The sequence below is a fragment of the Curtobacterium sp. 9128 genome (assembly GCF_007673775.1).
Classification (GTDB): Bacteria; Actinomycetota; Actinomycetes; order Actinomycetales; family Microbacteriaceae; genus Curtobacterium.
Genome location: NZ_VEAF01000005.1, coordinates 115,344 through 173,014, shown reverse-complemented (window position 1 = coordinate 173,014; position 57,671 = coordinate 115,344). Strand labels below are relative to the sequence as shown.

Annotated in this window: 52 protein-coding genes and 1 tRNA gene (1 of these 53 only partly in view); 32 read left to right on the top strand and 21 right to left on the bottom strand. The window is 72.3% G+C overall.

Translation table 11 applies throughout. The features are described 5' to 3' along the window. The 13 genes from obgE to FS641_RS12190 form a co-directional block, all read left to right on the top strand. Positions 1-491, top strand: partial view of a GTPase ObgE gene (gene obgE, locus FS641_RS12255; RefSeq protein WP_144764183.1) — the end only. The gene continues 1,048 nt to the left of window position 1, outside the view; 491 of the gene's 1,539 nt are visible here — the last part of the coding sequence; its start codon lies beyond the left edge, outside the window; the stop codon is at positions 489-491. A gap of 7 nt (positions 492-498) precedes the next feature. After that, positions 499-1,317 (top strand): glutamate 5-kinase, encoded by an 819-nt coding sequence (gene proB / locus FS641_RS12250; RefSeq protein WP_144764181.1) that lies wholly within the window; start codon positions 499-501, stop codon positions 1,315-1,317. A gap of 166 nt (positions 1,318-1,483) precedes the next feature. Further along, the gene (locus FS641_RS12245; protein WP_144764179.1) at positions 1,484-2,749 is read left to right on the top strand and encodes a glutamate-5-semialdehyde dehydrogenase; all 1,266 of its coding nucleotides are present in this window, start codon (positions 1,484-1,486) and stop codon (positions 2,747-2,749) included. A 41-nt stretch (positions 2,750-2,790) separates the two neighbouring features. Beyond that, positions 2,791-2,991, top strand: a complete 201-nt coding sequence (locus tag FS641_RS12240) for a hypothetical protein (protein WP_144764177.1) — start codon at positions 2,791-2,793, stop codon at positions 2,989-2,991. Positions 2,992-3,002: 11 nt separating this feature from the next. Beyond that, the gene (nadD, locus tag FS641_RS12235) at positions 3,003-3,602 is read left to right on the top strand and encodes a nicotinate-nucleotide adenylyltransferase (RefSeq protein ID WP_144764175.1); all 600 of its coding nucleotides are present in this window, start codon (positions 3,003-3,005) and stop codon (positions 3,600-3,602) included. Positions 3,603-3,967: 365 nt separating this feature from the next. Further along, positions 3,968-4,981, top strand: a complete 1,014-nt coding sequence (locus FS641_RS12225) for a hypothetical protein (RefSeq protein WP_186317736.1) — start codon at positions 3,968-3,970, stop codon at positions 4,979-4,981. Positions 4,982-5,078: 97 nt separating this feature from the next. Next, the gene (gene rsfS, locus FS641_RS12220) at positions 5,079-5,465 is read left to right on the top strand and encodes a ribosome silencing factor (RefSeq protein WP_144764171.1); all 387 of its coding nucleotides are present in this window, start codon (positions 5,079-5,081) and stop codon (positions 5,463-5,465) included. 97 nt (positions 5,466-5,562) lie between these two features. Beyond that, positions 5,563-5,635, top strand: a tRNA-Ala gene (locus FS641_RS12215). A gap of 72 nt (positions 5,636-5,707) precedes the next feature. After that, positions 5,708-6,631 (top strand): aldose 1-epimerase family protein, encoded by a 924-nt coding sequence (locus FS641_RS12210; protein WP_144764169.1) that lies wholly within the window; start codon positions 5,708-5,710, stop codon positions 6,629-6,631. Beyond that, complete coding sequence (locus FS641_RS12205; protein WP_186317735.1) at positions 6,610-8,133, top strand: anthranilate synthase component I family protein; 1,524 nt, start codon at positions 6,610-6,612, stop codon at positions 8,131-8,133. The genes FS641_RS12210 and FS641_RS12205 overlap by 22 nt, the downstream gene beginning before the upstream one ends. A 69-nt stretch (positions 8,134-8,202) precedes the next feature. Further along, a complete protein-coding gene (locus tag FS641_RS12200; protein WP_260855804.1) occupies positions 8,203-9,018 on the top strand; it encodes a hypothetical protein in 816 nt (271 codons plus the stop codon). A gap of 67 nt (positions 9,019-9,085) precedes the next feature. Continuing rightward, positions 9,086-10,705, top strand: coding sequence for a DNA polymerase Y family protein (locus tag FS641_RS12195; protein ID WP_144764165.1), 1,620 nt, complete (start codon positions 9,086-9,088; stop codon positions 10,703-10,705). 13 nt (positions 10,706-10,718) lie between these two features. After that, positions 10,719-14,141: an error-prone DNA polymerase gene (locus tag FS641_RS12190; RefSeq protein ID WP_144764163.1), complete on the top strand. Its 3,423-nt coding sequence runs from the start codon at positions 10,719-10,721 to the stop codon at positions 14,139-14,141. 156 nt (positions 14,142-14,297) lie between these two features. Here FS641_RS12190 and FS641_RS12185 read toward each other — a convergent pair whose 3' ends face one another. Both FS641_RS12185 and FS641_RS12180 read right to left on the bottom strand, forming a co-directional pair. Continuing rightward, on the bottom strand, positions 14,298-15,827 hold the full coding sequence (locus FS641_RS12185) for a cell wall metabolism sensor histidine kinase WalK (RefSeq protein ID WP_144764161.1): 1,530 nt from the start codon (positions 15,825-15,827) through the stop codon (positions 14,298-14,300). A 20-nt stretch (positions 15,828-15,847) separates the two neighbouring features. Continuing rightward, on the bottom strand, positions 15,848-16,525 hold the full coding sequence (locus tag FS641_RS12180; protein ID WP_144764159.1) for a response regulator transcription factor: 678 nt from the start codon (positions 16,523-16,525) through the stop codon (positions 15,848-15,850). 192 nt (positions 16,526-16,717) lie between these two features. Between FS641_RS12180 and FS641_RS12175 the strand changes: the two genes are divergently transcribed. Next, a complete protein-coding gene (locus FS641_RS12175; protein ID WP_144764157.1) occupies positions 16,718-17,029 on the top strand; it encodes a hypothetical protein in 312 nt (103 codons plus the stop codon). Between the two features lie 94 nt (positions 17,030-17,123). Here the strand turns inward: FS641_RS12175 and FS641_RS12170 are convergent, their stop codons facing one another. Beyond that, entirely contained in the window at positions 17,124-18,218 is a 1,095-nt protein-coding gene (locus tag FS641_RS12170; protein ID WP_144764155.1) for an aromatic acid exporter family protein, read from the bottom strand. 80 nt (positions 18,219-18,298) lie between these two features. On the opposite strand from FS641_RS12170, the gene FS641_RS12165 reads away from it, so the two are divergent. Both FS641_RS12165 and FS641_RS12160 read left to right on the top strand, forming a co-directional pair. Continuing rightward, positions 18,299-19,543, top strand: coding sequence for an aminoglycoside phosphotransferase family protein (locus FS641_RS12165; RefSeq protein ID WP_144764152.1), 1,245 nt, complete (start codon positions 18,299-18,301; stop codon positions 19,541-19,543). A gap of 407 nt (positions 19,544-19,950) precedes the next feature. Further along, complete coding sequence (locus tag FS641_RS12160) at positions 19,951-22,077, top strand: DEAD/DEAH box helicase (RefSeq protein ID WP_186317733.1); 2,127 nt, start codon at positions 19,951-19,953, stop codon at positions 22,075-22,077. A 107-nt stretch (positions 22,078-22,184) separates the two neighbouring features. Here the strand turns inward: FS641_RS12160 and FS641_RS12155 are convergent, their stop codons facing one another. Continuing rightward, on the bottom strand, positions 22,185-22,457 hold the full coding sequence (locus FS641_RS12155; RefSeq protein ID WP_144764150.1) for a mycoredoxin: 273 nt from the start codon (positions 22,455-22,457) through the stop codon (positions 22,185-22,187). Positions 22,458-22,514: 57 nt separating this feature from the next. On the opposite strand from FS641_RS12155, the gene FS641_RS12150 reads away from it, so the two are divergent. Further along, on the top strand, positions 22,515-24,044 hold the full coding sequence (locus FS641_RS12150; RefSeq protein ID WP_144764147.1) for a CYTH domain-containing protein: 1,530 nt from the start codon (positions 22,515-22,517) through the stop codon (positions 24,042-24,044). 142 nt (positions 24,045-24,186) lie between these two features. Here FS641_RS12150 and FS641_RS12145 read toward each other — a convergent pair whose 3' ends face one another. Both FS641_RS12145 and FS641_RS18595 read right to left on the bottom strand, forming a co-directional pair. Continuing rightward, positions 24,187-26,331 (bottom strand): S9 family peptidase, encoded by a 2,145-nt coding sequence (locus FS641_RS12145; RefSeq protein ID WP_144764145.1) that lies wholly within the window; start codon positions 26,329-26,331, stop codon positions 24,187-24,189. Next, positions 26,328-27,170, bottom strand: a complete 843-nt coding sequence (locus tag FS641_RS18595; protein WP_186317732.1) for a Fic family protein — start codon at positions 27,168-27,170, stop codon at positions 26,328-26,330. Before FS641_RS18595 ends, FS641_RS12145 begins: the two co-directional genes overlap by 4 nt. 608 nt (positions 27,171-27,778) lie before the next feature. Here FS641_RS18595 and FS641_RS12135 point away from each other — a divergent pair. Next, positions 27,779-28,978 (top strand): amidohydrolase, encoded by a 1,200-nt coding sequence (locus tag FS641_RS12135; RefSeq protein WP_144764141.1) that lies wholly within the window; start codon positions 27,779-27,781, stop codon positions 28,976-28,978. Positions 28,979-29,085: 107 nt separating this feature from the next. Here the strand turns inward: FS641_RS12135 and FS641_RS12130 are convergent, their stop codons facing one another. Next, the gene (locus tag FS641_RS12130; protein ID WP_144764139.1) at positions 29,086-29,976 is read right to left on the bottom strand and encodes an aminodeoxychorismate lyase; all 891 of its coding nucleotides are present in this window, start codon (positions 29,974-29,976) and stop codon (positions 29,086-29,088) included. Positions 29,977-29,995: 19 nt separating this feature from the next. Next, the gene (locus FS641_RS12125) at positions 29,996-30,346 is read right to left on the bottom strand and encodes a tryptophan synthase subunit alpha (RefSeq protein ID WP_395879486.1); all 351 of its coding nucleotides are present in this window, start codon (positions 30,344-30,346) and stop codon (positions 29,996-29,998) included. Between the two features lie 64 nt (positions 30,347-30,410). Between FS641_RS12125 and FS641_RS12120 the strand changes: the two genes are divergently transcribed. Then, positions 30,411-30,932, top strand: coding sequence for an 8-oxo-dGTP diphosphatase (locus FS641_RS12120; RefSeq protein WP_186317731.1), 522 nt, complete (start codon positions 30,411-30,413; stop codon positions 30,930-30,932). A gap of 19 nt (positions 30,933-30,951) precedes the next feature. Here FS641_RS12120 and FS641_RS12115 read toward each other — a convergent pair whose 3' ends face one another. The 3 genes from FS641_RS12115 to FS641_RS12105 all read right to left on the bottom strand — a co-directional run bounded on the left by FS641_RS12115 (position 30,952) and on the right by FS641_RS12105 (position 34,537). After that, positions 30,952-31,233 (bottom strand): hypothetical protein, encoded by a 282-nt coding sequence (locus FS641_RS12115; RefSeq protein ID WP_144764133.1) that lies wholly within the window; start codon positions 31,231-31,233, stop codon positions 30,952-30,954. A gap of 19 nt (positions 31,234-31,252) precedes the next feature. Beyond that, positions 31,253-32,743: an ABC transporter permease gene (locus FS641_RS12110; protein WP_144764131.1), complete on the bottom strand. Its 1,491-nt coding sequence runs from the start codon at positions 32,741-32,743 to the stop codon at positions 31,253-31,255. A gap of 105 nt (positions 32,744-32,848) precedes the next feature. After that, positions 32,849-34,537 (bottom strand): sodium:proton antiporter, encoded by a 1,689-nt coding sequence (locus tag FS641_RS12105; RefSeq protein WP_144764128.1) that lies wholly within the window; start codon positions 34,535-34,537, stop codon positions 32,849-32,851. 115 nt (positions 34,538-34,652) lie between these two features. Between FS641_RS12105 and FS641_RS12100 the strand changes: the two genes are divergently transcribed. The 3 genes from FS641_RS12100 to FS641_RS12090 are packed head-to-tail and all read left to right on the top strand — an operon-like array spanning position 34,653 to position 37,765. Continuing rightward, entirely contained in the window at positions 34,653-35,909 is a 1,257-nt protein-coding gene (locus FS641_RS12100) for an inorganic phosphate transporter (protein ID WP_260855802.1), read from the top strand. Next, a complete protein-coding gene (locus FS641_RS12095) occupies positions 35,909-36,205 on the top strand; it encodes a hypothetical protein (protein WP_144764126.1) in 297 nt (98 codons plus the stop codon). The genes FS641_RS12100 and FS641_RS12095 overlap by 1 nt, the downstream gene beginning before the upstream one ends. Before the next feature lie 60 nt (positions 36,206-36,265). Beyond that, complete coding sequence (locus FS641_RS12090) at positions 36,266-37,765, top strand: aspartate ammonia-lyase (protein WP_144764124.1); 1,500 nt, start codon at positions 36,266-36,268, stop codon at positions 37,763-37,765. Here the strand turns inward: FS641_RS12090 and FS641_RS12085 are convergent. Next, complete coding sequence (locus FS641_RS12085; protein WP_144764122.1) at positions 37,762-38,847, bottom strand: YihY/virulence factor BrkB family protein; 1,086 nt, start codon at positions 38,845-38,847, stop codon at positions 37,762-37,764. The genes FS641_RS12090 and FS641_RS12085 overlap by 4 nt on opposite strands. Before the next feature lie 43 nt (positions 38,848-38,890). Then, entirely contained in the window at positions 38,891-40,210 is a 1,320-nt protein-coding gene (locus FS641_RS12080) for an MFS transporter (protein ID WP_144764120.1), read from the bottom strand. A 68-nt stretch (positions 40,211-40,278) separates the two neighbouring features. On the opposite strand from FS641_RS12080, the gene FS641_RS12075 reads away from it, so the two are divergent. The 3 genes from FS641_RS12075 to FS641_RS12065 all read left to right on the top strand — a co-directional run bounded on the left by FS641_RS12075 (position 40,279) and on the right by FS641_RS12065 (position 43,805). After that, the gene (locus FS641_RS12075; RefSeq protein WP_144764118.1) at positions 40,279-40,650 is read left to right on the top strand and encodes an FKBP-type peptidyl-prolyl cis-trans isomerase; all 372 of its coding nucleotides are present in this window, start codon (positions 40,279-40,281) and stop codon (positions 40,648-40,650) included. Then, positions 40,650-41,486 carry an aldo/keto reductase gene (locus tag FS641_RS12070; RefSeq protein WP_144764116.1) on the top strand — a complete coding sequence of 279 codons (837 nt, stop codon included), beginning with the start codon at positions 40,650-40,652 and terminating at the stop codon, positions 41,484-41,486. Before FS641_RS12075 ends, FS641_RS12070 begins: the two co-directional genes overlap by 1 nt. 75 nt (positions 41,487-41,561) lie before the next feature. Then, positions 41,562-43,805, top strand: a complete 2,244-nt coding sequence (locus FS641_RS12065; RefSeq protein ID WP_144764114.1) for an ATP-binding domain-containing protein — start codon at positions 41,562-41,564, stop codon at positions 43,803-43,805. Positions 43,806-43,950: 145 nt separating this feature from the next. Here the strand turns inward: FS641_RS12065 and FS641_RS12060 are convergent, their stop codons facing one another. From FS641_RS12060 to FS641_RS12050, 3 genes are read right to left on the bottom strand one after another with little or no spacing between them, the layout of a single operon-like run. Beyond that, positions 43,951-44,223, bottom strand: coding sequence for a protealysin inhibitor emfourin (locus tag FS641_RS12060; RefSeq protein WP_144764112.1), 273 nt, complete (start codon positions 44,221-44,223; stop codon positions 43,951-43,953). Positions 44,224-44,255: 32 nt separating this feature from the next. After that, entirely contained in the window at positions 44,256-45,308 is a 1,053-nt protein-coding gene (locus FS641_RS12055; RefSeq protein WP_144764110.1) for a M4 family metallopeptidase, read from the bottom strand. 53 nt (positions 45,309-45,361) lie between these two features. Further along, positions 45,362-46,438, bottom strand: a complete 1,077-nt coding sequence (locus FS641_RS12050) for a glycoside hydrolase family 6 protein (protein ID WP_186317730.1) — start codon at positions 46,436-46,438, stop codon at positions 45,362-45,364. 210 nt (positions 46,439-46,648) lie between these two features. Between FS641_RS12050 and FS641_RS12045 the strand changes: the two genes are divergently transcribed. From FS641_RS12045 to FS641_RS12035, 3 genes are all read left to right on the top strand, one after another. Continuing rightward, positions 46,649-47,095: a VanZ family protein gene (locus FS641_RS12045; protein WP_186317729.1), complete on the top strand. Its 447-nt coding sequence runs from the start codon at positions 46,649-46,651 to the stop codon at positions 47,093-47,095. Between the two features lie 120 nt (positions 47,096-47,215). After that, complete coding sequence (gene rpsO, locus FS641_RS12040; protein WP_058742593.1) at positions 47,216-47,485, top strand: 30S ribosomal protein S15; 270 nt, start codon at positions 47,216-47,218, stop codon at positions 47,483-47,485. Between the two features lie 156 nt (positions 47,486-47,641). Beyond that, positions 47,642-48,265, top strand: coding sequence for a CE1759 family FMN reductase (locus tag FS641_RS12035; RefSeq protein ID WP_144764104.1), 624 nt, complete (start codon positions 47,642-47,644; stop codon positions 48,263-48,265). Here FS641_RS12035 and FS641_RS12030 read toward each other — a convergent pair. Together FS641_RS12030 and FS641_RS18130 are read right to left on the bottom strand one after the other, a co-directional pair. Then, complete coding sequence (locus FS641_RS12030; protein WP_186317728.1) at positions 48,262-48,771, bottom strand: GNAT family N-acetyltransferase; 510 nt, start codon at positions 48,769-48,771, stop codon at positions 48,262-48,264. The genes FS641_RS12035 and FS641_RS12030 overlap by 4 nt on opposite strands. Before the next feature lie 20 nt (positions 48,772-48,791). Beyond that, the gene (locus FS641_RS18130; protein ID WP_186317727.1) at positions 48,792-49,964 is read right to left on the bottom strand and encodes a hypothetical protein; all 1,173 of its coding nucleotides are present in this window, start codon (positions 49,962-49,964) and stop codon (positions 48,792-48,794) included. A gap of 279 nt (positions 49,965-50,243) precedes the next feature. Between FS641_RS18130 and FS641_RS12025 the strand changes: the two genes are divergently transcribed. Beyond that, positions 50,244-52,517 carry a polyribonucleotide nucleotidyltransferase gene (locus FS641_RS12025; protein WP_144764100.1) on the top strand — a complete coding sequence of 758 codons (2,274 nt, stop codon included), beginning with the start codon at positions 50,244-50,246 and terminating at the stop codon, positions 52,515-52,517. A 300-nt stretch (positions 52,518-52,817) separates the two neighbouring features. On the opposite strand, the gene FS641_RS12020 is transcribed toward FS641_RS12025, so the two are convergent. Next, positions 52,818-53,345, bottom strand: a complete 528-nt coding sequence (locus tag FS641_RS12020; RefSeq protein WP_144764098.1) for a YbhB/YbcL family Raf kinase inhibitor-like protein — start codon at positions 53,343-53,345, stop codon at positions 52,818-52,820. Positions 53,346-53,441: 96 nt separating this feature from the next. Then, entirely contained in the window at positions 53,442-54,092 is a 651-nt protein-coding gene (locus FS641_RS12015; protein WP_144764096.1) for a TetR/AcrR family transcriptional regulator, read from the bottom strand. A gap of 238 nt (positions 54,093-54,330) precedes the next feature. Here FS641_RS12015 and FS641_RS12010 point away from each other — a divergent pair, with 238 nt between their 5' ends. Together FS641_RS12010 and FS641_RS12005 are read left to right on the top strand one after the other, a co-directional pair. After that, positions 54,331-55,668: a pitrilysin family protein gene (locus FS641_RS12010; protein ID WP_144764094.1), complete on the top strand. Its 1,338-nt coding sequence runs from the start codon at positions 54,331-54,333 to the stop codon at positions 55,666-55,668. Positions 55,669-55,673: 5 nt separating this feature from the next. Continuing rightward, complete coding sequence (locus FS641_RS12005; protein ID WP_144764594.1) at positions 55,674-56,276, top strand: histidine phosphatase family protein; 603 nt, start codon at positions 55,674-55,676, stop codon at positions 56,274-56,276. 75 nt (positions 56,277-56,351) lie between these two features. On the opposite strand, the gene FS641_RS12000 is transcribed toward FS641_RS12005, so the two are convergent. Further along, positions 56,352-56,870, bottom strand: a complete 519-nt coding sequence (locus tag FS641_RS12000; protein WP_144764092.1) for a GNAT family N-acetyltransferase — start codon at positions 56,868-56,870, stop codon at positions 56,352-56,354. Positions 56,871-56,893: 23 nt separating this feature from the next. On the opposite strand from FS641_RS12000, the gene dapB reads away from it, so the two are divergent. Next, positions 56,894-57,640, top strand: a complete 747-nt coding sequence (gene dapB / locus FS641_RS11995; protein WP_144764090.1) for a 4-hydroxy-tetrahydrodipicolinate reductase — start codon at positions 56,894-56,896, stop codon at positions 57,638-57,640. Positions 57,641-57,671: the final 31 nt, after the last annotated feature.

Below are 57,671 nucleotides of genomic sequence, written 5' to 3'. Positions count from 1 at the left end.
GCATCGTCATCCGCCCGAAGGCCGTCGACGCCAAGGGCGGGTTCACCGTGCGGGCCGAGGGCGGCGAGGAGCACCGCTTCTACCGCGTCCGCGGGTCGAAGCCCGAGCGCTGGGTCCAGCAGACCGACTTCGAGAACGAGGAGGCGATCGGCTACCTGGCCGACCGGCTCGCCAAGCTCGGGGTCGAGGACGGCTTGTTCAAGGCCGGCGCCGTCGCCGGGTCCACCGTCGTCATCGGTGGCGAGGGCGGCATGGTCTTCGACTGGGAGCCGACGCTCACCTCGACCGCGGAGCTCATCACGAGTGCCCGCGGCACGGACGCCCGCGTCGACATGAACATGCGCCCGACCCGCAACCAGCGCCGCGAGGAGTACTTCGAGCGCATGGACGCCAAGGCCGCCGCGCGCGCCGAACTCGAAGCCGAGCGCCGGTCCGGGCTGTGGGCCGACGAGGACGGCGACGGCGGCACCACCGACGACAGCAGGGACTGAGCAGCAGATGACCGACACGACCGACCGCCCCGACCTCGGACCCGTCGCTTCGCGCGCGGACATCCCGCGGGCCAGGCGGCTCGTCGTGAAGGTCGGGTCCTCGTCGGTCAGCGGCCCGAACACCGGGCAGATCGGGTCCCTGGTCGACGCCCTCGTCGGCGCGCACGCGCGGGGCACCGAGGTGGTGCTGGTGTCGTCGGGGGCCATCGCGACGGGCTTCCCGTTCCTCGGCATCGAGGGGCGTCCGGACGACCTCGCCACCCAGCAGGCGGCCGCCGCCACCGGGCAGAACGTCCTCATGTTCCGGTACCAGCAGCAGCTCGACCGGCACGGCGTCGTCGCCGCACAGATCCTCCTCACCGCGGGCGACCTGCAGAACCCGACGCACCGGGTCAACGCGCAGCGGGCGATCGACCGGCTGCTGGCCCTCCGCGTGCTGCCGATCGTCAACGAGAACGACACCGTCGCCACCCACGAGATCCGGTTCGGTGACAACGACCGGCTCGCCGCACTCGTCGCGCGACTCCTCGGCGCGGACGCACTCGTGCTGCTCTCCGACATCGAGGCGCTCTACACCCGGCCGCCGGAACAACCCGGTGCGGAACGGATCGACGAGGTCGCCTTCGGGGACGAGCTCGCCGGAGTGACCTTCGGTTCGGTCGGCGCGGCCGGGGTCGGCACCGGGGGAGCCGGCACGAAGGTCGCCGCGGCCCGGCTCGCCGCCGAGGCCGGGACGAGCGTGCTGGTCACCGACACCGCGCTGGTCGCGCAGGCGCTGGCCGGCGAGCACGTCGGCACCTGGTTCCACGCCGCGCCGCGGTCCTGAGACGGCTGCGTCCGACGGCCTGGAGGCTCGGCTCGCCCTGGTCCGTCGGCTCGCCCCCGTCACATCCCGGGCCGGCCAGGTCCGTGCCCGTCACCGCCCGGGCCGGCCGTGTCCGGTCGGTCGTGGTCAGCCGTCACCAGGGAGGGCGCGCACCTACAATCGATCCATGTCGCTGACCGCACCCGCACCGACCCTCACGGACACGCTCGAGGCATCCCGCGCCGCTGCAGCATCCCTGGCGACCGCGACGACCGCGGTCAAGGACGCGGCGCTCCTGGCGATCGCCGCGGGCGTCCGTGCCGCGAGTGACGAGATCGTCGCGGCGAACCACGGTGACCTCGTCGCCGGCGAGGAGTCGGGTCTGTCCGGCGGGCTGCTCGACCGCCTCCGGCTCGACCCGGTCCGCATCGAGTCCCTCGCGTCCGCGGTGGAGCACGTCGTGGGGCTCACGGACCCCGTCGGGCAGTCCGTGCGGGGGTCGGTGCTGCCGAACGGCCTCCAGCTCTCCCAGGTCCGCGTGCCGTTCGGTGTCGTCGGCGCGATCTACGAGGCACGGCCGAACGTCACCGTCGACATCGCGAGCCTCGCGCTCAAGAGCGGCAACGCCGTCGTGCTCCGCGGTGGGTCGGCAGCCCAGCGGACCAACGCCGTGCTCGTCGCCCGCATCCAGGACGCGGTGGCGTCGGTCGGGCTGCCGCGTGCGCTCGTGCAGACCATCGACGAGTTCGGCCGCCAGGGCGCAACCGAGCTGATGCGTGCCCGCGGCCTGGTCGACGTCCTCATCCCGCGGGGGAGCGCGTCGCTCATCCAGACCGTCGTCACGGAGTCCCAGGTGCCGGTCATCGAGACGGGTGCCGGCGTCGTGCACGTGTTCCTCGACGAGTCCGCCCCGCTCGACCGCGCCGTCGACATCGTCCTCAACAGCAAGGTGCAGCGGCCGAGCGTGTGCAACGCCCTCGAGACGCTCCTCGTGCACGGAGCCGCGGCCGAACGCCTGCTGCCGACCCTCGCCGACCGCCTCCGGGCCGCCGGCGTGACGCTCCGCGGCGACGACGAGACCCGGCGGATCGTGCCGGGCGTGCTCCGGGCGACCGAGGCGGACTGGGCGACCGAGTCGATGGACCTCGACCTGTCCATCCGCGTCGTGCCCGACGTCGACGCCGCGATGGCGCACATCGCGCGGTGGTCGACGCACCACACCGAGTCCATCGTGACGAACGACGTCGACACCGCCGAGCGGTTCCTCGCCGCGGTCGACTCCGCCGTGGTCATGGTGAACGCCTCGACGCGTTTCACCGACGGCGGCGAGTTCGGCTTCGGGGCCGAGGTCGGCATCTCCACGCAGAAGCTGCACGCGCGGGGTCCGATGGGCCTGCCGGAACTCACCAGCACGAAGTGGGTCGTGCGCGGACAGGGACAGATCCGCGGCTAGACTGGTCCGCAGTCTTCCCCGACCGATCGGAGCCACGAACCATGACCCTCATCGCAGAAGCCGCCGAGCACGCCTCGTCGGTCCCCGCGTTCATCTTCCCGGTCGTGGCCGCCGCGTTCTTCATCTTCCTCGGGTTCGTCACCTGGTCGTTCCGCGACGTCGCCTACCGTCACTCGAACAAGTTCGAAGCCACCCGCACGCACGAGACCGGTGTGGACGAGTTCGGCCACACCAAGATCTGACGCGCCGCTCGATGCTCGAGAGCTCGGGGCGGCCCCGTATCGGCGTGATGGGTGGCACGTTCGACCCCATCCACCACGGCCACCTCGTCGCCGCGTCCGAGGTCGCGAAGTCGTTCGACCTCGACGAGGTCGTCTTCGTGCCGACCGGGCAGCCCTACATGAAGTCGGGCGTCACGGACGCCGAGCACCGCTACCTGATGACGGTCATCGCGACCGCGTCGAACCCGATGTTCACCGTCAGCCGCGTGGACATCGACCGTCCGGGCCCGACGTACACGGTCGACACGCTCCGCGACCTGCACGACCAGCGCCCCGACGCGCAGCTCGTCTTCATCTCCGGCGCAGACGCCGTCCAGCAGATCCTCGACTGGAAAGACCATGATGGGCTCTGGGACCTCGCGCACTTCGTCGCCGTGACCCGCCCCGGGCACGACCTCAGCATCAGCGGACTGCCCGAACGCGACGTGAGCCTGCTCGAAGTCCCGGCCCTGGCCATATCCTCGACCGACTGCCGCGACCGGGTCCGACAGGGGAACCCCGTGTGGTACCTGGTCCCCGACGGTGTCGTCCAGTACATCACCAAGCATCACCTGTATCGGAGCGTTGCATGAGTCCGTCCGACGCGCAGCCGCCACTGTCGCGGCGCCAGGCGCGCGAGCGTGAGCGCGCGGCTGGCGCCGGCGCGCAGCCCGTGACCCCGCCGCCCACCGTGCCCTCGAGTGCACCCGCCTCCGCCGACGGCGGTCGTCGTCGCCCCGGCTCCCACGTCGCCCCCGCGGCCGCTGCGCCGGCCCAGGGCCCAGCGCCGGTCTCCTCTGCGCCGGCTTCCTCTGCGCCGGCTTCCTCTGCGCCGGTCTCCTCTGCGCCGGTCTCCTCGGCGCCGACCTCCTCGGCCCCGGTCTCCTCGGCGCCGCCGGCGTCCGCCACCGAGATCGTGCCGGGGACCGGTGGGCTCACCCGACGGCAGATGCGCCAGATGCGCGAAGCCGAGGGACAGAGCGTCCGTCCGGTCCCGCTGCGCAACCCCACCCCGCACTCCTCGGACCGCACGGTGCAGGACGTCCTCGGGACGGTCGCGTCGCTGCCGGAGGAGGACCGCACCGCGTCCCCGGCAGTCGAGCGCGACGCCGCGCACCCGGTGGCACTGGACCCGGCCGCCGTCGAGCAGGCCACCGCCGCTGACGGCTCGCCCGATGCGATCGAGCCCCTCGAGGAAGCCGCCGCGCACGCCGAGGAGCCCCGACGCCACCGCTCGACGTGGGCCCCCCAGGGCGACCTCGACGCCGAGGAGTCCGCGGTGGTCGAGCCCGTCGTTGACGTCGACGTCGCTCGTCCGTCCGCCTCGGAGCCCGGCGTGTTCCCGCTGTCGCTCGACGCGGAGGACGACGACACGAACGAGGTGCCCGTCCAGGCGTCCCGGTCCTCCGACGACGACGCTGTGGATGCTCCGGAGCCCGACGGCGCGTCCTTCCGACGTCCGGTCGAACCGAAGCCCGTCACGACGGCATTCGCAGCGCCGGCCGGCCACTGGTCGACCCTCGCGCACGACTCCAACGACGCCGAGGTGCAGGACACCGAGACCGGCGAGCGCCGGGTCGCGGAGAGCCGTACGAACGCCATCATCCTGCCGAACTCGGCCCTCGCCGACCCGACGGGTGCCCTGAACGCCACCGGTGAGGTCATCCTCACCGGGTCGATCGACCTGCCGGCATCGCTGTCCTCGACCGGATCGCACCGCCCGATCGACGGCGCCGAGGTGGACCGCCTGCTCGACCAGCACGACGAACAGCCCGAGACCGACGCCAGTCCCGTCCGGGCGAGCCGTGCGGTGTCGAGCCACACCTCGACGCGGCAGGTGGTGCTCGCCGCCGCCAAGCCCAAGGAGTCGCGGACGTGGCCGATCATCGCCGTGACGGTGGGCGCGGTCGGCGTCGCCGGGGCAGCGGTCATCATCGTGGCCCTCGTCACCACCAACTTCTTCGGGTCCTGACGTTCCGCGTCCGGCCCCGGACCTCGCTGCCGTCGGTGGCGTGGCCTATGATCATGTCCCATCCGGCGCTGTGCCGGGTGACTACCGGAAGGACTCCGTGACCGCCTCCTCTCGCGCACTGGAACTCGTACAGGTCGCCGCTGGTGCGGCCGACGCCAAGCAGGCCGAAGACCTCGTCGCCCTCGACGTGACCGGGCCGCTGCAGCTCACCGACGTGTTCCTGCTGGCGACCGGGCGCAACGAGCGCAACGTGATGGCCATCGCGGACGAGGTCGAGGACCGCATGCTCCAGGCCGGCGCAAAGACACTGCGCCGTGAAGGCCGGAGCGAAGGCCGCTGGGTCCTCATCGACTTCGGCGACGTCGTCGTGCACGTCTTCCACGAGGAAGACCGTCAGTACTACTCGCTCGAGCGGCTCTGGTCGGACTGCCCGACCATCCCGCTGGCGATCGGCGCGGAAGCCGGCGCCGAGCACACCGCGTAGCGGCCGACGCGCCCGGGGTGCTGGTCCGATTTCCCTCCCCGGGTCGCGGATGGTGTACGCTTCTGTGGTGCCTCCGGGAAGCCGGAGGAACAGATCTGGGTCTGTGGCGCAGCTGGTAGCGCACCTGCATGGCATGCAGGGGGTCAGGGGTTCGAGTCCCCTCAGATCCACCCACGAAGCCCCGTTCTCCACAGGAGAGCGGGGCTTCTCCCGTTCGCCGGGCCCGCCGCTACGCTGATCGCATGAGCAACGACGCCCCTCTCTCCGGTTCGCAGCTGACGATCGCCGCCGCCGGGTACACCGCCGAGATCGCCACCGTCGGCGCCACACTCCGCACGCTGCGGCACGACGGTCGTGACCTCGTGGTGCCGTTCGACGCGGACGAGGTCCGTCCGGTGTTCCGCGGGGCCGTCCTCGCACCGTGGCCGAACCGGGTCGTCGACGGCCGGTACTCCTTCGGTGGCGAGGACCACGAGCTCGCACTCACCGAGCCCCGACGGTCGCATGCCCTGCACGGTCTGGTGGCGTGGACGGACTTCGTCGTCGTCGCGCACGAGCCGGACCGTGCTGTCCTGACGACGACGATCGCCGCGCAGTTCGGGTACCCGTACCGTGTCGAGGTCCGTGTGGTCCACCGCGTGGACGCCGACGGGCTGCACACCACCGTCACCGGGACGAACACCGGCGACGCTGCGGCACCGTGGGGCACCGGCCCGCACCCGTACCTGCGCGCGGGGGAGGGGACCGTCGACGACTGGACGCTGACGCTCCCGGCGGCCGAGGTGCTCGAGGTCACCGAGGACCGCCTGGTCCCGACCGCGCTCGTGCCCGTCCACGACGAGTTCGACATGCGCACGCCGACGCCAGTCGGCCCCCGGTTCGTCGACCACGCCTTCACCGGCTTCGACCGAGCCGACGGCGGCACCGCCACGATCGTGCTCACCGCTGCCGACGGGCACGGGGTCGTGATGGCGTTCGGGCCGGAGTGCCCGTGGGTGCAGGTGCACACCGCCGACCACGTCGTCCCGGAGTACCACCGTGCCGGCCTCGCCGTCGAGCCGATGACCTGCGCCCCCGATGCCTTCAACGCGGGCGCGGACCGCGGGCTCGTGGTGCTCGCGCCGGGTGGCTCGCACGACGCGTCGTGGACGATCGCGGCCGTCTGACCCCGCGGATCGCATCGCGCAGGGTCGACGGGGTCGACCTCGCCGACCTCGCGGTCGCATCCGGCGGTGACGTCGTCTGGCTCGACTCCGCACTGCCGGCGGGTGCTCCTGACCGCGCGCGTGGTCGCGCGCGGTGGTCGGTGCTCGCGCTGTGCGACGGGCCGTTCGCGGTGCGGTTCCGGCACGAGGAGCGGCGGGCGCACCTCGACATCGCCGAACCGTCCCGGCGGTGGTTCGGCTCGTCCCGCTCCGAGGACCGTCCCGCGTTCACCGTGCTGGCCGATCTGCTCGAGCGCACGCCGCGGCTGTCGGAGCCGGTCGCGGGGCTCGGGTTCGCGCTCGGGTGGGTCGGGTTCCTCGGCTACGAGCTCGGTCGCGAGTCGGGCGGACCCGACCGGACGGCAGACGAGCACGCCGACGCCGACCTCCGGTTCGTGGACCGTGCCGTCGTCGTCCGGGACGACGGTGCGGCATGGGCGCTGACGCTCGTCGACGACGCAGAACCGGTGGCCTCCGCGGCGAACCGGACCTGGCTCGGCACGGTGACCGCTCTGCCGACGGTCACCGGTCCCGTCGACGCGTCCCCGAGCCTCCCGTCCGGTCTGGAGGCGACCGGTCGCGTCACACGCGCCGCCTACGAGCGCTCGGTGGACGCGTGCCGCGCCGCGATCCGCGACGGCACCGCGTTCCAGGTCTGCCTCACCACCGCGTTCGTGCTGCCCGTCGACGGACTGGGCCGCGGCGCTGACCCGCAGCTGGACGAGTACCTGCGGATGCGCGCCGCGGACCCCGTCCCGTTCGGTGCGTACCTGCGGCTCGGGCCGTTGCGCGTCGCGAGTCGGTCACCGGAGCGCTTCCTGCGGGTCGACGCCGACGGGTGCGTGCTCGCGGAGCCGATCAAGGGCACGCGACGGCGACTGGCGGATCCGGAGGCGGACCGGGCGCAGCGGGACGGACTCGCGACGAGCGTCAAGGACCGTGCCGAGAACGTGATGATCGTCGATCTGCTGCGGAACGACCTGCTCCGGACGGCGGTGCCCGGGTCCGTGCGCGTCGACCGGCTGTGCGACGTCGAGACGTACGCGAGCGTGCACCAGCTCGTGTCCACGATCGCTGGTGTGGTGCCACCGGGGACCTCGCGGGCGGACGTGGTGCGGGCGGCGTTCCCTCCTGGATCGATGACCGGTGCGCCGAAGATCAGTGCGATGACGATCGCCGACGGGTTGGAGGACGTGTCGCGCGGGGTCTACGCGGGCGCGATCGGGTACTTCTCGGCGAGCGGGGCGGTCGATCTGTCGGTGGCCATCCGCACACTGGTGACGGTGGTCGAGCCCGGTGGTCCTGGTGGTCCTGGTGGGGCGCTCGGGCCGCGCGTCCGGTCGCGGACGCTCGGGGCCGGTGGCGCGGTCACCTGGTCCTCCGACGCCCGTGACGAAGCGGACGAGGTCGAGACGAAGACCCGGTCGGTGCTCGGCAGCGTGGGGGCCGTCGCGCGCTGGTGACCACCGGTCGAACACGTGTTCGATACGGTTGTCCACCGAATGTCAGACCGGGTTGACATGATCGAACACGTGTTCGAACATGAGGGCATGCAGACGGCGGCGACACTCCGGTCGCCCGGGTCCCGCGCAGAGCGACCCGGGCGGAGTGCCCCTGCCCGGAACGGCGCAGCCGACCACCTGGCCGACGCCCGCGCGGCCCTCGACCGGATCACGTCGTTGCGTGCACGCGTCGCCGACATGGAAGCCACCCGCGTCGACACCGTCGGGCTCCCGACGGCCGCCGCACTCGAACCGCTGCTGCCCGGTGGGGCCATCCGCGTCGGCGGGACCTACGCCGTGCCGGAGTCCGTGCTGCTGGCGATGACGATGCTGCAGGCGGCGTCGGCGGCCGGGGCCTGGTGCGCGGTGGTCGGCGTGCCGTCCTTCGGGGTGGAAGCCGCGGCGGCGGCGGGCATCGACCTCGAACGACTCGTGCTCGTCCCCGACCCGGGCGACCAGTGGCTCGCGGTCACCGCCGCGATGGCCGACGTGGCGCAGATCGTCCTCACCCGTCCGCTCGGTCGGGTCGTGCCCGGTGACGTCGCCCGGCTGTCCGCCCGGCTCCGGCAGCGTGGGGGAGCCCTCGTCGCGCTCGGCTCCTGGCCGGGGGCCGACGTCACGCTCCGGGTGTCCTCGTCGTCGTGGACCGGCATCGGGCAGGGGCACGGACACCTGACGGAGCGGCGTGCCACGGTCACCGCGACCGGGCGTGCCGGGGCGGTGCGTCCCGTCAGCGCCGAGCTGCTGCTGCCGGCGGCGGACGGTGTCGTGCGTGCTGCGGTGCCCACGCCGGTGGCGCTCCCCGGCGACTCGCGGGGGTTCCGGCCCGTGGCGGTGGCGTCGTGATCGGGCACGCGCGCCGCCGCGCTGGCGGTCCGGCGCTGGGCGGTCTCGTCCGTCCGGGGGTGGCGTCGTGATCGGGCACGCGCGCGTCCGCGCGGACGCGCTCGTCCGTGGGGGCGCACTGCCCGAGCCGCCACCGACCCGGACCATCGTGCTGTGGTGCCCGGACTGGCCGGTCATCGCCGCGGCTCGTGCCGCCGGTTCCCCGCCGGAGCAGCCGTTCGCGGTGGTGGCCAAGGGGCTCGTCTTCGCCAGTTCGGCCTCGGCCCGACAGCAGGGGGTCGTGCGCGGTCTCCGCGTCCGGGAAGCCCAGGCGCGCTGCCCGGAGCTCGTCGTGCAGCCCTACGACGACGGACTCGACCACCGTGCGTTCGAACCGGTGATCCGCGCGATCGAGGCCGCCGTCCCCGGGGTCGAGGTCCTGCGCCCCGGCACGGTCGCCCTGCGATCCCGCGGTCCAGCGCGCTACTACGGCGGTGAGCGCGCGGCGGCGGCGACCCTGGCGGGCATCGCGGCCGACCACGGCGCCCCCGCCGTCCGGGCCGGGGTGGCGGACACGCCCTTCGCCGCGGAACAGGCCGCACGCGCCCGGCCGGTCCGACCCGGGGAACGCGTCCGTGTCGTGCCGGTGGACGGGTCGGCGGCGTTCCTCGCCGACCTGCCGCTCGGTGTGCTCGGCGACGCCGACCTCGCGATGGTGCTCGGACGGCTCGGCATCGCCACGCTCGGGGAGTTCGCCGCGTTCACCGACGAGCAGGTCCGCGACCGGTTCGGCGTCGCCGGCGCGTTCCTGCACCGGCTCGCCGGCGGGCGCGATCCGCGGGAGATCGCGTCACGACCGGTCCCGCCCGAACTCCAGGTCGAGGCGGTGTTCGAGCCGCCGCTCGACCGCGCTGACCAGATCGCGTTCGCGTTCCGGCGCACGGCCGACGACTTCGCCTCTCGGCTCCGCGCCGCGGGGCTCGTCGCGACCACGATCCGGGTCGGCATCGTCGACGAGCGGGACATCCTGCTCGAGCGCACGTGGGCGCACCCCCGCTGGTTCGACGCCGCCGACGTGGTCGACCGGGTGCGCTGGCAGCTCGCCGGCGGTGTCGACCCGACCGGGCTCGAGGCGCCGGTGACCTCGGTCGTGCTCGAGCCGGTGGCGGTCGACGCCATGGCCAACCACGAGCACGGGCTCTGGGGCTCCGGGCCGGACGAACGCGTCCACCACGCACTCGCCCGGGTGCAGGGCATGGTCGGACACGACGGCGTGGTGACGCCGCGGATCGGCGGCGGGCGGACCCTGTCCGAGCGGGTGGTGCTCGTGCCGTGGGGCGACGCCCCGGCCGCCGACCTCGCGTCGCTGCGGGACCGGCCGTGGCCCGGCCGGCTGCCGGGTCCGCCCCCGGCGACGGTGCTCGAGCGTCCGCGTCCGGTGGACGTGGTGGCGTCCGACGGCGGGAGCGTCGACGTGGACGACCGCGGTGCACTCACCGGTGTCCCCGAGCGGTTCCGCGCCGAGGCGGACCGCGGTGGTCGGTTCGCATCCGTCACCGCATGGGCAGGACCGTGGCCGCTCGTGGTGCGCTGGTGGGAGGCCGGTGGCCGGCGGCTGCACCGGTTGCAGCTCGTGGACGCCGAGGGGCGTGCCTGGTACCTCGTGCTGGCGGACCACCGCTGGTGGGCCGAAGCGGTGGCGACGTGAACGGGGGAGCCTGATGGGCTACAGCAACCCACCCATCCCGTGGTCGGAGTTCGAACGTGCGCTGTCCGACAAGCGGAGCCCCGGGTCCACCAACGACGGTGACGGTGGCGACAGTCCGGCGTGGTCGCGGAAGCGTGCGCCGTACGTCCCGACGGACACGGTTCCGTCCGAGGGGCCGCCGGCGGTGCCGTACGCCGAGCTGCACGCGCACTCGACCTTCAGCTTCCTCGACGGCGCGAGCCAGCCGGAGCACCTCTTCGAAGAGGCAGCCCGGCTGCAGCTGCACGCCCTCGCGCTCACCGACCACGACGGCTTCTACGGCGCTGCCCGGATGGCCGAGGTGGCCGAGGCGTACCCCACCGTCGGCACCGTGTACGGCACCGAGCTGTCCCTGGGGCTCACGGAGCCGCAGAACGGTGTGCCCGACCCCGAGGGCACGCACCTGCTGCTGCTCGCCGACGGTCAGGACGGCTACCACCGGCTCGCGGGCGCCGTCACGAGCGCGCACCTCGCCGCCGGTTCCGAGAAGGGGCGTCCGCGGTACGACCTCGACGACCTGGCTGCCCGCGCGGACGGCCACTGGCGTGTGCTCACGGGCTGTCGGAAGGGCACCGTGCGGCAGGCGCTGGAGCAGGGCGGGGAGACCGCCGCGGAGCACGCGGTGCGGGCGCTCCTCGACCGCTTCGGGACGGGCAACGTGGTCGTGGAGCTGCTCGACCACGGCGACCCGCTCGACAGCGCCCGCAACGACGTCCTCGCGGCGATCGCCGGTCGGCACGCGCTGCCCGTCGTCGCCACCGGCAACGTGCACTACGCCACCCCGGACCGGTTCCCGGTGGCCACCGCACTCGCGGCGGTGCGTGCCCGGCGCAGCCTCGACGAGATCGACGGTTGGCTGCCGGCGGCCGACTCGGCACACCTGCGCTCCGGGGCCGAGATGACCAGGCGGTTCGCCAGGTACCCGGGGGCCGTCGAGTACAGCGTGACGCTCGCCGACGAGCTCGGGTTCCAGCTGCGGACGGCCAAGCCCGGGCTGCCGGACATCGACGTCCCCGACGGGCACACCGCGATGTCGTGGCTCCGCGAGCTCACCTGGGACGGGGCTCGTCGGCTGTACCCGGGGAGCGCGGACGGGGTCGACCCGCACAAGCGGCAGCGCATCGAACGCGAGCTGGCCGTGATCGAGGACAAGAACTTCCCCGGGTACTTCCTGATCGTGCGGGACATGGTGCAGTACGCCAGGAGCCGCGGGATCCTCTGTCAGGGGCGCGGCTCGGCGGCCAACTCGGCGGTCTGCTACCTGCTCGAGATCACCGCGGTGGACTCGATCCGGTACGGGCTGCCCTTCGAGCGCTTCCTGTCGGCGATGCGCGACGAGGAGCCGGACATCGACGTCGACTTCGACTCCGACCGGCGCGAAGAGGTCATCCAGTACGTCTACGACAAGTACGGCCGGTACAACGCGGCACAGGTCGCGAACGTGATCACCTACCGACCGAAGGGCGCCGTCCGCGACATGGCCAAGGCGCTCGGCCACAGTCCCGGTCAGCAGGACGCCTGGTCGAAGCAGGTCGAGCGCTGGGGATCGGTGACCGAGAGCCAGGACCACGACATCCCCCCGGCGGTCGTCGGGCTCGCCAGCGACGTCCTGGGCTTCCCTCGGCACCTCGGCATCCACTCGGGCGGCATGGTGCTCACCGACCGCCCGGTGGGCGAGGTCGTGCCGATCGAGCACGCCAGAATGGACGGCCGCACGGTCCTGCAGTGGGACAAGGACGACTGCGCGTACATGGGGCTCGTGAAGTTCGACATGCTCGGGCTCGGCATGCTCGCAGCGCTGCAGTACTCGTTCGACCTCGCCGCCGACCACTGCGGGGAGCGCTGGGAGATGCACTCCATCCCGAAGGAGGAACAGGGCGTCTACGACCAGCTCTGCCGCGCGGACACGATCGGGGTGTTCCAGGTCGAGTCCCGCGCGCAGATGGGCACGTTGCCCCGGCTGCTCCCGCGGCGGTTCTACGACCTCGTGATCGAGGTGGCGCTGGTCCGCCCCGGTCCGATCCAGGGCGGCGCGGTGCACCCGTACATCCGCCGCCGCACCGGCGAGGAACCGATCACGTACATGCACCCCTCGCTCGAGCCGGTCCTCGAACGTACGCTCGGGGTGCCGCTGTTCCAGGAGCAGCTCATGCAGATGGCGATCGCCGTCGGCAACTGCTCCGGGGACGACGCCGACCTGCTGCGCCGGGCCATGGGCTCCAAGCGCGGTCACGAGAAGATCGACCGGCTCCGGGACAAGCTCTACGCCGGCATGGCCGACAACGGCATCCACGGCGCGGACGCCGACGCGATCTACGCGAAGATCCAGGCGTTCGCGAACTTCGGCTTCGCGGAGAGCCACTCGATCAGCTTCGCGTTGATCGTCTACGCCAGCGCCTGGATGCGGCTGCACTACCCGGGGGCGTTCCTCGCGGCCCTGCTCCGGGCACAGCCGATGGGGTTCTACTCGCCGCAGACCCTCGTCGCCGACGCCAGGCGGCACGGCGTCACGGTGCTCCGGCCGGACATCCTGCGCTCCGGCGTCGACGCGACGCTCGAGCCGCTGCCCGACGCCGAGCGGAGGACCGCCCACGCCGGGGACGACGCCTGCCTCGACCCGGAACAGCCGCCCGTGCTCCCGTTCGACAAGGCCCGATCCGACGACACCGCGGACCACCGCCGCGATGCGGCGTTCGCCGTGCGGCTCGGGCTCGCCGAGGTCGCCTCGCTCGGACGGAAGAGCGCCGAGCGGATCGTCGCCGAGCGGGACGCGCACGGGCCGTTCGCCGACATGTCCGACCTCGCGCGCCGGGTCGGCCTGACCACGGCGCAGCTCGAGGCACTCGCCGCCGCCGACGCGTTCGCACCCTTCGGTGTCGACCGCCGCGGAGGGATGTGGTCCGCGGCGCAGGCCGCTGCCGAGCGTCCCGACCAGCTCCCGGACACGCAGGTCGTCGTCCAGCCGCCGCTGTTCGGGCAGATGACCAGCGGTGACGTCCTCATCGCGGACATGTGGTCGACGGGGATGTCGACGGACGGGCACCCCGTGCAGCACATGCGCGGAGACCTCAGGGCACGTCGGGTGCTCAGCGTCGAGGACCTCGCCACAGCGGAGACCGGGCGGCGCATCGAGGTCGGCGGGATCGTCACCCACCGGCAGCGCCCGGCCACCGCGTCCGGCATCACGTTCCTCAACGTCGAGGACGAGACCGGCCTGGTGAACGTGATCTGCAGCGTCGGGGTGTGGGGGCGCTACCGGCGCGTCGCCCGGGAGTCGCCGGCGGTCGTCGTGCGGGGCATCCTCGAGCGGTCACCCGACGGCGTGGTCAACGTGGTCGCGGACCGCATCGAGCACCTGCCGCTCGCGGTGCGCACCCGCTCCCGGGACTTCCAGTGAGCGGCCACCGATGCCGCGGCACCGGGATCCGGACACAGCACCGCGGACGAACCCGGTGCTGTGTCCGGATCTCGGCGCGCAGCCGCAGCCGCGGCGCACAGCGGCAGCCGCGCGGGCCAGCCGCAGCCGCAGCCGCAGCAGCAGCCGAGCACCGCGTCAGCGCACCTCGGGGACGCGCACGGTGACCTCGAGGCCACCGGAGCGGACGTTGCGGAGGGACGCCGTGCCTCCCGCCTGTTCGGCGATCGCCCGCACGATCGCCAGGCCGAGGCCGGAGCCGCCGGGCAACGGGATCCCGCCGGTCGCCGGGTCGGGGTTCGGCCGGGACTTCCTGGCCTCGTCGGGGCGGGTGAAACGGTCGAACGCCACCGGGACGAACGACTCCGGCACGCCGGGCCCGTCGTCGGTGACCTGGAGCTCGCCGAAGCCCGGGCTGCTCCGCCACGTCACGAGGATGCCGCCACCGCGGGGCAGCGCGGCGACCGCGTTGCCGGCGATGTTCGTGACGAGCTGCGCCATGGCGCCGGTGTCGAGACCGTACCGCGGCTCCGCCGTGTCGGCGTCGGGACCGGATGCACCACCGCTGTCCGAGCCGCCACCGGCGGAACCGCTGCCGCCGCCTGTGCCGCCGCCGCCCACGGAGCCGCTGCCGACCGGGCCCTCGAGGTCGAAGTCCACCGTGATGTCCTTCGTGCCCGCGATCATCCGGACCCGGTCGACCGCGGACATCACCTCGTCGCCGAGGTCGGACCAGGTGGTCGCCGTCGTGCGCTCGCCGTCCTCGGAGCGACGTTCGGACTCCTCGATGCGGGACAGCGTCAGCAGGTCGTTCGCCAGCCGTGACAGTCGGGCGACGCTGTTCTTCGCCCGCTCGATGTGGGCGGCGAGGGCCTCGGCGTCGTCGCCGTCGAGCGAGGCGAGGTCGAGCTGGGTGGTGAGGATCGCGAGCGGCGTCCGGAGCTCGTGACTGGCGTCGGAGACCATCTGCCGCTCCCGCTCCGTCACCTGCCGTGTCCGCGCCAGGAACGCGTTGAGCGTCGTCGCGAGCGAGGCGAGTTCGTCCTGTGCTGGGCCGACCGGCAGCTCCGCCCGTTCCGGGGCGACGGAGAGCCGCTCGGCCTCACGGCGCATCCGGTTCACAGGTCGCAGCGACGCGGTGGCGAGCGCCCACGACGCCACGCCGAACGCGACCAGGATGGCCAGGCCGGTCACCGACAGGGTGGTCGTGAGGTCGTCGACGACGATCTCCTCGGCCTGCGAGTTGCGCGCGGCGACGACCGTCCACCGGCCGGCCTGGTTCACCGGGTGTTCGATGACGACCCGGTACTGGGAGCCGGAGACGTCGATGACCGACGTGCCGGCCTTCGTCGAGGTCAGGCTGCCGAGGGCACGCTCGACCCGGGTCGGCATGCTGGAGATCTGGATGTCACCGGTGGGTGAGACGACCGCCACGAGTTGGCCGTTCGCCGGCGGGGACAGCCGGGGCTGGCTGTCCACCTCGAGCGTGGCCACGTACGGGTCGGCGTCGGCGTCGAGCAGCGTCCTGGTGGCCGAGGCGACCACGCTGACGACCTGGAAGCGCATGACCAGGACGAGCAGCACGATGACGACCGCGGCGATCGCCGTCGACCCGATCGTGATCCGCGACCGGAGCGAGAGCAGCCGGAGCGGCCTGACGAGACGCATCGTGGCGGGCGACCGGCCCGTCAGGAGCCGAGCAGGTCGAGGCGGTAGCCACGACCACGCACAGTGGAGATGGCGACGGTCGCCTCGTGCGCGGAGAGCTTCTTCCGCAGGTACGAGATGTACTGCTCGACGACGTTCGGGTCGACGTGCTGCGACCCGTCCCAGACCTCCTCGAGGATCTTCGGACGGTCCACCACGGTGCCGACGGAGCGGGCGAGCAGGCGGAGGAGCGCGAACTCGGTCGGGCTGACCGCGACACGCTGTCCCTGGATCGAGATGCGCCGGGCCTCGGAGTCGATGGAGACGTCGCCGACCTCGATCGTCCGCGGGGCACCGGCGGCCTCCCGGCGGCCGAGTGCGCGCAGGCGGGCCGTGAGCTCCGCGAACGCGAACGGCTTGGTGAGGTAGTCGTCCGCGCCGGCGTCGAGCCCGAACACGCGGTCGTCGACGGCGTCGCGCGCGGTCACGAGCAGGATGCGCACCGGGTCCTCGCGTTCGCGGATCCGACGGGCGAGCTCGAAGCCGGACATGCCGGGCATCATGACGTCGACGACCGCCAGCTCGAAGGCCTGCTCCCCGAGTGCGATGAGCGCTTCGACGCCGTTCTCGACCGCGGTCACGCGGTACCCCTCGGCAGCGAGCCCTCGTTCCATGAGGGCGCGCATCTCGTCGTCGTCCTCGACCACCAACAACCGCATAGTGGACCTCCTGGGACCCATCGTGGCATCGAACGGCGTGCTGCGGGAGCACCGACGTGCATCCCGACTGAATCTCGTCACAGTGAATGCGCTCGTGACCCACGATCGAGGGACGTGAGGACTGCTTGTCTCCTTGGTATGCTCCGGCACCGGACGGTGTACCCGACAGACCGTCCTGTACCTGGGGGCACCATGAACGACCAGCCGGACCACCCTGCGATCATCCGTCTGCGCGCCGAGCTCGACGCCGCCTGGAAGGGCGTCGGCGCACTGGGGCAGATGGACGACGACGAACGCCGCGACCGCATCGTCGCGGAGCTGCGCGCCGCCGTTCCGGACGAGGCCAGCCGTGCGTCGCGCGAGGTCGGCCAGGAGGCCGTGGTCGCCGAGATCCGTCGGTTCGCCTCCGCCGAGGTGGTCGCCACCGACCCGTCACTGCCGGCACGGTCCATCTGGGGACAGATCGTGCACCGTGCGGCCGAGGCGGCGACCGCAGCGCGCTGACCACCGGAGCACCCAGGGCGCACCCGGCGCACGCACCGGCCGCGCGCCCGCCGCACGCGCCCGCCGCACGCGCCCGTCGCGCGCACGGGCGCCGTCAGTCGTCCTCGCCGAGCAGTTCCTCCCGCACGCGCCGGATGTCCTCGAGCAGGGCGCCGATGAGGATCCAGTGCCGTGAATTCGGCCGGACCACCTGCAGCGGTGCGGTGAGTGCCGGCTCGCCGACGGCGGCCCCGACGCCGTCCGACCCGGCCGCCGCCGCACCCGCACCCGACACCGCGCCCGACGCCGACGGCACCGTGGTCGACTCGACCTGCGCCCCGAGTGCGCGGACGTCGGCGCCGATGCGGGCGACCTCGGTGGCGATCCGTCCCACCATCGGGTCTGCCCGGAGGTCCGGAGCGGTGGTGTCCCGGATCGCACGCGTCATGCCGGTGACCCGGGTGACGAGGACCCGCAGGTGCTCGGCGACGGCGACGTCCCGCTCGAGGATCGTCCGGTGTCGCCCGCCGCGCGGGTTCATCGTGAGCGACTCCTGCGCCGAGCCGAGCGCCGCCTCCGCCCTGGCGTGCTGCTGCCGGAGCGACCGTGCCCGCAGGAGCGCGTCGTGCCACCGCTCCTGGTTCCACCCCTCGGTGAGGCCGATCGCGACGCGCTCGAACGCGACCGCGGTGTCGCGGGCGAGACGGGCGACCGCGAGGTGCGCCGGCCCGAGCAGCACCGGCGGCACGACGACGGCGTTGACGACCAGGGCGACGACCGCCCCGATCACGGTCTCGAGGATCCGGTCCGCCGAGTAGTGCGGGGTGACGACCCCCGCCGTCAGGACGAGCATCCCGCTGATGCCGACCTGCGTCGCCGAGGTCGGGGTGAGCCGCAGCACCCACGCGATGACGATCGCCAGGACGATGACGAGCAGCACGACCCACACGGAGTCGCCGAGCACCAGGTGCATCCCCGTCGCGAGGAGCACCCCGATGACGACGCCGGCGCTCCGCTCGAGCCCCTTCACGAAGGACTGGTTGATGCTCGGCTGCACGACGAGCAGGGCCGCGATCGCCGCGAAGGTCGGGAACGGTCCGCTGATCACCAGTCGGCACAGCAGCACCGCGGCGACGACCGCGACCGCAGTCTTGACGACCTGCAGGAACGGCGCACGGCTCGAACTGCGGAGGCGCGCGACGGGGTTCACGACGACCACGGTAGCCACGTAGCGCGCGCCGAGCCGTGCACGAACGCGACGAAACCGGGTCGACCCTGTTGACTGATCCCGTGTGGCCCAATCACGAGCGTGTCATCCCGCAGGCCTTCGTCGGCTCCGGGACCTCCGTGGTGGCCGCGCGCGCCCACTCGGTCGAACCGTCCGGCAACGGCTACCTCTACGGCTACGAGGTCGACACCGTCGACCGGAACGGCCAGCGCGCGACCGTGCTGACGTACGTGGACACCGGTGGGACGCACGACCAGAACAGTGCGCTCGTGACCGATCCCTCGTCGAACGACCCCGTGTCGGTGTGGGCCTACCCGAACGACCCCGGGCTGCCGGTGCTCCCGCAGGTGACGTACCGCGACGCCGTCGCCGAACTGCTCACGACGCTCGGCATGCCGGTGACGAACCCGGTGCTCACCGTCGCCGCGTACCGACCGGGGAAACGCGCCGTGGTCCGCGTCGACGCGCCGGAGGGAACGCTCTTCCTCAAGGTGGTCCGGCCGCACCGCGTGGCACCGATCGTCCGGACGCACGAGCAGTTCATCGCCGCCGGCCTCCCCGTGCCCCGTGTGCTGTCGAGCCGCGGTGACGGCCTCCTGGTGCTCGAGCGGATCCGCGGCGTCCCCGCGGGGAGCCGGATCACCGACATCGCCGACGACCCGCGGTTCGTGGCGTCGCTCGCGGCGCTGACCGGACGCATCGCGACCGTGCCGATGACGCAGCAGGCCCGGGCGGACGCGATGGACCACGCCGACTGGCACCGCAGGACCCTGGTGTCCGCGCTCCCGCAGGACGCCGCGCAGATCGACGAGCTGTACGACGCGATCGGACGCCGTTCGATCGGCTGGACCACTTCGGACAAGCAGGTCGTGCACGGCGACCTGCACCTCGAGCAGGTCTTCGTCGACGACGCCGAACCGTGGCGCATCTCCGGGCTCCTCGACATCGACACCGCCGGGTGGGGGCACCCCGTCCGCGACGTCGGCGCCGTGGTGGCGCACCTCGTCGTCACCGGGCTCTGGCACCGGTCGCGTGGGGACGCCGAGCGTGGCGCCGCCGCGGAGCGGCTCGCCGACGCGATCGCCCGGGACTGGGCGAAGCGGAACCCCGCCGGGGCCGAGCGGCTGGGACCGGCCATCGGCGCCCAGCTGCTGGCCCACGCCGGCGGCCAGGCCACCACCGGCTCCGCGAACGGCATCGCCACCGCGGAACAGCTGCTCGCGGCGACACGCGCCGCGCTCGCGGAACCGGACCACAGCCTCCCGTCCGACCCCGGCGCACGCCCGCGGTCCGCACCGCGCGTCTGACCCGGCAGGCGCCGGACAGGAGGCACGACGCGCGCGGGCGGCGCCGACTCGCCTCCGTCGGCGGTCCGGAGGTAAACTGAACGCGCACGCACCGCGTGCCCGCGCGTCGCGTCGATTCCGGACACGACGAGTCGGTCACTTGACCGACGTGGGCACCGGGTCCGCGACCGCCCTGGGACGACCCAGTCCTGCAGCGTCGCGTGCGTGCGACGGCGTCGGATCTCCGCGCAGACCGTTGCCTCGACGAAGGTCCCCACCCGGGGTCGTCGACGGGGACGGTCGCACACACGTCGTGGGGATCGGCGGGCCACGGTGGCCCGCGCCGACATCGGTGCGACGGACGCATCGACGAGACTTCCCGCCCGACGGGCGGCTCGCCCCGGTCGCGGGGTGGAACAGGAGGAGCCTTGGCTCGATCAGGCACGCGGCGTGCAGCCGGTGGGACGCGGACTGCGTCGCGCCGGACCCGGCCGCTCGACAACGACGGCGTCATCCCGGTGCTCGCCCGCGCGGTGCGCGAGGTCGAGGCGGCCGCACAGCGCGGTCCGCTGAAGGCGTCGAACCGCACGAAGTTCCAGGCGGTCGCACTGCTCATGCGCGAGGAGCGCGCCCGGGTGAAGGCGGACACCGACCTCACCGACGCGCAGCGCGCCGAGCAGATGAAGCGCCTGGACGGCGTGGCGCAGATCCTCGCGAAGACGGCGGCACGCGACACCAGCGTGATCCAGCTGCTCGCCGAAGAGGCGTCCGTGTCCGAGGCGACCCGCACGGTCAAGCGCGACATGATGATCGCCGGCGGCGTGGAGATGCAGCCGGAGGACCTCGTCATCGCCACCGAGCCGACGCCGGCCGCCGTGCAGCAGGAGCGCGCCGTCGTCCCGCAGGCGGTCGTGCAGCGGCAGCTCGCGAACCCGTTCCTGCCGCCGGACTTCGCGCTCGCCGACCAGCCCGTCGCCCACCCGCGTCGCCTGGCGAACTGGGAGCTCTTCGGTCCGCTGTTCAAGTCGTTCGAGTACGGCGCGGGCGGGGGAGCGGCGTCGATGCCGCTGCCGGAACCCGCGACGCTGCACTCGGCGTCGGGCACGACGCTCATGAAGCACCAGGCCGAACTCGTCGCGAGTGCGGCCGAGGGGCACCGCACCTTCCTGCTCGCCGACGAGCCGGGACTCGGCAAGACGGCGCAGTCGTTGCTCGCGGCCGACGCGGCGAACGCCTTCCCGCTGCTCGTCGTCGTCCCGAACGTCGTGAAGACGAACTGGGCACGCGAGGCCGAGCGCTGGGTGCCGAACCGTCGCGCGACCGTCATCCACGGAGACGGCGACGACCTCGACGGCTTCGCGGACATCGTCATCGTGAACTACGAGATCCTCGACCGTCACGTCGGGTGGCTCGGCGCGTTCGGGTTCAAGGGGATGGTCGTCGACGAGGCGCACTTCATCAAGAACAAGGACTCGCAGCGCTCCCGGTTCGTCCTGCAGCTGGCGGAGAAGATCCGCGAGCGGACGGCGACGCCGCTGCTGATGGCCCTGACGGGCACCCCGCTGATCAACTCGGTGGAGGACTTCCGCACCATCTGGGAGTACCTCGGCTGGATCGACGACAAGAAGCCGCGTGCGAAGCTCATGAACGAGCTCGAGGACATCGGCCTCACCCCGGCCGACCCGGGCTTCTTCAGCGAGGCCCGTCGCGCGGTGATCGACATGGGCATCGTGCGACGCCGGAAAGTCGACGTCGCCGCCGACATCCCCGCACGTCGCATCGCCGACATCCCGGTCGAGCTCGACGGCGACGAGGGCCGCTCGATCCGCGACGCCGAGCGGGAGCTCACGGCGAAGCTCGTCCGGCGCTACCACCAGGCGCTCGACGCCCGCACCGGGCAGGACCCGGTCGTCGGCATCGACCACCGCCTCGTGCGGCAGGTCGCGCGCTGGGAGCTCGAGGACCAGGACGCGTCGTCGACCGGCGAGAACGTGTTCTCGATGGTGCGGCGGATCGGTCGTGCCAAGGCGCAGCTCGCGGCGGACTACGCGGCGCAGCTGGCTTCGAACGTCGGCAAGGTCGTGTTCTTCGCGAAGCACCTCGACGTGATGGACCAGGCCGAGGAGGTCTTCGCGCGCCGGCACCTGCGGACCGCGACCATCCGCGGCGACCAGACGCCCGCGCAGCGCACCGCCGAGATCGACTCGTTCGTGAACGACCCCGACGTCGCGGTGATCGTCTGCTCGCTGACGGCCGCCGGTGTCGGCCTCAACCTGCAGGTCGCGTCGAACGTCGTGCTCGCGGAGCTGTCCTGGACGAGTGCCGAGCAGACCCAGGCGATCGACCGCGTGCACCGCATCGGGCAGGAGGAGCCCGTCACCGCCTGGCGGATCATCGCGGCCCAGACGATCGACACGAAGATCGCCGACCTCATCGACAGCAAGGCCGGCCTCGCCGCCCGGGCGCTCGACGGCTCGGACGAGGAAGTCGTCGACTCCGGCGACATCCAGCTCGACGCGATGGCGGCGCTGCTGACGGAGGCGCTCGGCGGCTGACGTCCGCCCGCACCGGCATCGCGCCCCTGGACGACCATCGCGCCCCGTTCTGACGGGGCGCGATGTTCGTTCGGGGGCGCAGCGGTGCGAGTGGGCTGCCCGATGGGTCAGACCCGGGACTGCACCTCGGCCAGGGAGGGGTTCGTGGCGGTGCTGCCGTCGGGGAACACCAGCGTCGGTACGGTCTGGTTGCCGCCGTTGACCTCGGCGACCAGCTCGGCGGTGCCGGGGGTGGTCTCGATGTCGACCTCCCGGAAGGGGACACCGGCCTTGGACATCTGGTTCTTCAACCGGGCGCAGTAGCCGCACCAGCTCGTGGTGAACATCGTGACGGCGCCGGCCTCCGGCACGAACGCGTCGCGCGTGATCGTCTCGCTCATGGCCTCAGGCTACTGCGCGTGGTCGGGAGACACCGGTGACCCTGGTAGACAGGAACCGTGACGGACACGCACCTCGAGATCGAGCGCACGTACGACCTGCCCGACGGGGCCGACCTCCCCGACCTGATCGGCGTCGGGGGGATCCTCCGGCTCGACCACCGGGACCCGTTCGAGCTCGACGCCACCTACTGGGACACCGAGCGGTACGACCTCGTCGCCGCGCGCGTGACGGTCCGCCGTCGCACCGGTGGCTCCGACGCCGGCTGGCACATCAAGCGCTCGGAGTCGGACACGATCCGGCACGAGCAGCACTTCCCCCTGACCGACGACGCCGACACCGTGCCGGACGAGGTCCTCGCCGCCCTGTTCACCGAGCGCCGCGGCCGTGGACTGCACCCGGTGGTGCAGATCACCACCACCCGCACCGTGACCCGACTGCTCGACGAGGACGGTGACCAGGTCGCCGAGCTCGCCGACGACCGCGTCAGCGCGCAGCGTCTCGACCCCGACGCCCCCGCCGACCCGCGCACGTGGCGTGAGGTCGAGGTCGAGGTCGTCGAGGGCGTCGACCCGCAGATCGCCCACGAGCTCTTCGGCGCACTCGACGGTCGGTTCGCCGCCGTCGGGGCCGCCCCGGCCGCCGTCGCGTCCAAGCTGGCGCGGGGGCTTGCAGGTGCACCGGCACCGCGCCTCCAGGCCGGTGACAAGCCGGAGAAGGGCACGACCGCGCGGATCCTCACCAAGCGGCTCCGGAAGCTGCGGTCCGCGCTCCTCGGCGAGGCGTCGCGGCTCCGCGCCGGCGACACCGCCGACCTCCGACACGTGGCCGAGAACGCCCTCGAGATCGCGTCGATCCTGGGGACCTACCGGTCGGCCTTCGCCGACGGCGACGCGGGGGACCACGCGGCTGCCGCCGCGGACGCGCTCGCGTCGGTGACGGCGCGGGCGGCCCTCGCCGAGTACCTGATCGACCGGCTGCCGCGAGCGTCGACGCCGGCGCAGGACGACCTGGTCGACGCGATGACGCGCGAACGGATCCTCGCGTCGACCCGTGAGCGGCGCGACGAGGCCGTGCGGGACGTCGTCACGTTCCTGCACACCGAGCCGTTCCTGGAGCTCCTCGACGCACTCGACGACGCCGTCGAGCGTCCGGCGCCCACCCCGTGGGCCCTCCGCTCGCCGAAGCACGTCGCGCAGGACGTCACCGCGGTCGTGAAGCCCGAGGTCCGTGAGCTCGTCCGCGCCGCGGTCGCCGACGACGAGTCCGAGACCGCCGCGGAGCGCGAGGCGGCCGACCTCGCGACGACCGAGCAGGCGTGGGAGGGCACCCTGCGTGCCCGGATGGCGATGGACGTGCTCGGTGACGACGCCTTCCCGCACGCGCTGTGGAAGCGCATCGGCCGGGCGGCCGACGTCCTCACCGAGCGGGTGCGGTCCCTGCACGCCCTCGACGCGCTGCGGACCAACGCCGGGATCGCCGAGCGTGCAGGCGAGGGGACGTTCGCCTACGGGGTCCTCGCCGGGGACCGGGTGCGGCTGGCCGAGGAGTCCTACGACGAGGCGGTGCACGCGCTCAACCGCGTGTGACGCCTCGGTGCCGCGCACGCACGCGCGAGCACACTGCGCGCAGGGCCGGTCGGACGGATCCGACCGGCCCTGCGCGTCGCTCGGCCGCGGTGGTCACGCGGCTGCGCTGGTCATCCGGCTGTGGTCAGGCCGGCTGCGCTGGTCACTCGGCTGCGGTCGGACCGGCGAGCCCGAGCGTGTCGAGGATCCAGGCGAGCTCGAAGGCCCGCTCCTTCCAGGACGCGTACCGGCCGCTGACACCGCCGTGCCCCGCGGACATCTCGGTCTTCAGCAGCACGGGCGCACCGACCTCGCGGAGCTTCGCGGTCCACTTCGCCGGCTCGACGTAGAGCACCCGGGTGTCGTTGATCGACGTGACCGCCAGGATGGCCGGGTACTGCACGTCGTCGCGGACGTTCTCGTACGGGGTGTACTCGCTCATGTAGCGGTAGACCTCGGCGTCGTGCAGCGGGTCGCCCCACTCGTCCCACTCGATGACGGTGAGCGGGAGGTCCGGGTCGAGGATGCTCGTCAGCGCGTCGACGAACGGGACGGCGGCGAGGATGCCCGCGAACCGGTCGGGAGCGATGTTCGCGACGGCGCCCATGAGCAACCCGCCGGCGCTGCCGCCCTCGGCGACGAGCCGCTCGGGCGTCGTGCGACCGGTGGCGATGAGGTGGTCGGCGACGGCGACGAAGTCGGTGAAGGTGTTCTTCTTGGTGAGGGTCTTGCCGTTCTCGTACCAGTGCCGTCCGAGCTCGCCGCCACCGCGGACGTGGGCCACCGCGAAGACGACGCCCCGGTCGAGCAGCGAGAGCCGCATCACGCTGAAGGCGGGGTCGATCGAGTGCTCGTAGGAGCCGTAGCCGTACAGGTGCAGCGGGCTCGGGGCGCTCTGGTCGACGGCGTCCCGGCGCCACACGAGCGAGATCGGTACGCGGGTGCCGTCGGGTGCGGTCGCCCAGTCCCGCTCCTGCGCGTAGTCGGCCGGGTCGTAGCCGCCGAGCACCGGCTGGCGCTTCAGGACGGTGACCTCACCGGTCGCCAGGTCGAGGTCGCTGACCTCGGATGGGGTGACGAACGAGGTGAACCCGATGCGCAGGGTCGGCTGGTCCCACTCCGGATTGCCGCCGAGCCCGGCGGAGAAGAGCGCCTCGTCGAAGGGGACCTCGTCGGCGTCGCCGTACCCGTCGCCCTCGATCGGGATGATCGCGACCCGCGGCAGCGCCTCGGACCGGTACTCGAGCGCGAGGTGCCCGGCGAAGGCGTCGACCGACTCGATGCGGCGCTCGGGGTGGTGCGCGACGACGACCCGGCGGTCGGACTCCGACGTCGGGTCGTCGGCCGGGACGTCCACCAGCGTGAAGTTCTCGGCGCCGTCGTTGTGCAGCACGAGCAGGCGGTCGCTGCCGCCGACGATGGCGTGCTCGACCTCGTACTCGACGCCCTCGCGCCGGGGCCAGACCACGCGGAACTCGCCCGTCGGGTCGGCGGCGTCGAGGACCCATGCCTCCGAGGTGATCTTCGAGCCGAGTTCGATGACGATGTACTGCGACGACCGGGTCACGCCGACGCCCACCCAGTAGCGGTCGTCCGGTTCCTCGAACACGACGACGTCCTCGGACGCGGGCGTGCCGACGCTGTGGCGCCAGATCCGGTCCGGACGCCAGGACTCGTCGACCGTGGGGTAGAAGACGTAGCGACCGGACGGGTCGAACGTGGCGCCGGAGCCGGTGTCGGTGACGACGTCGTCGAGGTCCTGCCCCGTGGTGAGGTCGCGGACGTGCAGGGTGTACCGCTCGTCGCCCTCGACGTCGACGCCGTAGACGAGGCGGGTGCCGTCGTCGGAGATGTCGTAGGAGCCGAGCGAGAAGAAGTCGTGACCGTCGGCGAGGGCGTTGCCGTCGAGGACGACTTCCTCGCCGGGGAGCGTGACCGTGTCCTCGTCGAGCGTCGGCGGCGTCCAGTCGTCGGGCCCGCTGATCGGCGCACGGCACTGCACGCCGTACTGGCTGCCCTCGCTCGTGCGCGTGAAGTACCACCACTGCCCCATGCGCACCGGCACCGAGAGGTCGGTCTCCTGCACGCGGCCCTTGACCTCGGCGAAGACCTCGTCGCGGAGGCCGGCGAGGTGGTCGGTCGCCGCCGTCGTGTAGGCGTTCTCGGCCTCGAGGTACCGCAGCGTGTCCGGCGACTCCTTGTCCCGGAGCCACTCGTAGTCGTCGACGAAGTCGATGCCGTGGTGCGTCCGGGTGACCGGGCGCTTCTCGGCGGTGGGCGGGGTGGTCGATGCGTGCTCGCTGCTCACCCGGCCAGCCTAGGCCGCGGGGGCGCGGAGGCGCGCCCAGCGGAGGCCGCGGAGGCGCGCCCAGCGCAGGCCGCGGAGGCGCGCCCAGCGCAGACCGCCGAGCCGCTGCCGGTCCGAGCGCCCGGATCCCACAGCCGTCGCCGGACACGGTCCGCCTCGACGACGGACGCCACGCGCTCGGCGAACGCCTCGACCTCGGACGCCACACCCGTGACCACCCAGGTGCGCCGTCGTCGTCGGGTCGTCACGGGCCGGACCACACCGGCGGACTCGAGCGCGGCGACGAGGGCGTCCGTCGTGGCCGTGGTCGTGCGGAGGACCGCGTCGAGGTCGTCCTCGGTCAGGACGGCGTCGTGCAGCAGTCCGGCCACCACCCGACCGACGCGGAGCCCGGTGGACTCCGCGGCGTGTCCGGCCTCCGCGGTGTGCTCGTCGAGGAGCAGCGCCGTCAGCGCGGCCTCGTCGCACACGGTCCCGATGGCGATCGCCAGGTCGGCGACGAAGTCGTGGACCGACCCGGACCGGTAGCGCACCAGGTGGTCGAAGTACCGCGAACGGTCGGCGACGAGCGCCGTCGCGATCGGCACCGTCGTCGCGGTGACGCCCCGGCGTCGCAGCACCGCGCCGATGACCGCCCGGCCGATCCGACCGTTGCCGTCCGTGAACGGGTGGATCGACTCGAAGTGGGCGTGTGCGATCGCCGCCTGGGCCACCGGGTGCAGGTCGTCTCGGGCGAGGAACGCGACCAGGTCGGCCATCGCCTCCGGCACCAGCTCGGGCGGCGGCGGGACGTACGCCGCGAGCCGCGGTGTGCTCCCGCCGCCGATCCAGTTCTGCACCGTGCGCCACCAGCCGGCACGCGGCCGTCGACCGGGTCGTCCCGCATGAGCTCCCCGTGGGCGCAACAGATCGACGCCGCGGTGACGGCACCGTGTGCCGCATCGCGGGAAAGTCGGTCGAGCGCCCTGGTCGCTGCGACCATCGCCGTCGCGGAACCGTTCGCACGGGAGCCGCCGACGGCACGCGCGTAGTCGTCGAGGCCGGCGTGCTCGTCCTCGATCCGCGAGGACGCGACGGCCTCGGTCCGGGCGAGCACACCGCCGAGCGCCCGGAGCCGCTGGCCGTGTTCCTGGTCGAGTCGGGCGAGCGCCGACGTCGCGCGGTCGAGCAGGGTGTCGTCGTCCGGGAGCGGCCGGTACGGCACCGTGGCGATGCGCGGCGGGACCGATGCGATCACCGTGCCGTACGTGCGGTCCGCTCGCGGACCGCGTCCGGAACTCCGCCAGGGGCGCTGCACCGTGCCGTGCCACGGCCACGCGAGTGTGCTGCCTCCGCTCATGGGTCCCCCGCTCTCAGACGGAACGCTACGCACGCCCCGTCGCGCGCCGCGAACCTCCGACATGGTGCATCTCGCAGGGCGCGCCGCGGTGCTCGGTAGCGTTGGTCCATGACCACCTCATTCGCGATCACCGGTGCCCACGTCGTCCCCGTCACGGCGGACGAGTTCGACGGGGGAGCCGTCGTCGTCGAGGACGGCCGGATCACCGCGCTCGGCCCGGACGTGACGCCGCCGCCGGGGATGCCCGTGGTCGACGCCGGCGGGGCGTGGTTGGTGCCCGGGTTCGTCGAGGCACACGGCCACGTCGGCATCCACGAGGAGGCGAACGGCCCCGCCGGCAACGACACGAACGAGCTCACCGGACCGAACCAGGCCGCGGTCCGCGCGATCGACGCCGTCGACATCGACGACGAAGGCTTCCGCGACGCACTCTCCGGCGGCATCACCGCGATCGTCGTCAAGCCCGGGTCCGGCAACCCGATCGGCGGTCAGTCCGTGGCGATCAAGACGTGGGGCGGCCGGACGATCGACGAGCAGCTCATCTCCGACGCGGTGAGCGTCAAGAGCGCCCTCGGCGAGAACCCCAAGCGCGTCTACGGCGACAAGGGACAGACCCCGTCGACGCGGCTCGGCGTCGCGAAGGTGATCCGCGAGGCGTTCGTCGCCGCGCAGCACTACCGCGCCGCCCGCGACGCCGCCGCGGCGTCCGGGGAACCGTTCGCGCGGGACCTCACGAAGGAGACCCTCGCCCGCGTGCTCGACGGGGAACTCGCCTGGGACCAGCACACGCACCGGCACGACGACATCGCCACCGCGATCCGCCTGGCCGGGGAGTTCGGCTACCGGCTCGTCGTGAACCACGGCACCGAGGCGCACAAGATCGCCGACGTCCTCGCCGAGAAGGACATCCCGGTGATCTACGGTCCGCTGTTCACGAGCCGGTCGAAGGTCGAGCTCCGTGACCGCGGCATCCCGAACCTCGCGGCGATCGCCGCGGCCGGTGTCCGGGTCGCGATCACGACGGACGCCCCGGTGGTGCCGATCCAGATGCTCGTGACCCAGGCGACGATGGCCGTCAAGGAGGGCCTGCCCCGGCAGACCGCGCTGGAGGCGCTCACCACGAACCCGGCGACCTTCCTCGGCTTCGGCGACCGCGTCGGCCGACTCGCGCCCGGCTACGACGCCGACCTGGTGCTGTGGACGGGCGACCCGCTCGACGCGACCAGCCGCGCGACGCGCGTCTGGATCGACGGCCGCCAGGTCTACGCGTGGGCCGACGGCGTCGGGACCGCGACGCCGCGCTGGTAGCGGGGAAGCGGAGCAGGACGGGAGGCCCGGGTCGCGACGAGCGTGCACGTCGCGACCCGGGCCTCCCGTCCGGTCAGCGCCGACGCCGGATCAGCGCCGGCGCCGGATCAGGACCGGCGTGCGAGCAGGAACGTGTTGATGCGCTCCGTGAGGTCCGCGTCGACCGCGACGTCGGTGCCGTCCACCCGCCGGATCGGTGCCGCCTGGCGGACGCTCGACACGAGCCACAGTGCGTCCGCGGCGCGGAGGTCGGCCATCGTGACGAGTTCGTACGCGGTCTCGATCCCGGCCTCCTCCGCGAAGCGGAACACGTCCGCCTGCGTGGTGCCGGCGAGGATCCCGATGTCGGTCCGCGGCGTGACGAGCCGCCCACCGACGGACATCACGAGGTTCGCGCGGGTGCCCTCGAGCACGTAGCCGTCCGTCGAGACGAAGAGCGCGTCGTCGGCGCCGCGGCGGGCGGCCTCGCGGAGTGCCGCCATGTTCACGGCGTACGAGAGCGTCTTGGCGCCCTGCAGCAGCCACGGCGAGGTGCGCTCGACGTCGTGCCGGTACCCGCGGTCGAGCGTGACGACCGAGATGCCCTCGGTCCTGGCGGCGGTCGAGTCGCCGGACGGAGCGGCGTAGACCCACCCGGTCGGCCGGTCTGATCCCTCGACGCCGCGGGTGAGCACGGTCTTCGCGAACGCCTCGCGGACGGGGTCGAGCTCGGCGCAGACGGCCTCGACCGCACGGCGCCAGGCCGCGAGGTCCGGCAGCGGGAGGTCGAGCATCCGGGCGGAGCGTTCGAAGCGGGTCAGGTGGGCCTCGAGCGCCTGCGGGCGGCCGTCGACGACCGTGATCGTCTCGAACACGCCGTCGCCGCGGATGATCCCGAGGTCCTGGACCTGCAGGTGTTCCTCGAGCGGGGCGGCGAACGTGAAGGCGTCGGCGGAGGGGTCGTGCGGCGCGGCGTCGCGGGAGGGCTGGTTGAGGACGGCGAGCACGGTGTCGGTCATGCGCCCATCCAACCGCACGTCAGCCCTGCCGTGGCAAGGCCCCCATCAGCTTCCAGACCGCCGCGGTGAGCTCCGGGTGCTGCAGCGCGATGCGGCGCAGGCGGTGGTACTCCTCGCCGAGGTGGGTGCCGTGCCCGGAGGCCGGGTGTGACGACCACTGGGCGCTGCGTCGGCCGATCGCGTCGTCGAGCTCGAGCGCCTCTTCGCGGAGGATCAGCACGACCTGCTCGTCGACGGTCGGCAGCAGCGGCATGAACTCCCACGGGTCGTCGCCCTGCCGGGACCGGTGCTCGACGATCATCGAGATCTCCTCGGCCGCCTCGGCACGCAGCACCTCGAGGCTGCGCCCGAACCTGCGGTGCTCAGCCACGGTGCCCCCACAGCACACCTGCCATGCAACGAGCGTACGCCAGATCATCGGCCACACTGGACACGTGGGCGAGCGCGACGCAACCAAGAACCAGCACCCGCGGGTGGTCGTCGTGTACCTGCTCCGCGACGACGGATCCGGCCCGGCGGTGCTGCTCGGCGAGAAGCGGCGCGGGCTCGGGAGCGGCCGTGTGGTCGGCCCCGGTGGCAAGCGCGAGCCGGGGGAGACGGCGGTCGAGACCGCCGTCCGCGAGGTCGCCGAGGAGGTCGGCCTGCGGCTCGACACCGCCGACCTGGAGGCGCGGGGCACCTTGGACTACCGGTTCCCGTTCCGGCCGTCCTGGTCGCAGGTCTCGGACGTGTTCGTCTGTCGGCGCTGGTCCGGCGACCCGGTCGCGAGCGACGAGCTGACGCCGCGGTGGGTGCCGGTCGACGACGTCCCGTACGACGCGATGTGGGACGACGCCCGGTACTGGCTGCCCGAGGTGCTCCGCGGGGGCCGGGTCGACGCCCGCTTCACGTTCGCGGAGGACAACGCCACGGTCGCCGGGTTCACCGGGGTGGGGGTCGACGCGCCCGCTGGGTGAGTGCGTGCGGCCGGTGCGGTCAGCCCCGGTGCGTGCGCGTGCTGCCGGTACGGGCTTCCTCGGCTGCCGCCATGACGTCGGCGTCGCCGCTCCGGCCGCCGAGCGGTCGGACGAAGAAGTCGATGATGCCGAACACGATCGCGCCGACCATCGCGAACATCGCCCACCCGACGAACAGCCCGGCGGTGTTGCGGCCGTCCGCGGGGGCGAGGACGACGCTCGCGACGTAGAGCACGACCGTCAGTGCCAGGAGGACGACGACGAGCGTGACGAGCAGACGGTGCCAGGCGGAACGGGTCATGATCCGGCCAGGATACCGCTCAGCGCGCGGCGTGCCGGCTGTGCGGCTTCTCCGCCGGCCGCTCGGCCTGGAGCGCGGAGCCCGACTGCCGGACGACGGGGATGCTCCGCGTCGTCAGTGGCTCGTTCTCGAGTCCGTCGCGGCCCCCCGTGAAGACGTCACCGGACGCACGGTCGTCCTCCCAGTAGTCGTCGTCGCGGAGGACCTGCAGGGTGCCCGTCTCGGTCGAGGCCAGGCCGTGCCGCTCGAGCTCGACGTCGCGCTGCTTGCCGAGGAACTCGCGGTTCGCGTTCTGCGCGTCCATGAACATCGTCGTGCGGCCGGTGACGATCGCTTGGATGCGGCGGTGCTCCCACCACATCTTGCCGAAGTACATGAGCACCAGGCCGGCACCGGCGTAGCAGGCCATCGTGATGAGCCCACGAGCCGGACCCGGGCCGACGCCGTAGATCTGGTGCTTGATCATGTCGACCATGCTCGAGCCGACCACGACGTTGTTGAGCCACGCGAACGGTTCCGGCATGAACCACTTCGGGTACGCCCCGCCGGAGGCCGGCATGGAGAGGAAGACGAAGCAGATCATGGCGGGTGCCGCGATGAACCGACCGACGAAGTAGCTCAGGCCGTTGACGGCGAGCCCGATCGCGACGATCCAGCCCCAGGCGATGAGCACGAGCACGGGCCAGTGGCCGTGGATGGCCCCCACGACGGGTCCGGCGAGCGTGTTCGTGACGAGGGAGATGACGAGACCGCCGACGACGATCACCGCCATGCGGGTGCGGTGCCGGAGCGGACCGCCCATGATCCCGATGAACATCGACACCATGTAGCCGCCGATGCACCAGGCGAGCATCACGTACATCGGGACGGTGCCGTACTCGTCGTACGACGGGAGGGCGGCGAGCTCGGTGGTCTTCGGCGTCGCGACGCCGATCGCGGTGAGGACCGCCGACAGCGTCGCCGGCACGAGGCTCGCGACCTGGAACTGATGGGCGCTGGCCTTGAAGAACTCGTTCGCCGACGGGTCGTACGCCACGGCCATGGACCCGGCCAGCACGTCACGCTTGGCGGCGGCCAGGGAGTCGTACGGATGGAAGACGAACTCCCCGGGGAGTGCCTTCTGCACCGCCGCGGTGAACGTCGGGTCGCTGCCGACGAGGGCGATCGGGACGTCGTGCGGGTGCGGCGCGTGGAACGCGAACACGTAGCAGAGGCAGAAGCCGACGATGAAGAACAGCGGCATCCAGAGCTGCAGCCCGATGAGCTGGAGCGACGGGTGCAGGGTCGAGTACCAGCGGCGGTAGGCGCTGATCTTCTGCGGCGACGGAACCGGGGCCTGCTGGCGCTGCCGGGGCCGCGACGAACCGGCGACCTTCGCACCGCGCCGGGGCTTGGTGCCGCGGGCGGACGGGCGGGTGCTGCGCTGCTTCGGAGCGGCCTTGGGCTGCGGGCCGCCGGAACGGTCCGGGGTGTCGGTGTTCTTCGGGACGTCGTTCCGCGGTGTGCTCACTGGCGCGCTGTGCTCCTGGTTCTCGTGTCGGGCCAGATCAGGATACGCCGCGGGCGTCGGCCGCGTCCTGAGCCGGTGCGCCCCGCGCACCACGCGGGACCCGGGCTACGAGCGGCTGCGGGACGCCTGTGCCGAGTCCATCGCGAGCTCCTCCGCGTCGAGGGTCACGAGCACGCGCCGCATGACCTCCTCGTCGAGGTTGCCGCGTTCGCGTTCCTCGAGGACGATCTCCCGCCGCCGGTCGAGCAGCTCGCGCCGGATGTCCTGGATCTGCGTCCCGCGCAGGCGCGTCGGGGCGTTCCGCTCCTCGGACTCCTCTTCCTCGGCGTCACGGCGGAACGTCTCGGCCTGCCGCTGGAGTCGCGCCTTGAGCCGGGCGACCACCGCGTCCACCGCCTCCGGGCCGTACTGCTCGGACCACTCGGGCTTCCGCTCGTCGAGGAGCGCGATGGCGGCCTCGGTCGTCCGCTGGTTGAGGCGCATCTCGCTGCGGACGTCCTCCTCGCCCTCGGCCGGGTCCTGCACGTCGAGGCGCCGGATCACGAACGGGAGGGTCAGGCCCTGCAGCAGCAGGGTGCCGACGGTCACGAAGAACGCGATGACGAAGATCGTGTCCTGCGCCTTGATCTGCACCGGGCTGGCCACCACGGAGACGGCCGCGGCGAGGGTCACCACCCCGCGCATGCCGGTCCAGGAGATGACGGTCAGCTCCCGCCAGTTGAGCTTCGGCTCGGCCGAACCGCGGATCCACCGCAACGAGGGGTGTCCGCGCGAGATCCGGATGCGCAGTGGTCGGAGCCAGCGCCCGTTGAAGCGGTTCCGGACGTAGGACTCGAAGACGAAGAGGGGCCGGACGACGATGACGACCGCGAGCACCACGGCGGCGGCGGTGATCGTCTGGCCGAGGCTCCGCTCGCTGTCGACGAGGTCCTGCACGACGGTGTTGAGCTGCAGACCGATGAGCGCGAACACGAAGCCCTCGAGGATGACGTCGATGCTCGTCCACAGCGGTCGTTCCTGCAGCCGGGTGGCGTAGCCCTCCTTCGGCGAGTTGTAGCCGATGTAGAGCCCGGCCGTGACGACCGCGATGACCCCGGAGCCGGAGAGGTGCTCGGCGAGGATGTACGCCACGAACGGCAGCAGGATGCTCATGATCGTCTCGACGACCGGGTCGTTGATGCGCTGCCGGATCCAGTGCACGAGCACGCCGAGCACACCGCCGACCGCCAGGCCGACGCCGATCGCGAGGCCGAAGATCCCGAGGTCCTGCCAGATCGTCAGGGACGTGCCGGCGGCGATGAGCGTGAAGACACGCACGAGCGTCAGCGACGCGGCGTCGTTGATGAGGCTCTCGCCGGAGAGCACCGTCATCACGCGGCGGGGGAGTCCGAGCTTCCGGCCGATCGCCGCCGCCGACACCGCGTCCGGCGGTGCGACCACGGCGCCGAGCAGGATCGCCGCGGGCCAGTCCATGTCCGGGATGATGACGTACGCCGCCACCGCGACGGCGAGCGCGGTGACGATCACCAGGAAGATGCCGAGCCGTCGGATCTGCTTGATGGACGTCCGGAAGCTCTGCCACGAGACGTCGAGCGCCGCCGAGTACAGCAGCGGCGGCAGGATGAGCGTCAGGATGACCTCGGAGTTGATCTCGATCGGGGGCAGTCCCGGGATGAACGAGGCGGCGAGGGCGACCGCAGTCACGAGGAGCGGCGCAGGGAGGCCCTTCGCCCGTGCGAAGCCGGTCACCGCGAGCGATCCGACCAGCAGGATGAGCAGCTCCACGGTGTCCATGGACCCATTCTCCCATCGGAATGCTTCCGAACCTGAACGAAAGTGAAGGCGCGATGAACACGAGGTTGCCGCCGGGGTTTGCTCGGAGCGCCCCCGCCTGGAACACTGGCCCGCGGTGGACATCACACTCATAGTCGTCCTGGTCATCGCGTTGGCCCTCTTCTTCGACTTCACAAACGGTTTTCACGACACCGCCAACGCGATGGCGACACCGATCGCCACCGGGGCCATGAAGCCCAAGGTGGCCGTCACGGTCGCCGCGGTGCTCAACCTCGTCGGTGCGTTCCTCAGCACCGCCGTCGCCACGTCGATCTCGCACGGCCTCATCAACGAGGGACCCGGCGGCGTCGCGATCACCCCCGAGATGATCTTCGCCGGGCTCATCGGCGCGGTGGTCTGGAACATGATCACGTGGCTGCGGGGGCTGCCGTCGTCGTCGTCGCACGCGCTCTTCGGCGGGCTGATCGGCGCGGCGATCGTCGGAGCGGGCTTCGGATCGGTCAACTACCTCGCGCTGATGACCGTCGTGATCATCCCGGCGTTCCTGTCGCCGGTGATCGCGGCGATCGTGTCGTACCTGTCGACGCGCATCGCCTACCGGATCACCCGGCGGCCGGTGTTCCCGAACGAGCGCGGCGGCTTCCGCATCGGCCAGGTGTTCACGTCCTCGATGGTGTCCCTGGCGCACGGCACGAACGACGCCCAGAAGACGATGGGCGTGATCACCCTCACGCTCATCGCCTCGGGAGCGCAGTCGTCGACCAGCGGCGTGCAGCTCTGGGTCGTCGTGGCCTGTGCCCTGGCCATCGCGCTCGGCACCTACACCGGTGGCTGGCGCATCATCCGCACGCTCGGTTCGGGCATCACCGAGATCCGCGCGACGCAGGGCTTCGCCGCCGAGGCCTCGACCGCCGCGACGATCCTCGCGTCGAGCCACCTCGGCTTCGCGCTCTCCACGACGCAGGTGTCGTCCGGCTCGATCATCGGTGCCGGGCTCGGTCGGCGCGGTTCGAAGATCCAGTGGTCCACCGCCGGCAAGATCGTCATCGCCTGGTTCATCACGCTCCCGGCGTCCGCCGCCGTGGGGGCCGTCGCCTCCGGGATCGCCCGGTTCGGTGTCGTCGGACTCGTGATCGACGCCCTCGTCGGCGCCGTCGTGATCCTCGGGCTGTACCTCTGGTCGCTGCGGAAGCCGCACGGGTCCGCCGCCGCGATCGAGGTCGACGTGGCCGCGAACGCGGTGTTCACACGGAAGGAACTCCGGGACATGCAGCGCAAGAAGCGCGCCGAGACCGTCGCCGCCCGACGCGAGGAGCTGAGCCGCGAGCGCACGCTCCGCCGCATGGCTGCGCGCAGGGGAGGTCGTCGCTGATGGGCATCGACTGGGCGGCCTTCCTCGTCGTCGCGCTCGTCGCGGTGGTGTCCGCGTGCTTCGTCGTCGCCGTGTACTCGGTCGGGTTGCGCTTCTGGAGCGCCGCGGACACCCGCGCCGGCAAGTTCACCGTGAAGGACGACGGCACGATCGGCCCGGCAACCGCCGGCTTCCCGAACCCGCAGGGCGCGACGGGGGCCGTACGCGGGCTCCGTGCGCTCGCGATCACCTGCTTCGTCGTGTGCGGCGCCGTGGTGCTGTACGGGATCTACCTCATCGTCCCGCAGTTCCACTGACGGACCACCGAACCACCGGACCACCGGACCGTCCGGACGGGACCGGCTAGCCTCGGAGTCGTGATCGACGACGAGGAGGCACACGTGGACGCTGGTACCCGGACCGAGACCGATTCCCTGGGCTCGAGGGAGGTGCCGGCAGACGCGTACTGGGGCATCAACACGCTGCGGGCGCTGGAGAACTTCCCGATCACGAGCGTGCCGATCGCGGTGTACCCGGACCTCGTCGAGGCACTGGCCACCGTCAAGCAGGCGGCAGCGCGGGCGAACAAGGCGATCGGCGTCCTGGACGCCGAACGTGCGGACGCGATCGACCGTGCGGCGCAGGAGGTCCGCGACGGTGCCCTGCGCGACCAGTTCGTCGTCGACGTCGTGCAGGGCGGTGCCGGCACGAGCACGAACATGAACACGAACGAGGTGCTGGCGAACCGGGCGCTGGAGCTCCTGGGCCGCGAGAAGGGCGACTACGGCCACCTGCACCCCATCGACCACGTGAACCGCAGCCAATCGACGAACGACACCTACCCGACGAGCGTCAAGATCGCGATGATCTTCGGCGTGCACCGGCTCGTCGAACAGCTCGAGCTGCTCTCCGACGCCTTCGCCGAGCGTGGCCGCGCCTTCGCCGACGTGCTCAAGGTCGGCCGCACGCAGCTGCAGGACGCGGTGCCGATGACGCTCGGGCAGGAGTTCACGGGCTTCTCACACACGATCTCCGAGGACGTGCTGCTCCTGCGCCGGGTCACGCCGCTGCTCGCGGAGATGAACCTCGGCGCGACGGCGATCGGCACCGGCATCACCGCGGACCCGCTCTACCGCGACGAGGTCCGGCGGCAGCTCCAGCACGCGAGCGGGATCGACGTCGTCACGGCACCCGACCTCATCGAGGCGACCAGCGACGCCGGTGCCTTCATGACCCTGTCCGGCGCCGTCAAGCGGAGCGCTGCGAAGCTCTCGAAGATCTGCAACGACCTCCGGCTCCTGGCATCCGGTCCGCAGGCCGGGTTCGGCGAGATCACGCTGCCGGCGCGGCAGGCGGGGTCGTCGATCATGCCGGGCAAGGTGAACCCGGTGATCCCCGAGGTCGTGAACCAGATCGCGTTCGCCGTCGCCGGAGCGGACACCACCGTCACGATGGCGGCGGAGGGCGGGCAGCTCCAGCTCAACGCCTTCGAACCGATCATCGCGCACTCGATCCTGCAGTCGCTGCAGTGGATGACCCGCGGCTGCATCACGCTCCGCGAGCACTGCGTGACCGGCATCGAGGCGAACCAGGCCAAGCTCGCGGCCCAGGTCGACACCAACGTCGGCGTGGTCACCGCCCTGACGCCGTACATCGGCTACGCGGCCGCGGCGTCGATCGCCCACACGGCACTGACCACATCGACGCCGATCTCCACGCTCGTCGTCGCCGCGGGGCTGATGGAGGAGGACCAGGTGCACCGCGTGCTGAGCCCCGCCCGCCTGTCCGGCATCGAGCTGGCCACCGGCGCCATCCCGGTGATCACGGAGGAGATGTTGGACGCGGAAGCGACCAGGAGGCCCGGCCAGGACCGCTAGCGCGACGGGAGCGGTGGTTCCCGGACGGTGACCTGCTCGGACAGCTCCCGGAGGTGTTCCTCGCCCTCCGCGGCCGCCTCGTCGCGGGGGAGTCGCGCTGCCGCGAGTCGGACCTCGTGCGCGGCGGCGACGTCGGCGTCGCGCCACCGCGCGAGCGCGAAGTTGCGCGTGACGTCCCGGAGCGGGAGTCGGATCGTCTCGTCCGCCTCGATCCCGGCGAGCAGCTGCCGCATCCGGATCACCTCGGAGTCGAGCTCACCGCCGACGACCAGGACGAAGTTCGAGATGTACAGGTAGACCAGCAGCAGGATCGCACCGCCGAGCCACCCGTATGCCCGGTTGCTCCCGCCGATGGTCTCGACGTAGAGCGAGAACCCGAGCGTCGCGATCGCCCACGCGACGATGGCGAACGCCGCTCCAGCGGACACCCACCGCAGCTGCGGCGTCTTCACGTTCGGTGTCGCGTAGTACAGCACCGCCACCATCACGACGAGGTCCACCGCGAGCACGGGCCACTTCACGACGTTCCACAGGTCGTCGATCCACGACGCCCAGCCGATCTGGTGCACGATCGCGGCGGAGATCGTCGGGGTGCCGAGCAGGATCACGATCGCGATGGCCCCGCCGACCATGACCAGCAGCGTGACGAGGAGCATCATGCTGCGGAACTTCCAGATGCGGCGCCCCTCCTCGACCTCGTAGGCGGTGTTCATCGCCCGACCGAACGCCGTCGCGTACCCGGACAGCGACCACAGCGTCAGGACGACCCCGGTGGCGAAGCCGAGCCACGGGTTGTCGAGCGACAGCAGCTGTCGGAGGGGCTGCTCGAGGTGCGTCGCGGTCTCCGGTCGGACGATGAAGCCGATGACCTGGACGATGTCCTCCAGACTGTCGCCCTCCCGGTCCACGATCGCGAGCGCGGACACCACCGTCAGCGTCGCCGGGAACACCGTCAGGAGCGCGAAGAACGTCAGGGACGCCGCGGCGTCGACGACGCGGTGCCGGATGATCGAGTGGTACGTGCGGCGCACGACGGCACGGACACCGGTCCGCTGGAGCTCGCGCGCGCTCGTTCCCGACATGTCGTCGAATCTACCCGGCCGTACGACCCGCACCGTCGCAGGGTCAGTTCGCGTCGGGATGCAGTGCGTCGTACCGGCGGAAGGACGGCACGAGCCGCAGGAGCAGCGCGACCAGGCCGATGATCGCGACACCACCGAGGACCGGCGGCATCGCGATGCCGGCGGCGACGACCAGGCCGGCGTACAGGTCGCCGAGCCGGGGACCGCCCGTGACCACGACGATGAAGATCCCCTGCAGACGCCCGCGCATGCCGTCCGGCGAGGCGGCCTGCAGGATGGTGTTCCGGAACACCGAGCTGACGTTGTCCGCACCGCCGGCGAGGGCGAGGAACAGCGCGGCGAGGCCGAGCGCGGGCAGGATGCCCGTGCTGAACGCGTCCCCCGCGCGGCCGCCGAGCATCCCCGCGAACGCGATCACCACACCGAACGCCGCGATCGCCCCGCCGTACGCGGTGATCGCCCACCCGACGGCCTCGCCCTGCCGACGGACGTGGCCGAGCGGCCCGGAGAACACGCTCGAGAGCAGGGCGCCGATCGCGTACGCGGCGGTCAGCGTCCCGACCGTGATGGCACCGCCACCGATCACGAGCGCGCCGATCGCGGGGAAGAGCACGCGGGGTTGCCCGAACGTCATCGCGACGATGTCGAGGACGAACGTCATGGTGATGTTGCGCGACCTCCGGAGGAACCGGGCGCCCTCGACCAGGGAACCGAGCCCGGGCCGGAGCGCCCCGTGGTCCGCGGCCATCCTCGGCAGCGTGAAGACCCCGGCGAACGCGAACGTGAAGAGCACCACGTCGATCGTGTACGTCGGCGCGAAGCCGACGCTCGCGATCAGGACACCGGCGATCGCCGGGCCGACCGTGACCTGGAAGCCGGACGCGATGCCGCCGAGGGCGCTCGCCGCCGGGAGCAGGTCGGTGCCGACGAGCCGCGGCACGATCGCGGAGCGTGAGGCGTTGCTGACCGTCGCTGCGACGGCGTTCACCGTCGCCAGGACGTACAGCAGGGCGACGCTGTGCAGGCCGAGCCAGGCGTGCGTGGCGATCAACGCGACGGCGGCCCAGGCCACGATCGACGACACCAGCGCCACGGTGCGTCGGTCGAAGGCGTCGGCGAGCATGCCGCCGTAGAGTCCCGCGACGATCATCGGCAGGAGCGCGATCACGCCGACGAGCGCCACCGCGAAGGTCGAGTGCGTGATGTCGTACACCTCGAGCCCGACCGCGACGGTCGTCATCTGCGTCCCGATCCCGGCGACGGCGGTGCCGGCCCAGAGTCGGGCGAACGCGGGGGAGCGGCGGAGCGGGGTGAGGTCGGCGAAGAGGCGGCGGCGCGGCGGTGCGGGGCTGGGTGGTGTCACGGTGGAACCATTCTGGGGCCTGGCCGCCCGCTGCGGAGCGTCGCTGCGCACTCTGGTTGACTGATCGCATGACTGACCTGAACAGCAAGCCCGAGTTCGACGCGCCCGACGGCCCCGCCCCCACCGAGCTCGTCGTCACCGACATCGTCGAGGGCTCCGGCGACGAGGCAACAGCGGGGTCGACCGTCAAGGTGCACTACGCCGGTGTCGAGTACGAGTCCGGCGAGGAGTTCGACAGCTCCTGGAACCGTGGCGAGCCGATCGACTTCCCGCTCGCGGCGCTCGTCCGTGGCTGGCAGGAGGGCATCCCCGGCATGAAGGTCGGCGGGCGCCGCAAGCTCGTCGTCCCGCCGGAGCTCGCCTACGGCCCCGCCGGTGGCGGCCACTTCCTGTCCGGCAAGACCCTGATCTTCGTCATCGACCTGCTCGGGGTGCGCTGATGCAGGTCGGCGCGCCCACCGTCGAGCTGAACGACGGCCACCGCTTCCCGGAACTCGGCCTCGGCACCTACGGGCTGAACGGCGACGAGGGCACCGCGGCCGTCGGCGCGGCGATCACGAGTGGCTACCGGCTGCTCGACACCGCGTTGAACTACGGCAACGAGGACGCCGTCGGCCGTGCCGTCCGCGAGGCCGAGGTCGACCGCGAGGACCTCGTCGTCACCTCGAAGCTGCCCGGCCGCCACCACGGCTACGACGAGGCGCACCGGTCGATCGACGAGACGCTCGGCAACCTCGGGCTGGACCGCGTCGACCTGTACCTCATCCACTGGCCCAACCCGTCGGTCGGCAAGTTCGTCGACACCTGGAAGGCCTTCGTCGACCTCCGTGACAGCGGCAAGGTCCGCTCGATCGGCGTCTCGAACTTCACGCCGGAGCACCTGCGGGCGATCATCGACGCCACCGGTGTCGCACCCGCGGTGAACCAGGTGGAGCTGCACCCGTACTTCCCGCAGGCCGAGCTCCGTGCGGTGCACGCCGAGCACGGCATCGTGACGGAGAGCTGGAGCCCACTGGCGAAGCAGTCCGAGCTGCTCACCGAGCAGCCCGTGCTCGACGCGGCGGCCGCCCACGGCGTGACCCCCGGTCAGGTCGTCCTGCGCTGGCACGTCCAGCTCGGTGCCGTGCCGGTGCCGAAGTCGGGCGACGCCGACCGGCAGCGCGAGAACCTCGACGTGTTCGGGTTCGCGCTGACCGACGACGAGGTCGCGGCGATCTCCGGCCTCGAGCGCGGACGTCTCTGGGACGGCGACCCGGACACGCACGAGGAGATGTAGACGCCGACGCGTCGGCGGACGGGACCGGTGCCGGACGGGGACTACACTGGACACCCCTGTCCCGAAGGGTGGCGTGTGTCCGAACCGACCGAGATCGACCGCGAGCGTACCTACGTCGACGGGCTCTTCGCCCGCCTCGACGAGCTGACCGCCGAGGCCGAACAGCGTCTCGCCGAGACCCGTCGCCAGGCGGTCGGTGGGAACCACCAGAGCCGCAGCGAGCGCGACGCGTTCGCCCGGCTCTACGAGGACACGATCCAGACGCTCGAGCGTGTCGGCGACCGCCTGGTGTTCGGCCGACTCGAGGTCGCCGAACCGGACGACGGCGAGGACACCTTCCGCTACATCGGCCGCGTCGGCCTGCGTGACGCCGACCACCGACCGCTGCTGCTGGACTGGCGCGTCCCCGGTGCGAGTGCCTTCTACCAGGCCACCGCGGCCCACCCGATGGGCATGCGAGCCCGTCGGCACCTCTCGCTCGAGGGCCGGAGCGTCGTCGGTGTCGAGGACGAGGTCTTCGACGCGACGCTCTACGACGACGAACGGACGCACCTGCAGGGCGAGGGCGCGCTCCTCGCTGCGGTGACCGCCGAGCGCACCGGCCGTATGACCGACATCGTCGCGACCATCCAGGGCGAACAGGACCGCATCATCCGCTCCCCGCTCGAGGGCGTCCTCATCGTGCAGGGCGGCCCCGGCACCGGCAAGACCGCCGTGGCGCTGCACCGTGCCGCGTACCTGCTCTACTCCTACCGGGAGCGGCTGCGCGGGTCCGGCGTGCTCGTCGTCGGACCGTCCCCGGCGTTCCTGACGTACATCGAACAGGTGCTGCCCTCCCTCGGCGAGACCGGCGTCGTGATGGCGTCCCTCGGGTCGCTCTACCCGGGCGTCCACGCACGGACCCACGACCGTCGCGAGGTGGCCGCGGTCAAGGGCTCCGCCGAGATGGCGGACCTGCTCCGTCGCGCGGTCCGCTCCCGCCAGGTGGTGCCGACCGAACCGACGACCCTCGACGTCGAGGGGGAACGCCTGGTCGTGCCGCCGCAGCTCGTCGCGGAGGCGATGCGCCGTGCCCAGGACCGTGGGAAGCCCCACAACGTCGCCCGCGTCACCTTCAACAAGGCGGCGCTCGACGCGATGACGAAGCTCCTGGCCGACCAGCTCCGGCAGCGCGGCACGACGGTGGACGACGCCGACCTCAAGGTCCTCCGCGAGGACATCCGCTCGTCGTACGACGCCCGCGTGCTGCTCAACACCGCGTGGCTGCCGCTGCCGGCGGAGAAGCTCGTCGAGGACCTGTACGCCCGTCCGAACTGGCTCGCGTCCCTCACCCCGAACTGGACCCCCGAGCGCCGGGCCCTGCTCCGTCGCGAACGCGGAGCCGGGTTCACGGTCGAGGACGTCCCGCTCCTCGACGAGGCCGCCGAACTCCTCGGCACGTTCGACCCCACCGGTGGCGCCGAGAAGCGCCAGGCGAAGGCGGCCCGCAACCGCGACGTCGAGAACGCCCGGCAGGCCATCGAGAACATGGGCGTCGAGGGCATCGTCACGGCCGAGCAAGTGGCCGGTGCCTTCGCCGAGGGCGGCGACCCGCGCACCACTGCCGAGCGTGCCGCCGAGGACCGCGAGTGGACCTACGGGCACATCGTCGTCGACGAGGCGCAGGAGCTCTCGCCGATGCAGTGGCGCGTGCTCGCCCGCCGCAACCCGCTGCGGTCGTTCACGATCGTCGGCGACATGGCGCAGGGGTCGTCACCCGGAGCCGCCCGCACCTGGGACGACGTCATCGGTGCGCTCGCCCGTCGTCGCCGGGGCCGTGCCCCGCAGGTCCCGCTCGCGCACCGCGTCGAGGAGCTCACCGTCAACTACCGCACCCCGCGCTCCATCGTCGAGGCCGCTGGGGCGTTCGCGGCGTCGGCGGGGCTCGTCGTCACCGCGAACCAGGCCGTCCGCGACGGCGACCCGGTGCAGCGGCTGACGACCACCAGGGCCGAGGTCCTCGACGTGGTCGCCGCCACGGTCGCGGCCGAACGGCAGCACATCGGTTCCGGCACGACGGGCGTCATCGTCCCCGAGGCGCAGGTCGACGTCGTCCGCCAGCGGCTCGCGGCGACCGACCTCGACGTCCGCGGGCTCGGCTCGCCGCGGCCGGGGTCGGTCACGGTGCTCACCGGCGCGGACGCCAAGGGGCTCGAGTTCGACGGCGTGCTCCTCGTCGACCCGGACGGCGTCGGCGAGGACGCCGCCCGCGCGGCCGCAGCGGTCTACGTCGCGATGACCCGGCCGACCCGTCGACTGACGGTCGTCGAGGTCGTCTGAGTCGTGCTGCGCGCCACCCGGCGGCGCGTCGGGTCGGCATCGCACCCCGTCACGGACGTCGCACCCCGTCCGCACGGGGCGCGACGTGCGTCCGGGGGTGCGATGCGATCGCACCGGTCCGGCCGGGAGGCCCGGATCGGCTCCGTCAGGTCGGGTCGCCCTCGGCGCGCACCCGCTGCACGAGCGCGGCCCACGGCCCGTCGAGTCGACTGCCGGGCACCCGGACCGTGGTCTGCGCGACGGTGATCGTCCACTCGAAGTCGTCCGGCACCGGTGTCGGCGCCGCTCCCGGTGCCTCGTGGGGGAGCCCGTCGACGAGGGCGGACCAGCCGTCCGGGTCCGCGCACGACTCGGTGTCGACGCGCCAGCCCCTGCTCATGCCGGCGATCCCTCCGGTGCGGCGGACGACGATCTCCATGACCCCGACCGTACGCCGTCGCCGCGCACGCGTCAGCTGAGGACGCCCACCGTGCGCCAGGCGTCACCGATCGCGGACGCCTGCGGGGAGCCGGCACCGAACCGGGCCTCGGCCGCGGACACCGTGACCCGGGCGAACCCCGCGAAGTCGATCGACGCCGAGACCTGCGGGGACGTCAGTGCGTCCCACCAGACGGCGCCGGCGCCCTCCCACGCCTTCCCGCCGATCGCGGTTGCCGCCAGGTAGAAGGCGTGGTTCGGGATGCCCGAGTTCGTGTGCACGCCGCCGGAGTCCTCGGTCGTGTCGAGGTAGTCTGCCATCGTCGCCGGCTGCGGGTCCTTGCCGAGCACCGGGTCGTCGTACGCCGTACCGGGCGCCTTCATCGACCGGAGCGCGACGCCGTGCACGGCCGGCGTGAAGAGCCCCTCGCCGATGAGCCAGGTCGCCTGCTCGGCGGTCTGTCCGGCGGTGTACTGGGCGACGAGCGAGCCGAACACGTCGCTCACGGACTCGTTGAGCGCGCCGGACTGCCCCTGGTACGTCAGGTCGGCGGTGTACTGGGTGACGCCGTGGGCGAGCTCGTGTCCGATGACGTCGAGGGCGATCGTGAAGCGCCGGAACACCTCGCCGTCCCCGTCGCCGAAGACCATCTGCGTGCCGTCCCAGTACGCGTTGTCGTAGTCGCTGCCGTAGTGGACGCTGGCCACGAGGGGGAGTCCGGCGCCGTCGATCGACACCCGGTCGAACACGTCGAGCCAGAACGCATGCGTCGCGCCGAGGCCCGCGTACGCCTCGTCGACGGCGGCGTCGCCGGTGTCCGTGCTCCCCTCGCGCCGGACCAGGGTGCCCGGGAGCGTGGTGGTGCCGTGCGCGTCGAAGACGCTCCGCTGCGGCGACCGGTCGGGTGCCGCGGCGGTGTGCTGCACACCCAGACGGGCCTCGCGCTTGGGTGCGGCGACGGCGCCGAGGGAGGCGAGGGCGGTACGCGCCGCGGGCGTGGCCCGGGGGAACGCGTCGGCTGGCGCGTCAGCGATGGCGCGCAGCAGGTACGGCGGGACGACGGATCGGAGCGGCACGGTGGTCATGGCGACCATGCAACCCCCGGCGACCGACATCCGGTGGCGACCACGGCCTCCCGTCAGTCCCGGGTGCGGTTCGCGACCAGCGCGAGCGCGTAGGACTCCCACCACTGCCCCGCGGCCGGACCGCCGTTGCAGGTGCCGTCGCTGAGCCCGGGGGTCTTCACCCAGAGCAGGGCATCCAGTCGACTGGACCCGCCGGTGACGTGTGGGTCCTGGCCCAGCCCGGCACCGTGCGGGTTGCACCAGTCGCCGCGCCAGCCGCGGCCGTTCCGCGAGACGTCGATGACGAAGTGCGGATCGCCCCCGACCGCGTCCGCGAGGTGGTCGGCGTAGGTCCGCTCCTGGTCGACGCGGTAGAAGTTCGAGACGTTCGTGAAGAACCCCTGCGTCTGGTCGACCCCGGCGCGACGGAGCCACCCGGCCATCGTGTCGACCGGCACCCGGTTCTCGTTGCCGCCGTCGAGGTAGACGGTCAGCCCGTGCCCGCTGAGCGCGTCCACGGCCTTCCGGAGCAGCGGGAGCCGGGTGTCCCGGAGCCGCTCGCACACGTGGATCTGCGCGATCGCGTCGGGTTCGACGAGGACGACGGCCTCCGACCCGGCCATGGCACGGACCGCGGATCGCACCCAGGGGAGGTACCCGGACGCCGTCGTGCCGCCCTGCGAGTAGTGGCCGCAGTCCCGGTCGGGCACGGCGTAGAGCACGAACACCGGGGTCCGGTGCTGCTGCCGCGCGCTCGTGACGACGTCGTGGATCGTCGTCCGCGTGGCGGCACGGGACGGGTTCGTCAGCCACGTCGCGATCGGCTGGTCCGCGATGACGGCGATGCGTTCCGCGGTGGCCTGGTCGCCGTCCTGCCTGGCCGCGGTCTCCCGCATGCGCGGCTGGTTCTCGTCGGCCGGCTGGACGGCGATCCCGCCGGGGAAGGCCTCGGCGGCGGTCTTCCGCGCCACGACGTGCCGGCCGTCCTGGTCGTCCGGTCGGGTCGGTGCCCAGACGACGACCGCGGCGACGACGGCCACCACCACGACGGCCGCACCGCCGATCCACGCCCACTGGCGGAGGGCACTCGGCCGTCGGCGCCGCTCGGGGCGCTCGGTGACGTCGTCGGTGGTCGTGGTGTCGTCCGGCATCGGCGGCCTCCCTGGTCTGACCGTGGTGCGTCGGGCATGCGCGACGCGTGTCGGCACCGCACGCCGGCGGCCCTGACGGCGCCGGTGGGACCATGCTTCCACCCCGTGGTCCCGCGGTGCCACCACCGGCGGGTGTTCCCTCAGCATCGGCAGTGCCGTCGCCCAGGAGCGCTCCAGGTCCCGCGCAGGGCGGTGCCCCACACTGACCGGATGCTCCGGAAACTCCTCCTGCTCGTCGTCACGGCGGCCTACGCCTGGGTGATCTGGCGGATGACCCTGACCCCGCACGTGTTCTCCGACGCGCAGCAGTCCCTGGTGTGGCACGCGATCAGCTGGGCGCAGCACCTCCCCGGCGGGTCGTGGCTGACCTACGACCGGACGGAGTTCCTCGCGAACATCGCCATGTTCGTGCCGGTCGGGATGATCGCCGCGATGTGGTTCCCCCGCCGCTGGTGGTTCCTCGCCGCGGTCCTGGCGGTCGGCCTCTCCGCCGGGATCGAGGTCACCCAGGGTGCGCTGCTGCCGTACCGCGTCGCCGATCCGCACGACGTCCTGTCGAACGGCATGGGCGGCCTGCTCGGCGCGACCCTGGTCGGGCTCGTGCGGAGCCTCACCCCGGCTCCGCGCCGACGACGCCTCCGCGCGAGGACCGTCTGACGCACCCGGGCGCGGGCGGCGGTCTGGTAGGCTTCTCCGGTTGCCGTCGAACGGCCGCGGATCAAGAGCGCTCACGCATTCGGTGTGGGCACCGCGCAACGGACAGAGAGGGGATCATCCATGGCACTTGACGCGAAGGTCAAGCAGGAGATCATCGAAGAGTACGCGACCCACCCGGGCGACACCGGATCCCCCGAGGTCCAGGTCGCCGTTCTGACGCGTCGTATCAACGACCTGAACGAGCACCTCAAGGAGCACAAGCACGACCACCACTCGCGTCGTGGTCTGCTGCTCATGGTCGGTCAGCGCCGCCGTCTCCTCGGGTACCTCTCCGACGTCGACATCAGCCGCTACCGTGCGCTCATCGAGCGCCTCGGCCTGCGCCGATAACCGACAGCGCCGCTGGTCGACTCGCAGCCACTGCTCGACCGGACGCCCCGGTCCTCCACCAGGAGGACCGGGGCGTTCCTCGTTGCGGGAATGGTGGCGGCCGTCCCGTCGTTCCGGGTAGTGTTCATGCAAACGCATCGAAAGTCGGGACTCACCATGACCACCATCGCCGTCGTCTCCGCCGGGCTCTCCGAGCCGTCGTCGACCCGCCTGCTCGCCGACCGCCTGGCCGCCTCCACGGTCGCCGCGCTCGACGACGACCGGACAGGAGGCCCGACCCGCGTCGTGCACGTCGACCTCCGCCCGCTCGCGCACGAGATCACCGACGCGATGCTGACGGGCTTCCAGGCCCCGGCCCTGGCCGCCGCGACCGCGGCCGTCGTCGAGGCCGACGCGCTCGTCTTCGTGTCGCCGATCTTCACCGCCGGCATGAGCGGTCTGGCGAAGTCGTTCCTCGACGTCATGGACAAGGACGCCCTCGCCGACATGCCGGTCCTGCTCGGGGCGACGGGCGGCACAGCGCGACACTCCCTGGCGCTCGAGCACGCGATGCGTCCGGTGTTCGCCTACCTCCGCGCGGCCGTCGTGCCCACCGGGGTGTTCGCCGCGACCGACGACTGGGGCACCCAGGGCGACCAGGCGGCCCTCGACGGTCGCATCCGCCGGGCCGGAGCGGACCTCGCCTGGATGACCCGGGCCTCCCGTCGGTCAGCGCAGGACGCGGACGCACTGCCGGACGTGCCCGACTTCGCCAGCATGCTCGGCGGCCTCGGCCACTAGAGCGGTCGGACGTACAGCCGGAACCGGACCGGCCGGCCCGCCGCGTCGACGTCGATCGCGCTGTCGAACTCGCGGACGAAGGTGAACCCGGCGCGCTCCGCGACCCGCGCTGACGCCCGGTTGTCCACCTCCGCGCGGATGGCGGCGCGCGTCCCGACGCCCGCGGCGCGGATCCGGTCACAGATCTGCTCGACGGCGATCGCCGACAGGCCCTTCCCGCGCATCCAGGGCGCGATCCCGTAGGCGATGTTGACGTCGTCGGGCTCCAGGCCGTCTGTCAAGTCCGGGTCGTAGTCGATCGTCCCGACGCATGCACCGTCCGCCAGGATCGCGAACGCCCGCTTGCCGGCACCGGCCGCCGCGTCGGCGTCGAGCCGGTCGATCCACGCCGCGGTGCTCTCGACCGTGCTGCGGCCGCCGCTCAGCCAGCGGATCGTGGCCGCGTCCTCGGCGGCGACGATCGCGGCGGCGTGGTCGCGACGGACGGGCTCGACGGTGATGTCCACCGGGACACCGTACCGAGCGGTCAGTACCAGTGCGGGTTGACGCTCATCTCGTGGTTCCACGCCCCGCACGGCGACCCGTAGCTCGACTTGATGTAGGCCAGGCCCCAGTTGATCTGGGTGTTCTGGTTCGTCCGCCAGTCCGCGCCGGCGGCCGCGAGCTTGCTCGCCGGGAGCGCCTGCGGGATGCCGTACGCCCCGCTCGAGGAGTTCAGGGCGTTCGCGCGCCAGCCCGACTCCTGCGTCCAGAGCGAGACGAGGCAGCCGTACTGGTCGTCACCCCACCCGTAGTTGCCGAGGACGCTCCGCGCGTACGCCTTGGCGCCGGCCGGATCGACCGTCACGCCGTCCGTGCTGGGGTAGGACGTGTCGCTGGTGCTCGGGGTGTGGGTCCGGGCCGCGGCCGCGGCGGCGGCCTGCGCCAGGCGGGCCTGCTCGGCGGCCTGGGCGGCGACGGCCTGCCCGACCTCGTACTGCTGCTCGGTCGCGGCGGTCGTGTCCTGGAGCGACGCCAGCTGGGCGTACAGCTCGTTGCTGTGCTGCTGCGTGCTGGCGACGGCCGCGTCGGCGGTCTTCTGCGCGGCCGCTGCTTCGCTCGAGCGCTGCTCGGCGGCGGCAGCGAGCGACGCACGCTCGCGCTCGGCCCTGGTGGCCTGGTCGTGCAGCGACGACGCCGTCTTCGCCGCGACCGAGGCCTCGTCGAGCACGCCGTCCCACGTGGTGGACAGCTGGTCCATCGCACCGAGCTGGTAGAGCAGCTGGCTCGGGTCCTTCGCGGTCGCGATGCGCGTGGTCATCTGGTCGGTCGAGCCGTCGCGGTACAGGTTCGCGGCGAGCTGCCCCGCCCGCGTCTGCGCGCGTTCGGCGGTCGCCGCGGCCTGGTCGGCCTGGGCCTGGAGGCTCGTCGCGGTCTGGGTGGCCTCGCTGAGGTCCGCCTCGGCCGCTGTCGCCTTCGCGGATGCGTCGAGCGCGGCCTGCGACTTGGTCGCGGCCTCGGCCTGCGCGGACTGCAACGCCGCCTGGACCGTCTGCACCTCGGCGGCCTTCGCCGCCTCGTTGCCCTTGGCGTTCTGCACGTCCTGCCACGTCGGGTAGTCCGTCGCACTCGCGGGGGAGGCGGTCACGACCGGGGCGACGAGCGCACCGACGACGACCGCAGCCGCGACGAGTACGCGTCTGGCAGGGGATCGACGCATGCGACGAACGTTACCGGGGACACGCCCGCTCGCCACGAGCCTCGCCGTCGATCCACGGCGGAATGCTAAAGTCGTCCCGTCCGAGGACCGTTTCCCCGGACGCCACACAACACCGCACGCAGACCGGCACGAAGCTGGTCATCGGTGGTGGCATGCGGGCCATGACCCTCCCGACTGCTTCTACTGCTGGCCAGACATGCGTTCCGCGTCGTGGAGCGCACGTGCACGCGTGTGCCCGAGGCCGGGTCTGCTGCATCACAGACGCAAGGAGGCATCCTCTTGGAGGGTCCCGAGATCAAGTTCGCTGAAGCGATCATCGACAACGGTCGCTACGGCACCAGGACGGTCCGGTTCGAGACCGGCCGTCTCGCACAGCAGGCACAGGGCGCCGTCGCGGCGTACCTGGACGAAGAGACCATGCTGCTCTCGGCCACGAGCGCCGGCAAGCACCCGCGTGAGGGCTTCGACTTCTTCCCCCTGACGGTCGACGTCGAGGAGCGCTCGTACGCCGCCGGCAAGATCCCCGGCTCGTTCTTCCGTCGCGAAGGCCGCCCGTCGACCGAGGCGATCCTCGTCTGCCGACTCATCGACCGGCCGCTCCGCCCGTCGTTCGTCGACGGTCTCCGCAACGAGGTCCAGATCGTCATCACCGTCCTGAGCATCGCGCCGGACGAGTTCTACGACGCCCTGGCCATCAACGCCGCATCGGCGTCGACGCAGATCTCCGGTCTGCCGTTCTCCGGCCCGATCGCGGGTGTGCGCCTCGCGCTCATCGGCGACCAGTGGGTCGCGTTCCCGAAGGCGTCGCAGCTCGCCGAGGCCGTGTTCGACCTCACCGTCGCCGGCCGCGTCGTCACCGACGAGCAGGGCAACGAGGACGTCGCGATCATGATGGTCGAGGCCGAGGCCACCGAGCACAGCTGGGACCTCATCCAGGGCGGTGCCACGAAGCCCGACGAGGCGATCGTCGCGCAGGGCCTCGAGGCGGCCAAGCCGTTCCTCAAGGTCCTCGTCGAGGCACAGGCGAAGATGGCCGCCCAGTCGGCCAAGGAGATCCAGGACTACCCGGTCTTCCCGCCGTACGCCCCCGAGGTCTACGAGGCCGTCGAGGCCGTCGCGCTCACCGAGCTCGGCGACGTCTACAAGATCGCCGGCAAGCTCGAGCGCCAGGACGCCGACGACGCCCTCAAGGCCCGCGTCAAGGAGGCCGTCGCCGCGAAGGTCGCCGACGGTTCGCTCCCGGAGTCGGCCAACGGCCAGGTCAGCGCCGCGTACAAGTCGGTCACGAAGAAGGTCGTCCGCGGCCGCATCCTGACCGAGCAGGTCCGCATGGACGGCCGTGGTCTCGCCGACATCCGGCCGCTCGACGCCGAGGTCGCCGTGATCCCGCGCGTGCACGGTTCGGCGATCTTCCAGCGCGGCGAGACGCAGATCCTCGGCGTCACCACGCTGAACATGCTCAAGATGGAGCAGCAGATCGACTCGCTGTCGCCCGTCACGAAGAAGCGCTACCTGCACCACTACAACTTCCCGCCCTACTCGACCGGTGAGACCGGCCGCGTGGGGTCGCCGAAGCGTCGCGAGATCGGGCACGGCTTCCTCGCCGAGCGCGCCCTCGTGCCGGTGCTGCCGTCGCGTGAGGAGTTCCCGTACGCGATCCGTCAGGTGTCCGAGGCGCTCGGCTCCAACGGCTCGACGTCGATGGGCTCCGTCTGCGCCTCGACCCTGTCGCTCCTCAACGCCGGTGTGCCGCTCAAGGCCCCGGTCGCGGGCATCGCGATGGGCCTCGTCTCCGACACCGTCGACGGTCAGACCCGCTACGCGGCGCTGACCGACATCCTCGGTGCCGAAGACGCCCTCGGCGACATGGACTTCAAGGTCGCCGGTACCTCGGAGTTCGTCACCGCGATCCAGCTCGACACCAAGCTCGACGGCATCCCCTCGAGCGTGCTCGACGCCGCGCTCAAGCAGGCCAAGGAGGCCCGCTCGGCCATCCTCGGCGTGCTGACCGAGGCGATCGACGCCCCCGACGAGATGGCGGACACCGCGCCGCGTGTCATCTCCGTGCAGATCCCCGTCGACAAGATCGGCGAGCTGATCGGCCCGAAGGGCAAGACGATCAACGGCATCCAGGACGAGACCGGCGCCGACATCTCCATCGAGGACGACGGCACCGTGTACATCGGCGCCGTCGACGGTCCGTCCGCCGAGGCCGCGCGTGCGCAGGTCAACGCGATCGCCAACCCGACCAACCCGGAGATCGGGGACCAGTTCCTCGGCACCGTCGTGAAGATCGCCACGTTCGGCGCCTTCGTGTCGCTGCTCCCGGGCCGTGACGGGCTGCTGCACGTCTCCGAGGTGCGCAAGCTCGCCGGTGGCAAGCGCGTGGAGAACGTCGAGGACGTCCTCGGCGTCGGCCAGAAGATCCTGGTCGAGGTCACCAAGGTGGACGACCGCGGCAAGCTCTCGCTCGCGCCGGTCGTTGCCGACGACGTCGACACCGAGGGCCGTGACGACCACGCGTCGCACGCCGAGGCGCCGGCCGAGGGCTGACCACCCCGCGCCTGACAGCGCCACGAACGGCCGTCGTCCCCCGGGGCGGCGGCCGTTCCGCGTGTGTGGGGCGTGCCCGCGTGGTCCTCTTGCGGGGTCGACCCCGAACGACACGGTCGCTGTCGTACGACGTCGACCCTGTCGCTCCCTCGCTCGTGCACCTGCTCACTCGCCGAGACGACGACAACGTCGATGTCGTACGACATCGACGTTGTCGTTCCGAGTCGGAAGGGCGGGTAAGGGGCGCCGAGTCGGAAGGGGCGGCGGGCGGGTCCGCGGGGGAGTGCTCGCGCCGGACCCCTACGCCGCGGGGGTCTCCTGCGTGCCCATCAGCACCGCACGCGCGAGGAGGTGGTCACGCAGCATGAAGCCGACGACCGCGGGGGTCGCGTCGGCCGGGACCTCGAGCAGCGGCACGTCGAGTGCGCTGAGCGTGAAGAAGTACCGGTGCGCCCCGTGCCCGGCGGGTGGCGCCGCACCGAGGTAGGTGTCCGAGCCGTACTCGTTGTGCCGACGGAGCGCGGCCGCGGGCAGCAGGGCGTCATCGGTCCCGGCACCGGCCTCGAGCGAGGTCACGTCGCCCGGGATGTCCGACACGCACCAGTGCCAGAAGCCCGAGCCCGTCGGGGCGTCGGGGTCGTACACGGTGAGGACGTAGCTCTGCGTGTCCTCGGGAGCGCCGGACCACGTGAGCGCGGGGGAGCGGTCCGCTCCGCCGGTGTCACCACCGCGGGCGGACGTCGGCAGTTCGCCGCCGTCGGTGAAGTCGGGGCTGGTGAGGGAGAAGGTGGGCACCTCGGGGAGGCGCCAGAGCGGGTCGTTGGCCATGCGCCCAGGCAACCACCGCCGCCCTGGAGACGACCGCAGACCGGACAGGAGGCTCGGAGTCTGCCCGCCACGGGCCTCCCGGCATGCGCGGCGTGGTCAGGACGCGAGGACGCGTTCCGCGACGCGGCCGAGCGCCGCCGTCGCCGCGATCGCGTCGCCGGCGTACGCACCGGACATCGCGCCGTCGCGGGCGAGCATGAGCTCGTCGGCGCCGTCCCCTGGGAGCGGGTGGCCCGATGCCTGCAGGAGGTCGGCGAGCTGCTCGGTGTACCAGTCGCGGTGGCTCGAGACGACCTCGCGGACGGGGTCGCGCGGGTAGTGGTACTCGGCGGCCGCGTTGAGGAACGCGCAGCCGCGGAACTCGGCCTCGTTCACCTCGGTGGAGACGGCGGCGACCCACGCGCGGACGGCGTGCTGCGCGTCGAGCGCGTCGGCGACGAGCTGCTCGAAGCGCGCCCGGACCCGGTCGTGCTGGCCGCGGATGTAGGCCAGGATCAGGTTGTCCTTCGACCCGTAGTGCTTGTAGAACGTCGCCTTCGTGACACTCGCCTCGGAGATGAGGCGGTCGACGCCGACGCTGTGGATGCCCTCCTCATAGAAGAGCCGGGTCGCGGTCTCGAGGATGCGGACCTTCGCGCCGCCGGAGCGGGGAGCCGGGGGGACGCTCGACCCGCCCGGCGACGCGAGGTTCGGATTGCTCGGCCCAAGGAGACGCTGGACGGCCGGTTGGGGGGAATCGACCGTCACAGCGTGGCTCCTTGGGACTCATCGGCTCCGCGGCTGAGCGGGGGGACTCGTGCCGCCGAGGACTGATGTCCCGAGCCACCGGATCGGAATCTAGGGGGGCTACCGATCCGGTGAGAACGACTGTAGCACGATGAGGACAGACAGACAAGTCAGTCTGTCCGCCTCATCTGTACCCCATTTCGAGGCACACGCTCGGACCTCCGACCACACGCGGGGAACCTCAGTAGGCTCGACCGCGATGAACCACCCAGTGCCGTTGCCACTCGAGGCCCCGGACACGTCGTTCCTGACGTCCGGCGGGACCTTCGTCCGCCGAACCGTCCTCCCGTCCGGCGTGCGCGTGTTGACCGAGGCCGTTCCGGCGTCCCACTCGACGAGCATCGGGTACTGGGTCGGTGTCGGTTCGCGGGACGAGCGCCCGGGGCAGTACGGGTCCACCCACTTCCTCGAGCACCTGCTGTTCAAGGGCACCTCGACGCGCAGCGCCCTCGACATCGCCGTGGCGTTCGACTCCGTCGGTGGCGAGCACAACGCCGCGACGGCCAAGGAGTACACGTGCTACTACGCACGGGTGCGGGACACCGACGTCCCGATGGCCGTGCAGGTGATCGGCGACATGGTCACCGACTCCGTCCTCGAACCCCAGGCCTTCGACGTCGAGCGGGGCGTCATCCTCGAAGAGCTCGCGATGGCGGCGGACGACTCCGCCGACCTGGCCGGTGAGGCGTTCTTCGCCGCGGCCTTCGACGGGCACGCGCTCGGCCGACCGATCGGCGGCACCCCGGACAGCATCCGTGCCGTCCAGCGCGACGACGTCCTGGCCCACTACGCGGAGCACTACGCACCGAACGGCCTCGTCGTCACCGCGGCCGGTGCCGTCGACCACGACCGGTTCTGCGACCTCGTCGAGCAGGTCTTCCAGGGCGCCGGCCGGGCGACACCCGTGGCACGACGCACCGCTCAGCCGGCGGCGGACCCCGTCACCGAGCAGCTCGCCGTGATCCACCGTCCGACCGAGCAGGTCAGCATGCTCCGCGGGTCGCAGGGGCTCGACCTCCGCGACGACCGCCGTCCGGTCCTCAGCGTCCTGAACGCCGTGCTCGGGGGCGGCATGAGCTCCCGCCTCTTCCAGGAGGTCCGGGAGCGCCGAGGTCTCGCCTACGCCGTGTCGTCCTTCGCCCCGGCCTACCTCGACAACGGCGCGTTCGGCGTCTACGCGGGGTGCGCGCCGGACAAGGTCGCGGGTGTCGTCGAGATCATCGACGCCGAGTTCGCCAAGATGGTCGACGACGGCATCACGGACGACGAACTCCGCCGGGCCAAGGGGCAGATCGAGGGCGCGGTGACCCTGTCACTCGAGGACTCCGACGCGCGGATGACCCGCCTCGGCCGGGCGGAGCTCGGCACGGGGGAGTTCACCGACCTCGAGACCGCCCTCGCCCGGGTCGACCGGGTGACGACGGGCGACGTGCTCGACCTCGCGCGCGACCTGCTGACCCGCCCCCGGGTCACCGCGGTCGTCGGCGACGTGGAGCGCGCCGCGCTCGAGGCCGCGATCGGCATCGACGGGCGATGAGGGAGATGTCCCACTACCTCTACCTCGTGCGCCACGGCGAACACCAGGACGCGGAGCACGGGCTCCGTGACGGCAAGCTGTCCGAGCGGGGCAAGCGGCAGTCGATGCTCGTCGCGGACCGGCTCGGCGGCGTCCCCTTCGACGGCGTCTACCACTCGCCGCTCGAGGCCCCGAGCGAGACGGCGTCGTTCCTCGCCCAGCGCCTGCCCGCCATCCAGCCGGAGCCCTCGACGCTGCTGTTCGACTGCATCCCGTCCGGTCCGACCCCGGACATGCCGACGGCCTACAAGACCTTCTACGGCGGCATCACCGAGGAGGAGATCGTCGCCGGCCAGGCGCAGATGGGCGATGCGGTCGCCGAGTGGTTCACCCCCGCCGGCCAGGACCGCCACGACCTCCTGATCACGCACAACGCGGTGATCGGCTGGTTCGTCCGCGAGGTCTTCCACGCCCCGGAGTGGCGGTGGATGGGCACGAACGTCGCGCACACGGCGCTGACGATCGTGCGGATCCGGTCGGCGAAGCCGGCCGAGCTCGTCACCCTGAACGACACGGCGCACCTGCCGGTGGAGCTCCGGACGGGCCTGCCGGTCGACCAACCGCTCTGAGCGTCGGCGGCGGTGCCGCGGGTCGTCCAGGACGGACGGGAGGCTCGTGGCGGCGCTCCTGCACCGCCCCCTCCGTCAGTGGCGCGCGTCCGGCGCGGCCGGCGCGACCGGCCGGCGGTACCAGGCGGTCGCGTTGGGGTTGTCGTTGAACGGATCGACGCGCTCGTACCCGCGGCCCCGGTACATCGCCCCCGCGGCGACGAGGGAGTCGTTCGTGTCGAGGACGATCGCCGTCGCGCCGAGTTCGGCACCACGGCGCTCGAGCTCGTCCATCACCGCCGTCGCGACCCCGCGGCCACGACCGTCCGGCGTCACGAAGACGTGCTTCACCTCGAAGCGGACGTCGTCGCCGTCGTCGTCGATCCGCCGGAGCCCGCCGCACCCGAGCGGCGTGCCGGCGGCGTCGTAGGCGACCGCGAACACGCCGTTCGGCGGGGTGAACTCCGCCGCAGGGGTCCGCTTCCGCGTGTACGTGCCCTGCGCACTCGGGAACGTCGCCGCGCGTTCGTCGAGGTAGGCGTCGAGCAGCACGTCGACCTCAGGCAGGTCGGCGGGGACGACGCGGACGGTGACCGGGGTGCGCTCGGTGGTCATGGCTCGATCCTAGGATGGGGATCATGGTCACTCCCGTCGCCGTCGTCGGCGCCACCGGTCGTCTCGGGGGCCTCGTGGCCTCCGTCGTCGAGGAACTCCCGGAGTTCGAGCTCGTCGCGCGCCTGTCCTCGCGGGACGGCGCGCACGAGGCCGGGCCGAGTGTGTTCGGCGGCGCAGCGGTCGTCGTCGACGTGACGGTGCCGGCGCTCAGCCCCGCGATCGTGCAGAACGCCCTCGAGAGCGGCGCGAACGTGCTGGTCGGCACGTCCGGCTGGTCCGCGGCGCGCCTGGCGACGCTCCGTTCCTCGCTCGAGGACCGCCCGGATCAGGGTGCCCTCGTCGTGCCGAACTTCTCGATCGGCTCCGTGCTCGGCACCCACCTCGCCACGATCGCCGCGCCGTGGTTCCCCGCGGTCGAGATCGTCGAGACGCACCACGCCGGCAAGATCGACTCCCCGTCCGGCACCGCCGTCCGCACCGCCGAACTGATCGCCGAGGCCCGGCGCGAGGTCGGCCCCGTCGACGCCCCGCACGTGGACCAGCGCGCCCGGGGCCAGCAGGTCGCGAGCGTGCCGATCCACTCACTGCGGCTCCCCGGCGTGACGGCCGTGCAGGACGTCGTGCTGAGCGGGCCGGGGGAGACCCTGACCATCCGGCACGACACGAACGACGACGTCGCCTACGCACCGGGGATCCGAGCCGCGCTCGCCGCGGTCGGGAGCCTGCGCGGGCTGTCGGTCGGACTCGGCACCGTGCTCGGGATCGGCTGACGTGGGGATCCGCTCGCCGTTCTGGGGTGCG

Coding starts and splice junctions, on each gene's coding strand:
- nadD (WP_144764175.1), top strand. CDS start 3,003: ATGCTCGAGAGCTCGGGGCGGCCCCGTATCGGCGTGATGGGTGGCACG.
- FS641_RS18130 (WP_186317727.1), bottom strand. CDS start 49,964: ATGCGTCGATCCCCTGCCAGACGCGTACTCGTCGCGGCTGCGGTCGTC.
- FS641_RS12060 (WP_144764112.1), bottom strand. CDS start 44,223: ATGGAGATCGTCGTCCGCCGCACCGGAGGGATCGCCGGCATGAGCAGG.
- FS641_RS12245 (WP_144764179.1), top strand. CDS start 1,484: ATGTCGCTGACCGCACCCGCACCGACCCTCACGGACACGCTCGAGGCA.
- FS641_RS12075 (WP_144764118.1), top strand. CDS start 40,279: ATGACTGACCTGAACAGCAAGCCCGAGTTCGACGCGCCCGACGGCCCC.
- FS641_RS12085 (WP_144764122.1), bottom strand. CDS start 38,847: ATGTCGGGAACGAGCGCGCGCGAGCTCCAGCGGACCGGTGTCCGTGCC.
- FS641_RS12185 (WP_144764161.1), bottom strand. CDS start 15,827: ATGCGTCTCGTCAGGCCGCTCCGGCTGCTCTCGCTCCGGTCGCGGATC.
- FS641_RS12240 (WP_144764177.1), top strand. CDS start 2,791: ATGACCCTCATCGCAGAAGCCGCCGAGCACGCCTCGTCGGTCCCCGCG.
- FS641_RS12135 (WP_144764141.1), top strand. CDS start 27,779: ATGACCACCTCATTCGCGATCACCGGTGCCCACGTCGTCCCCGTCACG.
- dapB (WP_144764090.1), top strand. CDS start 56,894: ATGGTCACTCCCGTCGCCGTCGTCGGCGCCACCGGTCGTCTCGGGGGC.
- FS641_RS12225 (WP_186317736.1), top strand. CDS start 3,968: ATGCGCGAAGCCGAGGGACAGAGCGTCCGTCCGGTCCCGCTGCGCAAC.
- proB (WP_144764181.1), top strand. CDS start 499: ATGACCGACACGACCGACCGCCCCGACCTCGGACCCGTCGCTTCGCGC.
- FS641_RS12035 (WP_144764104.1), top strand. CDS start 47,642: ATGACCACCATCGCCGTCGTCTCCGCCGGGCTCTCCGAGCCGTCGTCG.
- FS641_RS12055 (WP_144764110.1), bottom strand. CDS start 45,308: ATGACCACCGTGCCGCTCCGATCCGTCGTCCCGCCGTACCTGCTGCGC.
- FS641_RS12095 (WP_144764126.1), top strand. CDS start 35,909: ATGGGCATCGACTGGGCGGCCTTCCTCGTCGTCGCGCTCGTCGCGGTG.
- FS641_RS12005 (WP_144764594.1), top strand. CDS start 55,674: ATGTCCCACTACCTCTACCTCGTGCGCCACGGCGAACACCAGGACGCG.
- FS641_RS12045 (WP_186317729.1), top strand. CDS start 46,649: ATGCTCCGGAAACTCCTCCTGCTCGTCGTCACGGCGGCCTACGCCTGG.
- FS641_RS12210 (WP_144764169.1), top strand. CDS start 5,708: ATGAGCAACGACGCCCCTCTCTCCGGTTCGCAGCTGACGATCGCCGCC.
- FS641_RS12010 (WP_144764094.1), top strand. CDS start 54,331: ATGAACCACCCAGTGCCGTTGCCACTCGAGGCCCCGGACACGTCGTTC.
- FS641_RS12115 (WP_144764133.1), bottom strand. CDS start 31,233: ATGACCCGTTCCGCCTGGCACCGTCTGCTCGTCACGCTCGTCGTCGTC.
- rpsO (WP_058742593.1), top strand. CDS start 47,216: ATGGCACTTGACGCGAAGGTCAAGCAGGAGATCATCGAAGAGTACGCG.
- FS641_RS12020 (WP_144764098.1), bottom strand. CDS start 53,345: ATGGCCAACGACCCGCTCTGGCGCCTCCCCGAGGTGCCCACCTTCTCC.
- FS641_RS12155 (WP_144764150.1), bottom strand. CDS start 22,457: ATGAGCGAGACGATCACGCGCGACGCGTTCGTGCCGGAGGCCGGCGCC.
- FS641_RS12180 (WP_144764159.1), bottom strand. CDS start 16,525: ATGCGGTTGTTGGTGGTCGAGGACGACGACGAGATGCGCGCCCTCATG.
- FS641_RS12105 (WP_144764128.1), bottom strand. CDS start 34,537: ATGGACACCGTGGAGCTGCTCATCCTGCTGGTCGGATCGCTCGCGGTG.
- FS641_RS12190 (WP_144764163.1), top strand. CDS start 10,719: ATGGGCTACAGCAACCCACCCATCCCGTGGTCGGAGTTCGAACGTGCG.
- FS641_RS12000 (WP_144764092.1), bottom strand. CDS start 56,870: ATGACCACCGAGCGCACCCCGGTCACCGTCCGCGTCGTCCCCGCCGAC.
- FS641_RS12070 (WP_144764116.1), top strand. CDS start 40,650: ATGCAGGTCGGCGCGCCCACCGTCGAGCTGAACGACGGCCACCGCTTC.
- FS641_RS12050 (WP_186317730.1), bottom strand. CDS start 46,438: ATGCCGGACGACACCACGACCACCGACGACGTCACCGAGCGCCCCGAG.
- FS641_RS12130 (WP_144764139.1), bottom strand. CDS start 29,976: ATGACCGACACCGTGCTCGCCGTCCTCAACCAGCCCTCCCGCGACGCC.
- FS641_RS12175 (WP_144764157.1), top strand. CDS start 16,718: ATGAACGACCAGCCGGACCACCCTGCGATCATCCGTCTGCGCGCCGAG.